This is a genomic window from Mesocryomonas lacus, assembly GCF_055730135.2.
In genome coordinates this window covers 113,462-170,392 of sequence record NZ_JBUZWE020000004.1, presented here as the reverse complement: position 1 = coordinate 170,392, position 56,931 = coordinate 113,462, and the positions used below count along the sequence as shown (strand labels likewise).

The 56,931-nt window shown below is 66.1% G+C and carries 48 protein-coding genes, 1 tRNA gene and 1 pseudogene (2 of these 50 only partly in view); 37 read left to right on the top strand and 13 right to left on the bottom strand.

The features are described 5' to 3' along the window. The 10 genes from ybgF to ACZLZY_RS08050 all read left to right on the top strand — a co-directional run. Positions 1–584, top strand: partial view of a tol-pal system protein YbgF gene (gene ybgF / locus ACZLZY_RS08095; RefSeq protein ID WP_472933720.1) — the 3' portion only. It extends 403 nt beyond the left edge of the window; only the last 584 of its 987 coding nucleotides appear in the window; its start codon lies beyond the left edge, outside the window; the stop codon is at positions 582–584. 77 nt (positions 585–661) lie between these two features. Continuing rightward, entirely contained in the window at positions 662–1,969 is a 1,308-nt protein-coding gene (tilS, locus tag ACZLZY_RS08090; protein ID WP_472933719.1) for a tRNA lysidine(34) synthetase TilS, read from the top strand. Between the two features lie 125 nt (positions 1,970–2,094). Beyond that, the gene (gene ftsH / locus ACZLZY_RS08085; RefSeq protein ID WP_472933718.1) at positions 2,095–4,020 is read left to right on the top strand and encodes an ATP-dependent zinc metalloprotease FtsH; all 1,926 of its coding nucleotides are present in this window, start codon (positions 2,095–2,097) and stop codon (positions 4,018–4,020) included. Positions 4,021–4,230: 210 nt separating this feature from the next. Next, positions 4,231–5,580 (top strand): phosphoglucosamine mutase, encoded by a 1,350-nt coding sequence (glmM, locus tag ACZLZY_RS08080; RefSeq protein WP_472933717.1) that lies wholly within the window; start codon positions 4,231–4,233, stop codon positions 5,578–5,580. A 270-nt stretch (positions 5,581–5,850) separates the two neighbouring features. After that, positions 5,851–6,681, top strand: a complete 831-nt coding sequence (locus ACZLZY_RS08075) for an outer membrane protein (RefSeq protein WP_472933716.1) — start codon at positions 5,851–5,853, stop codon at positions 6,679–6,681. Positions 6,682–6,882: 201 nt separating this feature from the next. Beyond that, the gene (locus ACZLZY_RS08070) at positions 6,883–8,058 is read left to right on the top strand and encodes a phosphoserine transaminase (protein ID WP_472933715.1); all 1,176 of its coding nucleotides are present in this window, start codon (positions 6,883–6,885) and stop codon (positions 8,056–8,058) included. A gap of 30 nt (positions 8,059–8,088) precedes the next feature. Further along, a complete protein-coding gene (gene alaE, locus ACZLZY_RS08065) occupies positions 8,089–8,541 on the top strand; it encodes an L-alanine exporter AlaE (protein WP_472933714.1) in 453 nt (150 codons plus the stop codon). Between the two features lie 117 nt (positions 8,542–8,658). Next, on the top strand, positions 8,659–10,251 hold the full coding sequence (gene serA / locus ACZLZY_RS08060; RefSeq protein ID WP_472933713.1) for a phosphoglycerate dehydrogenase: 1,593 nt from the start codon (positions 8,659–8,661) through the stop codon (positions 10,249–10,251). A 247-nt stretch (positions 10,252–10,498) separates the two neighbouring features. Then, on the top strand, positions 10,499–11,791 hold the full coding sequence (locus ACZLZY_RS08055) for an adenylosuccinate synthase (RefSeq protein ID WP_472933712.1): 1,293 nt from the start codon (positions 10,499–10,501) through the stop codon (positions 11,789–11,791). Between the two features lie 226 nt (positions 11,792–12,017). Further along, positions 12,018–13,838, top strand: a complete 1,821-nt coding sequence (locus ACZLZY_RS08050) for a hypothetical protein (protein WP_472933711.1) — start codon at positions 12,018–12,020, stop codon at positions 13,836–13,838. 107 nt (positions 13,839–13,945) lie between these two features. Here the strand turns inward: ACZLZY_RS08050 and rpoH are convergent, their stop codons facing one another. Beyond that, on the bottom strand, positions 13,946–14,851 hold the full coding sequence (gene rpoH, locus ACZLZY_RS08045; protein ID WP_472933710.1) for an RNA polymerase sigma factor RpoH: 906 nt from the start codon (positions 14,849–14,851) through the stop codon (positions 13,946–13,948). 236 nt (positions 14,852–15,087) lie between these two features. Then, positions 15,088–16,134, bottom strand: coding sequence for an RluA family pseudouridine synthase (locus tag ACZLZY_RS08040; RefSeq protein WP_472933709.1), 1,047 nt, complete (start codon positions 16,132–16,134; stop codon positions 15,088–15,090). 90 nt (positions 16,135–16,224) lie between these two features. Between ACZLZY_RS08040 and ACZLZY_RS08035 the strand changes: the two genes are divergently transcribed. Continuing rightward, a complete protein-coding gene (locus ACZLZY_RS08035; protein ID WP_472933708.1) occupies positions 16,225–16,557 on the top strand; it encodes a fimbrial protein in 333 nt (110 codons plus the stop codon). 99 nt (positions 16,558–16,656) lie between these two features. Beyond that, a tRNA-Glu gene (locus tag ACZLZY_RS08030) sits at positions 16,657–16,731 on the top strand. Between the two features lie 92 nt (positions 16,732–16,823). Here the strand turns inward: ACZLZY_RS08030 and ACZLZY_RS08025 are convergent. Next, entirely contained in the window at positions 16,824–19,145 is a 2,322-nt protein-coding gene (locus ACZLZY_RS08025; protein ID WP_472933707.1) for a methyl-accepting chemotaxis protein, read from the bottom strand. Positions 19,146–19,438: 293 nt separating this feature from the next. Next, entirely contained in the window at positions 19,439–19,717 is a 279-nt protein-coding gene (locus ACZLZY_RS08020) for a hypothetical protein (RefSeq protein ID WP_472933706.1), read from the bottom strand. A gap of 320 nt (positions 19,718–20,037) precedes the next feature. Here ACZLZY_RS08020 and ACZLZY_RS08015 point away from each other — a divergent pair. From ACZLZY_RS08015 to ACZLZY_RS07965, 11 genes and pseudogenes are all read left to right on the top strand, one after another. Then, positions 20,038–21,755, top strand: a pseudogene (locus ACZLZY_RS08015) (methyl-accepting chemotaxis protein). Positions 21,756–21,870: 115 nt separating this feature from the next. Next, positions 21,871–22,170, top strand: coding sequence for an STAS domain-containing protein (locus tag ACZLZY_RS08010; protein WP_472933705.1), 300 nt, complete (start codon positions 21,871–21,873; stop codon positions 22,168–22,170). Then, a complete protein-coding gene (locus tag ACZLZY_RS08005) occupies positions 22,167–22,535 on the top strand; it encodes a response regulator (RefSeq protein WP_472933704.1) in 369 nt (122 codons plus the stop codon). Before ACZLZY_RS08010 ends, ACZLZY_RS08005 begins: the two co-directional genes overlap by 4 nt. Positions 22,536–22,652: 117 nt before the next feature. Further along, the gene (locus ACZLZY_RS08000; RefSeq protein ID WP_472933703.1) at positions 22,653–24,914 is read left to right on the top strand and encodes a chemotaxis protein CheA; all 2,262 of its coding nucleotides are present in this window, start codon (positions 22,653–22,655) and stop codon (positions 24,912–24,914) included. Between the two features lie 2 nt (positions 24,915–24,916). Next, positions 24,917–25,375, top strand: coding sequence for a chemotaxis protein CheW (locus ACZLZY_RS07995; protein WP_472933702.1), 459 nt, complete (start codon positions 24,917–24,919; stop codon positions 25,373–25,375). Between the two features lie 70 nt (positions 25,376–25,445). Then, positions 25,446–26,327, top strand: coding sequence for a CheR family methyltransferase (locus ACZLZY_RS07990; protein WP_472933701.1), 882 nt, complete (start codon positions 25,446–25,448; stop codon positions 26,325–26,327). After that, positions 26,324–27,343 (top strand): protein-glutamate methylesterase/protein-glutamine glutaminase, encoded by a 1,020-nt coding sequence (locus ACZLZY_RS07985; RefSeq protein ID WP_472933700.1) that lies wholly within the window; start codon positions 26,324–26,326, stop codon positions 27,341–27,343. The genes ACZLZY_RS07990 and ACZLZY_RS07985 overlap by 4 nt, the downstream gene beginning before the upstream one ends. An 86-nt stretch (positions 27,344–27,429) precedes the next feature. Then, on the top strand, positions 27,430–27,819 hold the full coding sequence (locus ACZLZY_RS07980; protein WP_472933699.1) for a response regulator: 390 nt from the start codon (positions 27,430–27,432) through the stop codon (positions 27,817–27,819). Then, on the top strand, positions 27,816–28,349 hold the full coding sequence (locus ACZLZY_RS07975) for a chemotaxis protein CheD (protein WP_472933698.1): 534 nt from the start codon (positions 27,816–27,818) through the stop codon (positions 28,347–28,349). Before ACZLZY_RS07980 ends, ACZLZY_RS07975 begins: the two co-directional genes overlap by 4 nt. Positions 28,350–28,381: 32 nt before the next feature. Continuing rightward, positions 28,382–28,732 (top strand): DUF8776 family protein, encoded by a 351-nt coding sequence (locus tag ACZLZY_RS07970; protein ID WP_472933697.1) that lies wholly within the window; start codon positions 28,382–28,384, stop codon positions 28,730–28,732. A 234-nt stretch (positions 28,733–28,966) separates the two neighbouring features. Beyond that, complete coding sequence (locus tag ACZLZY_RS07965; protein WP_472933696.1) at positions 28,967–30,880, top strand: methyl-accepting chemotaxis protein; 1,914 nt, start codon at positions 28,967–28,969, stop codon at positions 30,878–30,880. Between the two features lie 184 nt (positions 30,881–31,064). Here ACZLZY_RS07965 and ACZLZY_RS07960 read toward each other — a convergent pair whose 3' ends face one another. Next, on the bottom strand, positions 31,065–31,526 hold the full coding sequence (locus ACZLZY_RS07960; protein ID WP_472933695.1) for a hypothetical protein: 462 nt from the start codon (positions 31,524–31,526) through the stop codon (positions 31,065–31,067). Positions 31,527–31,727: 201 nt separating this feature from the next. Between ACZLZY_RS07960 and ACZLZY_RS07955 the strand changes: the two genes are divergently transcribed. Next, positions 31,728–32,552, top strand: a complete 825-nt coding sequence (locus ACZLZY_RS07955) for a TrmH family RNA methyltransferase (RefSeq protein ID WP_472933694.1) — start codon at positions 31,728–31,730, stop codon at positions 32,550–32,552. Here the strand turns inward: ACZLZY_RS07955 and ACZLZY_RS07950 are convergent. Both ACZLZY_RS07950 and ACZLZY_RS07945 read right to left on the bottom strand, forming a co-directional pair. Beyond that, the gene (locus tag ACZLZY_RS07950; RefSeq protein WP_472933693.1) at positions 32,525–33,622 is read right to left on the bottom strand and encodes a coiled-coil domain-containing protein; all 1,098 of its coding nucleotides are present in this window, start codon (positions 33,620–33,622) and stop codon (positions 32,525–32,527) included. The two genes, ACZLZY_RS07955 and ACZLZY_RS07950, sit on opposite strands and share 28 nt — an antisense overlap. 223 nt (positions 33,623–33,845) lie before the next feature. After that, positions 33,846–34,442, bottom strand: coding sequence for a DUF1134 domain-containing protein (locus ACZLZY_RS07945; RefSeq protein WP_472933692.1), 597 nt, complete (start codon positions 34,440–34,442; stop codon positions 33,846–33,848). Between the two features lie 282 nt (positions 34,443–34,724). On the opposite strand from ACZLZY_RS07945, the gene chpT reads away from it, so the two are divergent. Both chpT and ACZLZY_RS07935 read left to right on the top strand, forming a co-directional pair. Next, positions 34,725–35,432 carry a histidine phosphotransferase ChpT gene (gene chpT, locus ACZLZY_RS07940; protein WP_472933691.1) on the top strand — a complete coding sequence of 236 codons (708 nt, stop codon included), beginning with the start codon at positions 34,725–34,727 and terminating at the stop codon, positions 35,430–35,432. Between the two features lie 147 nt (positions 35,433–35,579). Then, positions 35,580–35,954: a response regulator gene (locus ACZLZY_RS07935; RefSeq protein WP_472933690.1), complete on the top strand. Its 375-nt coding sequence runs from the start codon at positions 35,580–35,582 to the stop codon at positions 35,952–35,954. Positions 35,955–36,042: 88 nt separating this feature from the next. Here the strand turns inward: ACZLZY_RS07935 and ACZLZY_RS07930 are convergent, their stop codons facing one another. Both ACZLZY_RS07930 and ctrA read right to left on the bottom strand, forming a co-directional pair. Continuing rightward, the gene (locus ACZLZY_RS07930) at positions 36,043–36,477 is read right to left on the bottom strand and encodes a DUF2231 domain-containing protein (RefSeq protein WP_472933689.1); all 435 of its coding nucleotides are present in this window, start codon (positions 36,475–36,477) and stop codon (positions 36,043–36,045) included. Positions 36,478–36,694: 217 nt separating this feature from the next. Then, a complete protein-coding gene (gene ctrA / locus ACZLZY_RS07925; RefSeq protein ID WP_472933688.1) occupies positions 36,695–37,390 on the bottom strand; it encodes a response regulator transcription factor CtrA in 696 nt (231 codons plus the stop codon). A gap of 365 nt (positions 37,391–37,755) precedes the next feature. Here ctrA and ACZLZY_RS07920 point away from each other — a divergent pair, with 365 nt between their 5' ends. Then, positions 37,756–38,112 (top strand): flagellar export protein FliJ, encoded by a 357-nt coding sequence (locus ACZLZY_RS07920; RefSeq protein ID WP_472933687.1) that lies wholly within the window; start codon positions 37,756–37,758, stop codon positions 38,110–38,112. A gap of 367 nt (positions 38,113–38,479) precedes the next feature. Here the strand turns inward: ACZLZY_RS07920 and sciP are convergent, their stop codons facing one another. After that, positions 38,480–38,773, bottom strand: coding sequence for a CtrA inhibitor SciP (gene sciP / locus ACZLZY_RS07915; RefSeq protein WP_188849569.1), 294 nt, complete (start codon positions 38,771–38,773; stop codon positions 38,480–38,482). A 300-nt stretch (positions 38,774–39,073) separates the two neighbouring features. On the opposite strand from sciP, the gene mnmA reads away from it, so the two are divergent. Then, a complete protein-coding gene (mnmA, locus tag ACZLZY_RS07910) occupies positions 39,074–40,267 on the top strand; it encodes a tRNA 2-thiouridine(34) synthase MnmA (protein WP_472933906.1) in 1,194 nt (397 codons plus the stop codon). A 69-nt stretch (positions 40,268–40,336) separates the two neighbouring features. On the opposite strand, the gene ACZLZY_RS07905 is transcribed toward mnmA, so the two are convergent. Beyond that, the gene (locus ACZLZY_RS07905) at positions 40,337–41,371 is read right to left on the bottom strand and encodes an Ldh family oxidoreductase (RefSeq protein WP_472933686.1); all 1,035 of its coding nucleotides are present in this window, start codon (positions 41,369–41,371) and stop codon (positions 40,337–40,339) included. A 92-nt stretch (positions 41,372–41,463) separates the two neighbouring features. On the opposite strand from ACZLZY_RS07905, the gene ACZLZY_RS07900 reads away from it, so the two are divergent. The 8 genes from ACZLZY_RS07900 (at position 41,464) to ACZLZY_RS07865 (ending at position 52,278) form a co-directional block, all read left to right on the top strand. After that, a complete protein-coding gene (locus ACZLZY_RS07900; RefSeq protein WP_472933685.1) occupies positions 41,464–42,174 on the top strand; it encodes a GntR family transcriptional regulator in 711 nt (236 codons plus the stop codon). A 53-nt stretch (positions 42,175–42,227) separates the two neighbouring features. Continuing rightward, positions 42,228–43,157, top strand: coding sequence for an SMP-30/gluconolactonase/LRE family protein (locus ACZLZY_RS07895; protein WP_472933684.1), 930 nt, complete (start codon positions 42,228–42,230; stop codon positions 43,155–43,157). Between the two features lie 186 nt (positions 43,158–43,343). After that, on the top strand, positions 43,344–45,722 hold the full coding sequence (locus ACZLZY_RS07890) for an EAL domain-containing protein (RefSeq protein WP_472933683.1): 2,379 nt from the start codon (positions 43,344–43,346) through the stop codon (positions 45,720–45,722). A 124-nt stretch (positions 45,723–45,846) separates the two neighbouring features. After that, positions 45,847–46,299, top strand: coding sequence for a BA14K family protein (locus ACZLZY_RS07885; RefSeq protein WP_472933682.1), 453 nt, complete (start codon positions 45,847–45,849; stop codon positions 46,297–46,299). Positions 46,300–46,688: 389 nt separating this feature from the next. Next, on the top strand, positions 46,689–47,864 hold the full coding sequence (locus tag ACZLZY_RS07880; RefSeq protein ID WP_472933905.1) for an adenylate/guanylate cyclase domain-containing protein: 1,176 nt from the start codon (positions 46,689–46,691) through the stop codon (positions 47,862–47,864). 163 nt (positions 47,865–48,027) lie between these two features. Next, entirely contained in the window at positions 48,028–48,714 is a 687-nt protein-coding gene (locus tag ACZLZY_RS07875) for an ABC transporter ATP-binding protein (protein WP_472933681.1), read from the top strand. After that, positions 48,707–51,217 (top strand): FtsX-like permease family protein, encoded by a 2,511-nt coding sequence (locus ACZLZY_RS07870; protein WP_472933680.1) that lies wholly within the window; start codon positions 48,707–48,709, stop codon positions 51,215–51,217. Before ACZLZY_RS07875 ends, ACZLZY_RS07870 begins: the two co-directional genes overlap by 8 nt. Next, the gene (locus tag ACZLZY_RS07865) at positions 51,217–52,278 is read left to right on the top strand and encodes a lipocalin-like domain-containing protein (RefSeq protein ID WP_472933679.1); all 1,062 of its coding nucleotides are present in this window, start codon (positions 51,217–51,219) and stop codon (positions 52,276–52,278) included. The genes ACZLZY_RS07870 and ACZLZY_RS07865 overlap by 1 nt, the downstream gene beginning before the upstream one ends. A 17-nt stretch (positions 52,279–52,295) precedes the next feature. Here the strand turns inward: ACZLZY_RS07865 and ACZLZY_RS07860 are convergent, their stop codons facing one another. After that, on the bottom strand, positions 52,296–53,501 hold the full coding sequence (locus ACZLZY_RS07860) for a TIGR03862 family flavoprotein (RefSeq protein WP_472933678.1): 1,206 nt from the start codon (positions 53,499–53,501) through the stop codon (positions 52,296–52,298). Positions 53,502–53,618: 117 nt separating this feature from the next. After that, entirely contained in the window at positions 53,619–55,778 is a 2,160-nt protein-coding gene (locus ACZLZY_RS07855) for a putative bifunctional diguanylate cyclase/phosphodiesterase (RefSeq protein ID WP_472933904.1), read from the bottom strand. A 396-nt stretch (positions 55,779–56,174) separates the two neighbouring features. Between ACZLZY_RS07855 and ACZLZY_RS07850 the strand changes: the two genes are divergently transcribed. Then, positions 56,175–56,931: the 5' portion of a sterol desaturase family protein gene (locus ACZLZY_RS07850; protein WP_472933677.1), read on the top strand. 233 nt of this gene lie beyond the right edge of the window; the window shows 757 of its 990 coding nt (coding positions 1–757); the start codon lies at positions 56,175–56,177; its stop codon lies off the right edge, out of view.

The following is a 56,931-nucleotide window of genomic DNA, read 5'->3' as shown; positions in this document are numbered from 1 at the left end:
CCGCACGTGCACCGGCGGCGGCCACCGCCTCGGCGACGCCGCCGCCCGCCGGTGCCGCACCGAACGGGGACGCGATCGGCGATCTCCTCGGCGATGGCGGGCTTGATACGTCGGGCCTTGGCGCCGGTACCGCTGCCGGAGCCGCCCCGCCGCGCGCCACACCTAGCGCAGGCTCGTCGACGGTCGCCACCGTCAGGCCGAACGGGGCAGGGGAGATGTACGATCTCGCCTATAACTACATGCTGGCGGGCGACTATCAGCTCGCGGAATCCTCGTTCCGGCAGTATGCCGACACCTATCCAGACGCCAAGGACGTGCCGGACGCGAAGTATTGGCTCGGCGAGAGCCTCTTCCAGCAGCAGAAATTCACCGATGCCGCCGAGGTCTTCCTCGGCGCCCAGAAGAGCTACCCGAAGAACCCGAAGGCGCCGGAGATGATGCTGAAGCTCGGCATGTCGCTCGCCAAGCTCGACAACCGCGACACTGCCTGCATCACCTTCCGCGAAGTGAGCAAGCGCTACCCGCAGATGAGCGCCAACGTGAAAAAGAAGCTGCAGGCGGAGTCGGCCGCCAGCAACTGCTGAGCCTGTCTGCAACAGTCCGGGCGGCCTCCGCCGAACGGGCGCCATCGGCGCTTTGGCTGGAGCTTGCGCACGATCGCTTGTCGGCCTCCCTTAGCCTTCTCCCTCATCCCCGAAACGACGCAACCCGAACGATCGTCCTCGCCGTCTCCGGTGGCCCGGACTCGCTGGCGCTCATGGCGTCGGCCGCTGCCTATCCGCAGGCAGGAACGCGTTTTCATGTGGTGACGGTCGATCATGGCCTCCGCCTCCGGTCGGCCGAGGAGGCTCTCTTCGTCGGCGGCCTCGCGCGCGGTCTCGGTCTCGGGCATTCGATCCGGTGCTGGGAGGGCAACAAGCCGGCCGGCAATCTGCAGGGCCGCGCCCGCGATGCCCGCTATCGCCTTCTCACGGAAGCTGCGCGGGATCTCGGTGCGGACGCGGTAATGACCGCCCACCACCAGGACGATCAGATCGAGACCCACTTTCTGGCAGCCGCCCGGAAGGCGGGAGACCGGGGTCTTGCCGCCATGCGGCCGGCGCGGGCGCTGGCGCCCGGCCTTACGCTGCTGAGGCCCTTCCTGGACGTGCCCGGGGCGCTCCTCAAGGCCGCGGCCGCGCCCCTGCAACCGGTTGACGACCCCAGCAATCATGACCGCCGCTATGATCGCATCCGGCTGAGGGGCGCACTGGCAGCAGGCGAGTTCGACCGCGCTGCGATCCTCAACCGCATCGAGCACCATCGCGAAGGCCGCGACCGTCAGGACGCGCAACTCGGTCATGTGATCGATGGTCTCCTTGCCGACGGCCGTCTCGATGTCGACCCTTGCGGAACGGTGACCCTCGATGCCGCGGCGTTCGCTGAGGTCGCTGGAGTTATCGGCCTCGAACTTCTGGCGCGAATTCTGCCGGCCGTCGGTGGAGCGGCTTATTCCCCCCAGCGCGATGCGACGGCAAGGCTCCAGGCATGGCTGGTGACGGTGCGAAAGGGCATGCAGCAGCAGTTTTCGACGCTCGGCGGCGTCGTGGTGGAGGCGGGAAGGCGCGTCGTCTTCCGCCGCGAGTTCGGCCGGTCCGGTCCGGCATCTCTCGATGTGTCGCTGGCACGCCGCCAAGCCGTGTTCGACGGTCGTTTCGACGTCGAATGGTCGCCCCTCGGCGGCGCCGCTCACCTCGTCGCCTTGGGTAATCTCGGACGCGGCAATGCGACACAGCGTTGCTTGCCTGTCCTCGTCGACACCGCTGGTACGCTCTTGGCAGTTCCCGAGGTCTTGCGGGACAAGCTGGACGTCAGCCTCCCAATTCTTGGCCTTTTCCAGCGGGTTTCCTGGCGACTCTCTGCCGACCTCCCCAAAACTTGCGCGATGGACGATCCGCGGAATTGTCGCCTTCGGGATCCTTTGCGTTAACTCCGGAGCCGCAAATCGCGGCAAAAGCGCCAAAGCCTGTTGGCAAGGGGCAACCGGGCTCCTATCTTCGGCGGGAGCGTTGGCGCGGTCTCATGACGCCAGCGGCGCGAATCTCAGGACCTCAAATGAACCAGAATTTTCGCAATTTCGCGCTGTGGGCCATCATTGCGCTGTTGTTGATCGCGGTGTTCCAGTTGTTTTCGGGCAAATCGCAATCCGCAGGGACGACCGATGTCGCCTATTCCAAGTTTTTGAGTGACGTCGACGCGGGTCGCGTTCGGTCCGTCACCATTCAGGGACCGCGGATTTCCGGCAGCTATACGGACGGCGCAACGCCCTTCCAGACCTACGCGCCCGGCGATCCCAACCTGATCCAGCGGCTTGAGTCGAAGAACGTCGCGATCACCGCGACCCCGCCGAGCGACAACTCGAACCCAATCTGGTCGATGCTCCTCTCCTTCGGGCCGATCCTGCTGATCCTTGGCGTCTGGGTCTTCCTGATGCGGCAGATGCAGGGCGGTGCCGGCGGCAAGGCGATGGGCTTTGGCAAGTCGAAGGCGAAGCTCCTGACCGAAGCGCACGGCCGCGTCACCTTCCAGGACGTTGCCGGTGTTGACGAGGCGAAGCAGGATCTCGAGGAGATCGTCGAGTTCCTCCGAGAGCCGCAGAAGTTCCAGCGTCTCGGCGGTAAGATCCCGCGCGGCGTGCTGCTTGTCGGCCCTCCCGGCACCGGTAAGACGCTGCTCGCCCGGTCGGTTGCCGGCGAAGCCAATGTGCCTTTCTTCACGATCTCCGGTTCTGACTTCGTCGAGATGTTCGTCGGCGTCGGCGCCAGCCGCGTGCGCGACATGTTCGAGCAGGCCAAGAAGAACAGCCCCTGCATCATCTTCATCGACGAAATCGATGCCGTCGGTCGCCACCGCGGTGCCGGTCTCGGCGGCGGCAATGACGAGCGCGAGCAGACGCTGAACCAGCTGCTGGTCGAGATGGACGGCTTCGAGACCAACGAAGGCATCATCCTCATCGCCGCGACCAACCGTCCTGACGTCCTCGACCCCGCGCTGCTGCGCCCGGGCCGTTTTGACCGTCAGGTCATGGTGCCCAACCCGGACGTCGGCGGTCGCGAGAAGATCCTGAAGGTGCATGTGCGTAACGTGCCGTTGGCGCCGAACGTTGATCTCCGCACCATTGCGCGTGGCACGCCCGGCTTCTCGGGCGCTGATCTCGCCAACCTTGTCAACGAGGCGGCGCTGATGGCCGCCCGTCGTTCCAAGCGCCTCGTCACCATGCTCGAGTTCGAGGATGCCAAGGACAAGGTCATGATGGGCGCCGAGCGCCGCTCGATGGCGATGACCGAGGACGAGAAGGCGCTGACGGCCTACCACGAGGCCGGCCATGCTCTGGTCGGCATCCACGAGCCCTTCAACGACCCGCTGCACAAGGTGACGATCATCCCGCGCGGCCGCGCCCTCGGCGTGACGATGAACCTGCCGGAGCGCGACCGCTACGGCATGCGCAAGAACGAGATGGAAGCGCGTCTGGTGATGATCTTCGGCGGCCGCGCCGCCGAGGAGATCATCTATGGCCTCGACAACGTCACGACCGGCGCGTCGAACGACATCCAGCAGGCCACGAACATGGCCCGGGCGATGGTCATGGAATACGGCATGAGCGAGAAGCTCGGCCGCCTGCGCTACCGGCAGAACCAGGAGGAGATCTTCCTCGGCCATTCCGTCTCGCAGCAGCAGAACATGTCCGAGGACACCTCGCGCATGATCGACTCGGAAGTGCGCGGCATCATCGAGGCGGCCGAGAACAAAGCGCGCAAGATCCTGAACGAGCATCTCGACGAGTTGCACATCGTCGCCAAGGGGCTGCTCGAGTTCGAGACGCTGTCGGGCGATGAGGTTCGCGATCTGATCGCCGGCAAGACGCTGGCCCGCGACATGGGCGATGATACCCCGCCCTCGCGCGGCTCCGCGGTCCCGAAGACCGGGTCGTCGCCGCGGCCGAAGCCCGAGGCGGGCCTGGAGCCACAGCCGACCGCCTGACGGTGGACATAAACGGCAGATACAGAATGGGCCTGGAGCCCAACTTGAAGCGGCCTCCGGGCCGCTTTTTGTTGTGGTCCACAAGGCTGCGCTCGCGGCGATAAGGCCAGCGAGATATACTGACATTCTATTTTACTTTTTGCGGCATGCTCGGCGCCTTACAGCCTCTCCTTCGGCGGCAGACGTCTCGACCCTTTGCAAGGAAAAGCCATGACGAGGAAGTTTTTCGGTACCGACGGCATCCGGGGTACCGCAAATACCTATCCGATGACGGCCGAGATCGCGATGAAGGTCGGGATGGCCGCCGGTATCGCCTTCCGCCGCGGCGACTATCGCCACCGCGTGGTGATCGGCAAGGACACCCGGCTTTCCGGCTACATGATCGAACCGGCCCTCTGCGCGGGCTTCACGTCCGTCGGCATGGACGTTCTCATGCTCGGCCCGATGCCGACGCCGGCTGTCGCCATGCTCACCCGGTCCATGCGGGCCGATCTCGGCGTGATGATCTCCGCCTCGCACAACCCTTTCGAGGACAACGGCATCAAGCTGTTCGGTCCGGACGGCTACAAGCTGTCGGACGAGATCGAGGCGAAGATCGAGCACCTCGTCGGCGAGGACATGTCGCGGCAGCTGGCGACCGGCGAGCGGCTCGGCCGCGCCAAGCGCTACGACGATGGCGGCCGTGACCGCTACATCGAATTTGCCAAACGCACTCTGCCGAAGACGCTGACGCTCGACGGCCTCAGGATCGTCATCGATTGCGCCAATGGGGCTGCCTACAAGGTGGCGCCGGAAGTGCTGTGGGAGCTCGGTGCCGAGGTGGTGAAGCTCGGCGTCGACCCGAACGGCGTCAACATCAACAAGGGCTGCGGCTCGACCAGCCCGGCTGCGCTTTGCGCCAAGGTGCGCGAAGTGCGCGCCGACATCGGCATCGCGCTCGATGGCGACGCCGACCGCGTGCTCATCGCCGACGAGAACGGCGAGGTCGTCGACGGCGACCAGATCATGGCGGTCATCGCCGAGTCCTGGCAGGAGGATGGCCGGCTCGCCGCGGGTGGCATCGTCGCCACCATCATGTCCAATCTCGGGCTTGAGCGTTTCCTCGGCGACCATGGCATGGCCCTGGCCCGCACCAAGGTCGGCGATCGCCATGTGGTCGAGCACATGCGCCAGCACGGCTACAATGTCGGCGGCGAACAGTCCGGCCACATCATCCTGTCGGACTACGGCACCACCGGCGACGGCCTGATCTCGGCCCTGCAGGTGTTGGCCGTGGTGCGCAAGAGCGGACGTCCGGTGTCGGAGGCTTGCCGCAAGTTCGAGCCGGTGCCGCAGATCCTGAAGAACGTCCGCTTCTCCACCGGCGAGCCGCTCGAAAAGCCACAGGTGCAGTCGGCAATCACCGCCGGGCGCGAGCGGCTTGGCAATTCGGGCCGGCTGGTCATCCGCCCCTCGGGCACCGAGCCCCTTATCCGGGTCATGGCCGAGGGTGACGATCCCTTGCTGGTGCGCAGTGTCGTTGACGATATCGTCGGCGCGCTCGGTCAGGTTGCCGCCTAGGTCGCGCGCAGCGACGTTACCTCATCGATGAATGACGAGACCCGAACCGGGCGCCTGGCGCGTTTGCCGGCGTCGCCCGGTGCGCGCTTCGCGCCAAGTAGCGGCGCGGCAACAGCGGGGGCCATCTTTGGCTCCCTATGCTTTAACCTTCGCTAACGAACGCGGTAAACAAACACAGTTAATCTCCAGTTAAGACTTCTCCTCCACATTGCAGCCAGTCAGTTCGGGGATGTCCCGGTGCAAGGTTGTCAGAGGAAGAGAGCAACGGCGATGAAGACGCTTATCAAGGTACTGATGCTGGGCGTTGTCGGGTTCATTCCCCTCGCAAACGCCGCTCTGGCGGCCGATATGATCGAGCCGGTCTATGACGAAGTGCCGGAGATCGTGCCGGTCGAGATCGGCTCGGGCTGGTACCTCCGCGGCGACGTCTCCTACGACTTCAAGTCGAAGACCGACGGCAACTACCGCACCTACGCTCCTCCGGGCTCGGTGGCTTGCGGCGTCGATTGCGGCGCCGGCTACGACACCCAGGATTACGACAGCTGGAAGTTCGACGCCGGCCCGGATGTCGGTCTCGGTTTCGGTTACCAATTTACCGACTACTTCCGCGGCGATCTGACGGCGCACTACTGGCAGGCGGACGTCGACGGCCGCAACGAGGGCGAAAACTGCCAGCTCGGCTTCTGCGGCTCGGTCGAGACCAGCAAAGCCAAAGCCTGGGAGCTGATGGCGAACGCCTATGTCGACATGGGCACCTTTGCCGGTTTCACCCCCTATGTCGGCGGCGGCGTCGGTGCGGTCAACGTCAGCTACGACGACTTCAAGTCGACCAACTATGCGGCCGGCCAGGACTTCGACACCATCACGCTGGACGGCGAGAACTCCTGGCGCTTCGCCTACGCTCTGATGGCGGGCGCTTCCTACGACCTGACCCAGTCGTTGAAGCTCGACGTCGGCTACCGCTACGTGAATGTCGATGACGGCGACATGTTCGCCTTCGACGACTTCACCGCTGGCCTCGGCGCCACGGGCGTCCAGGGCCGCGACAACGGCTTCGACCGTCACACCATCACCGCCGGCCTTCGCTACTCGCTCTTCTAGGCCAAGCGTCGGACCAGAACCGGACAGGGAACGGCAGGGGGAAACTCCTGCCGTTTTGCTTTGGGGAAGGTGAGGCGAGACGCCCCCTGAAATCTCTGGCTTCACAAAACTGACGCTTGACGGCGGCCCTGGAGAAGCATAGCCCGATCAGTGGGACACATCCCCCCAACGGGATGCAATCTATCTGTGAGGGTAGCAGAGATGACCAATACCGCGAAGCCGGACCTGCGTCCGGCCAATCCCCGATTTTCGTCCGGCCCTTGCGCCAAGCGCCCCGGATGGTCGCTCCAGGCGTTGGAAGATGCAGCGCTCGGCCGCTCGCACCGCGCCAAGATCGGCAAGACCAAGCTCCAACAAGCCATCGACGAAACCCGCGAAATCCTCGGCGTGCCCGCCGACTATCGCATTGCCATCGTTCCCGCCTCCGATACTGGCGCGGTCGAAATGGCCATGTGGTCGCTGCTCGGCGCCCGCGGCACCGATCTCGTCGCCTGGGAATCTTTTGGCGCTGGCTGGGTGACTGATGCGGTCAAGCAGCTGAAGCTGTCGGACGTGCGCACCCTCGAAGCCGGTTATGGCGACATCGTCGATTTCGCGACCGTCGACTTCGACCGCGACGTCGTCTTCACCTGGAACGGCACAACGTCCGGCGTTCGCCTGCCGAACGGCGACGCGATTCCGGCAGACCGCCAGGGCCTGACGATCTGCGACGCGACCTCGGCAGCCTTCGCGCAGGACCTGCCCTACGACAAGCTCGATGTGGTCACCTTCTCCTGGCAGAAGGTGCTGGGCGGAGAGGCCGCGCACGGCATGCTGATCCTCAGCCCGCGCGTCGTCGAGCGGCTGCTCACCTACAAGCCCGCCTGGCCGCTGCCGAAGATTTTCCGCATGACCTCAGGCGGTAAGCTGATCGAGGGCCTGTTCAAAGGCGAGACGATCAACACTCCCTCGATGCTCTGCGTCGAGGACTATCTCGATGCACTCGGCTGGGCGAAGACGGTCGGCGGCCTCGATGGTCTCAAGGCCCGCGCCGACGCCAACCTTGCGGTCATCGAGCGCTTCGTCGAGGCGAACCCGTGGCTCGGCTTCCTCGCGACCTCGAAGGCGATCCGCTCCAACACGTCCGTCTGCCTGCAGTTCGTCGATCCGGCGATCACCGCGCTGCCCGCCGACGCGCAGGAAGCCTTCGCCAAGGGCGTCGTCGCGATGCTGGAGAAGGAGGGCGTCGCTCTCGACATCGGCGCCTACCGCGACGCCCCTCCGGGCCTGCGCATCTGGTGCGGCGCGACGGTCGAGGCGTCGGACGTCGAGGCGCTGATGCCTTGGCTGGCCTATGCCTACGAAGCGCAGAAGGCGACACTGGCTCAGGCGGCGTAGAGCTGCGGTCGCTAGAGGCGCGGTATCGCCATGAGGCTTTCCAATCGCGTCCGTTCCTTCATCGCCGACACACTGGCCCTGGTGCTGTTCTTCACGGTCACCAGCGGACTGAACGAGCGCTTCGTGGCCGGCATGGCCTGGGATGAAGTACTGGTATCGCGCTCGATCGGTGCCTTGCTAATGGTGGTGACGGCGCGGCCATATGGCCTCTGGCGAAGCTGGATCATGGCGAAGGCAGCACCGTCATCGCGAACAGGCCATTTCGCGGCCGATACCGCGGCGCTGCTGATCTTCCAGGTGCCGATCTACGTCGCGATCATCGTGGCCGGCGGCGCGGAAGGGCAGGCGATCGTCAAGGGTACGCTCGGCTTCGCGGTCCTCATGCTGGTTCTCGGCCGCCCCTACGGTCTCTGGCTTGATCTGGTGCGCCGCCTGTTCGGCGTCGACGGTCCCGGACAGAAGCCTATGTCGCTCGGCGGCTGACTCTCAACGAACTCGGCAAGGCTGTCCGCGGCCTGCTGTCCCACGATTCATAACAGCACCCCCCGGGTGCTTACTCTTCAGCGCTGGCACCGCCCAGCAAACCGGTAGGATAGATCAATGGCCCCCCGCGTTCTCGTTTCCGACCAGCTCTCCCCCACCGCCGTCCAGATCTTCAAGGACCGCGGCGTCGAGGTCGACTACATCCCGGACCTTGGCAAGGACAAGGACAAGCTCCTTTCCGTCATCGACCAGTATGACGGCCTCGCCATCCGCTCCGCCACCAAGGTGACGGAGAAGCTCATCGCCGCCGCGACCAAGCTGAAAGTGATCGGCCGCGCCGGCATCGGCGTCGACAATGTCGACATCCCCGCTGCCTCGCGGAAGGGCATCATCGTGATGAACACGCCTTTCGGCAATTCGATCACCACCGCCGAGCATGCGATCGCGCTGATGTTCGCCGTCGCCCGCCAGCTGCCCGCCGCCGACATCTCCACCCAGGCCGGCAAGTGGGAGAAGAACCGCTTCATGGGCGTCGAGATCACCGGCAAGGTGCTCGGCATCATCGGCTGCGGCAACATCGGCGCCATCGTTGCGGCACGCGGCGTCGGCCTGAAGATGAAGGTCATCGCCTTCGACCCCTTCCTCTCCTCCGAGCGCGCCGCACAGCTCGGTATCGAGAAGGTCGAGCTGGAGACGCTGTTCCAGCGCGCCGACTTCATCACCTTGCACACGCCGATGACCGACAAGACGCGCGGCATCATCGATGCCGCGGCGATCGCCAAGATGAAGGACGGCGTTCGCATCATCAATTGCGCCCGCGGCGGCCTCGTCGTGGAGCAGGACCTCGCCGACGCCATCAAGTCGGGCAAGGTGGCGGGCGCCGGCGTTGACGTATTCGAGACCGAGCCGGCGACCGACTCGCCGCTGTTCAACCTGCCGAACGTCGTCTGCACGCCGCATCTCGGCGCCTCGACCGAGGAGGCCCAGGAGAACGTTGCGCTGCAGGTCGCCGAGCAGATGTCGGACTACCTCATTTCCGGCGCCGTGCAGAACGCCCTCAACATGCCCTCGATCTCCGCCGAGGAGGCTCCGCTCCTGACGCCCTTCGTCAAGCTCGCGGAAATCCTCGGCTCCTTCGTCGGCCAGGTCACCGAGGACCCGATCAAGTCGGTCGAGATCGTCTATGACGGCGCGCCCGGCACGATGAACACCCGCGCTCTGACCAGCGCGGCGCTGGCTGGCCTGCTGAAGCCGCTGATGCAGTCGGTCAACATGGTCTCGGCGCCGCTGATGGCCAAGGAGCGCGGCATCCTCGTCTCCGAGGTCCGGCGCGACAAGTCGGGCGTCTTCGACGGCTACATCAAGCTGACGGTGACGACCGAGAAGTTCTCGCGCTCGGTCGCCGGCACCTCGTTCTCGGACGGCAAGCCGCGCTTCATCCAGATCAAGGACATCAACATGGAGGCCGAGGTCGGCCGCCACATGCTCTACACCACCAACAAGGACGAGCCCGGCATCATCGGCGAGCTCGGCTCGCTCTGTGGCCGCAACGACATCAACATCGCCAACTTCCATCTCGGCCGCAACGAGAAGGGCGGTGACGCCATCGCCATCCTCTATCTCGACGAGCCCTTGTCGGAAGGTGTGATGGATGAAATCCGCGGGCTGAAGAAGATCGGCCAGGCGAAGCTCTTGTCCTTCGACATCTGATCAAGCTGAATAACGTTGGGGGAGGGGCGTCCTGTCCCTCCCGCTTCAGCTGGCGAGATCGCGGGGGATGCGGGCGGAAAACGCTCGCTGTGCCCTCGCTTCCCCGGCGCTCCCTGACTATAGTCCGGCCGTTTTGCGAAGCCCCGTTCTGAGCCCTCATCCGGCCGAACATCGGGCGGCGTCGTTTTCCATGGCCTGAGGCCGGGGTGCGATGCAGGAGAGGGCGACCTGCCCGGAGGAGAGTTGCATGGCCAATGTCGTCGTCGTCGGATCGCAGTGGGGCGACGAGGGGAAGGGCAAGATCGTCGACTGGCTCTCCGAGCGTGCCGATGTCGTCGTCCGCTTCCAGGGCGGCCACAATGCCGGCCACACGCTGGTGGTCGACGGGGTCTCCTACAAGCTCTCGCTGCTGCCTTCCGGCGTCGTGCGCTCGGGCAAGCTGTCGGTGATCGGCAATGGCGTGGTTTTCGATCCGCATGCCTTCGTCGCTGAGAAGACCCGGCTCGGCGCTCAGGGCGTGAAGATCACCCCCGAATCGCTGCGCATTTCCGACAATGCCTCGCTGATCCTGTCGATTCACCGCGAGCTCGATGCGATCCGCGAGAACGCCAACACCGGCACCAAGATCGGCACCACCCGTCGCGGCATCGGTCCGGCCTACGAGGACAAGGTCGGCCGCCGCGCCATCCGCGTCATGGACCTCGCCGATTCCGAGATCCTGCCCGAGCGCGTCGAGCGCCTGCTCGCCCATCACAACCCGCTGCGCCGCGGCCTCGGCGTCGAGGAAGTGTCGGCGCAGACGATTCTCGACGAGTTGACCAGCGTTGCCCACGAGATCGTGCCCTATATCGACCACGTCTGGAAGCTTCTCGATACCCGCCGCCGCGCTGGCGACCGCATCCTCTTCGAGGGCGCGCAAGGCACCATGCTCGACATCGACCACGGCACCTATCCCTTCGTGACGTCGTCCAACACCGTCGCGGGTCAGGCTTCGGCCGGTTCCGGCATGGGCCCCGGCAGCCTCGGCTTCGTGCTCGGCATCACCAAGGCCTACACGACCCGTGTCGGCGAAGGCCCGTTCCCGACGGAGCAGCTGAACGAGATCGGCGATTTCCTCGGCGAGAAGGGACACGAGTACGGCACCGTCACCGGTCGCAAGCGTCGTTGCGGCTGGTTCGATGCGGTGCTGGTCCGCCAAGCCGTCGCGATCAACGGCATGACCGGCATGGCGCTGACCAAGCTCGACGTGCTCGACGGTCTCGACGAGCTGAAGATCTGCGTTGGCTACCGCCTCGACGGCAAGGAGATCGACTACCTGCCTGCGACGCTCGGCGCGACCGAGCGGCTGGAGCCGATCTACGAGACGCTGGAAGGCTGGAAGGAAACCACCGCCGGCGCGCGCCGCTGGAGCGACCTGCCGGCGCAGGCGGTGAAGTACGTCCGCCAGATCGAGGAACTGGTCGGCTGTCCGGTGACGTTGCTGTCGACCTCGCCGGAGCGGGACGACACCATTCTCGTCCGTGATCCCTTCCAGGATTAAGGCTGCTTCGGGTCGGCCTGACGCAAGCTGCCTGTGATCGAACACATTGATGCTGCAGAGAACTTGTCGAAAATCGATTCCGGTTTTTGCAGCGATGATGTACTGACCGGCAAGCCGCACCGGCAGCGGCAGCCGCGCTTTCGGTCGCTGGTGATATGCAGTAGGGTCGACGTCGAAATATGCATCTGCAACAAATACCTAGACGATCAGTAAGGGGCTGCGATCCATGGCGGATTTGAGCGCGGTTCTGCGCAAGACGATCGATGGCCTGCCGAATGCATCGCCCGAACTGCGGGCCAAGGTCTATGACAAGGCCCGCGCTGCGATCGAGCGGCAGATCGCTGCCGCCAATCCTCCGCTCGCGGAGGAGCTGATCGAGGCCCGCCGCTCGGCCTTGGCCGACGCGATCGACCGCACCGAAGATCATTATCTCGGCCAGGAAGAAGCGCCGGTTCCTGCGCCGGCGCCGGTGGCTCCGAAGCCGCCAGCCCCTGTGATCGAGCCGCGGGCGGCGACGCCTCCGCCGCCGCCGAGGGCGCCCGTCACTACACCGTCTGCGCCGTCCGCCCCGCTGCCGCATGTCGATCGTGGCCCTCGCCCGTCTGCAGGCGTCCAGAAGCCGGCCTGGCCGACGGCGACCAGCAGCGGCAGCGAGCTTGCCATGCGCGCCGACCCGCGGCGCGACCCGGTGCGCGGCGAGCCTGACGCGCCGCGCGTCCCCGATGCCGGCCGTGGTGGCCTTGACGCCCCGCGGACCGAGGTCCGCACAAACCGCCCGACCGAGCGGCGGGAGCCGAGCGCCGAGGGCATGATGCCGTCGCCGGGCGCCCGGCCGACCGGCGCTTCGGGGCTAGACACCTCCGCCATTCCCGTCGCCGACGTCGCCGCCCCGCGCTATGCCAATGGCCGGCGTCCCAATCAGAAGACCCGCAGCCGCTCCCCGGCGCTGGCCGGCATCGCCGTGGTCATCGGACTCGGCGGCGCGGCAGCGCTTGCCTACGTCTACAAGGACCAGCTCGAGGCGATGCTGGTGGGGCCGAACACGGCCGCCACGACGGCGACCGCCACGGCGACGCCGTCTGCCGGCACCTCCGCCTCGACGCCGGCGACCGTCGATGGCGGCGAAGTCGCAGCCCTCGTGCCGCCGTCCGCTACCGGCACTAGCACCGGCACCGCCGCACCCAAGCGCCGTTTCACGCAGCGGCTGCTGCCGGACGGGACCGAGGTCGACGAAGGCCCCGGTGCCGGCACAGGCGCGGACTTCGGGGAGGGCACCAACATCGCCGCGGCTTCGCCGGACGTGACGCCGGTGCCGCTGGTGCCGCCAGTCTCGACAGCGCCCGAAGCGACAGCGCCGGAGGACGCCGCACCGGAAGGGGCCGATTCGGAAGGAACTGATCCCGAAGCCGAAGCGGACGTGCCGCCGGCCGCTGCCGAGGTGACGCCTGCGCCCGCCACCAGTTCGGCTGCGCTGACGCCCGGCGACGCCGCGGTGCCCGCGGTCGCGCAGAAGGCTGTCTTCTACGAGGAGCGGACCGAGACCGAGCAAGGCTCGCAGCGCGGCGGCAACGTCGTCTGGAGCGTCGTCGAGGAGGCACCGAGCGACGGGGCCCCGCCGGAGCCGGCGATCCGGGCCGTTGCCGACGTGCCGGAGGAGAACCTCCGGCTGACCATGACCATCCGCCGCAACACCGACGACACGCTGCCGGCGAGCCACGTCATCGAGATGATGTTCGACGTGCCCGCGAACTTTGCCGGGGGCCAGATCGCCAATGTGCAGCGCCTCGCCCTGAAGCCGACGGAGGAAGCCCGCGGCGAGCCGCTGATCGGCGTCGCCGGCAAGATCTCGGACGGCTTCTTCATCGTCGCGCTGAACAATCTGGCACAGGCGACGCAGACCAATCTCGGTCTGCTCGGCAAGGAACAGTGGATCGACATTCCGCTGGCCTATTCCAGCGGACGCCGGGCGCTGATTTCGATCGAGAAGGGCATTCCGGGCGACCGCGTGTTCAAGCAGGCGATGGACGCCTGGGCCGCCAAGACCTAAGCCTCGCGCCGGCGTTTTGCGCTGTGATCCGGGTCGAAAAGTCCCGCCAAAAGAAAAGGCCCCGAAGATCGGGGCCTTTTTTGTATCTGTCGTCGGATGGCCGTTGATCAGGCCGGCTCGAGGACCCGCAGTTGCCGCTGAGCGGCTTCGGCGGTGTCCTTCACCGCCTTCTGCACCTTCTCGAAGGCGCGCACTTCGATCTGGCGCACGCGCTCGCGGCTGATGTCGAACTCGTCCGACAGGGCCTCGAGCGTCAGCGGATCCTCCGACAGCCGCCGCGCTTCGAAAATGCGGCGCTCGCGGTCGTTGAGGACGTCCATTGCGCGGTGCAGCATGCTGCGCCGCTGGTCGAGTTCGTCCTGCTCGACGAGCATCGCTTCCTGGCTCTCGGACTGGTCGACCAGCCAATCCTGCCACTCGCCGGACTCGCCCTCGGTCGCGCGGATCGGCGCGTTCAGCGAGGCGTCGCCGGAGAGGCGGCGGTTCATCGAGATGACCTCCTCCTCGCTGACGCCGAGCTGCGTCGCGATGTGCGCCACCTGATCGGGCTTCAGGTCGCCTTCCTCCAACGCCTGGATCTTCGACTTCATCTTGCGCAGGTTGAAGAACAGCCGCTTCTGGTTGGCGGTCGTTCCCATCTTCACAAGGCTCCACGAGCGCAGGATGTATTCCTGGATCGAGGCCTTGATCCACCACATCGCATAGGTCGCGAGGCGGAAGCCGCGCTCGGCGTCAAAGCGCTTGACCGCCTGCATCAGGCCGACATTGCCTTCCGAGACGACTTCGCCGATCGGCAGGCCGTAGCCGCGATAGCCCATGGCGATTTTCGCCACCAATCGCAGATGGCTGGTCACGAGGCGGTGGGCGGCCTTGCGGTCGTCATGCTCGGCATAGCGCTTGGCGAGCATGTACTCTTCCTGCGGTTCCAGCATGGGGAACTTGCGGATTTCTTCGAGGTAGCGGCTGAGACCGCCTTCGCCCGAGGCTATGCTCGGCAGATTGGACTGGGCCATGAAACTGCACCCTCCTTGACGTGACCGGCCGCCTCTTCTGAGGCCGACCGTGCCCTGGACCGCGTCACCGCCGATCCCGGCCAACTCGATGTCCTCATGACATCGCAAAAGTTCGCGCCTGAAATACGGCGTGTCTTCTTAAATAGACCGGTCGGTATAAAACCGCCAGTCCCTTTCACATGATCGTGCGCATTTGCTTGTTCAAAGGCCGAAGACGCCTTGGCAGGGCATCGGGATTAAACCGTCATTCCAAGGGCCGAGGCGAGATTGCGCATGTCCAGAGGGATATCGCTTTCGAACAGCATCGGTTCCCCGGTGACCGGATGTTCGAAGCCCAGCTGGAAGGCATGCAGGGCTTGGCGCCCGAAAGCCTCGACGACGGTACGCTCCGATGGCTCCAGCTTGTTCACCTTGGTCATGAACCCTCCCCCATAGGTCTCGTCGCCGATCAGCGGGTGGCCGATATGGGCCATGTGCACGCGGATCTGGTGCGTTCGGCCGGTCTCCAGCCGACATTCGACCAGCGAGGCCAGCGTATCCTCGCCGGGCGACGAGCGGGCGATGACGTCGAAATGGGTGATCGCCTCGCGGGCGTCCGGCCGATCGGCGGCGACGACGGTGCGCTTGGTGCGATCGGTGTTCGACCGGCCGAGCGCGGCCTCGATCGAACCACTGCGGCGAAGCGGCGCGCCCCAGACCAGCGCCCGGTAGGCCCGCCGCATTCGCCCGTCGCGGCCGTGCGCGGCGAACTGCTCTGCGAGCGAGCGGTGCGCGATGTCGGTCTTGGCGACCACCATGACGCCGGTCGTGTCCTTGTCCAGCCGGTGGACGATGCCGGGCCGTTTCACCCCGCCAATGCCCGAGAGGCTGTCGCCGCAATGGTGGAGGAGGGCGTTGACCAGCGTGCCCGTCCAGTTGCCGGGGCCGGGATGCACGACCAGCCCCGACGGCTTGTCGACGACGACGAAGCTTTTGTCCTCGTAGAGGATCGACAGCGGGATGTTCTCCGGCAGCGGGTCGGCATCGACCGCTTCCGGCACCAGCATCTCGACGACGTCTCCCTCCGCCACCTTGCGCTTGGTGACGCGCGCCGGGGCTCCGCCCACCGTCACATCGCCGGCCTCGATCAGCGCCTGGATACGGCTGCGCGAAAGCACGCCCGGAAACTGTGCGCTGAGAAACTGGTCGAGCCTCAGCCCGCTCGAGGCGGCATCGACGGTGAAGCTGCTTGCTTCTGCATCTTCGGGGATTGTAGGACCGGTAACGATGAAATCCTCCGACATGGCGGGACAGTTCGGCGGCCCCGATGGCCCGCGCCCGCTTCGGCCGCGCGCGGAAGGGTCATTAGGGGCGACGGAAAGAAAGCGACTGATATGACCGACCTGCCCGACGACGAGGCCCCGCTCGATCCCGCCACCGAGCGCCTGCGCCGAAAAATGGTGCGGCTGCTGGCGGTCGCCGTGGCGACCATGCTGATCGGCGTTATGGCGGTGCTCGGCGCCGTTGTCTACAAGATCAACCAGACGCGCGCCGTTCCCAGTACGGCCGAGATCGCCCTGCAGCTGCCCGCCGGCAGCCGAATCGAGAGCATGGCGCTGGATGGCGGCGAGGCGCTGCTGCGGCTTTCGGGTGGTGCGGACGACCTCGTCCGGGTCGATCTCGCCACGGGCATCATCACCGCCCGCTACCGCATCTCTGCGCCCTGACCGCCGCTGTTTCAGGGTTTTTCCACATCCCATCCGCCGGTCGGCAAAAAGGGGGTTGCCATCCCGAAAGCCTCTGGCTATATCCGCGTCACTGGTCACGCGCCCATCGTCTAGCGGTTAGGACGACGCCCTCTCACGGCGTAAACAGGGGTTCGATTCCCCTTGGGCGTACCAGGCTCCCCCATCTAAATAGCTTCTGCATTTTGTATCCGTTTTCGCTGTGATCGTGAAAGCCGTGCCAAATGGTGATATTCGACCGCTGCGGACTAGGCGACGAGTCGCGGTGTCCGGGAGGCGGCCGAGCGGCGACCGGCTGACGTGGCGGTGCCTAGCGCACGCGCGGCGGATGACGAGGGCGCCTCGATTCTAAACCGGGCGATCAGCGCCGTCAGTTCCGCCACCTGTTTTGCCAGTCCCTGTCCCGCCGCGGTCGATTCTTCCGCCATGGCCGCGTTCTGCTGGGTGAACTGATCCAACTGGCCGACGGCGATGTTGACCTCGCCGAGGCCCGTCGCCTGTTCGTTGGTGGCCACCGCGATGGTTGCGATCGTCCCGCTGATCTCGCTGATCCGGCCGACGATCTGCTCCAGGAGCGTGCCGGTCTCGCCGACGAGCCGTACCCCTTCGTCGACATGCAGGCTCGATGCCGCGATCAGCGTCTCGATCTCCTTGGCGGCTTGCGCCGACCGCTGGGCAAGGCCGCGGACCTCTTGCGCAACGATGGCAAAGCCGCGCCCGGCTTCGCCCGCCCGCGCCGCCTCGACGCCGGCATTGAGGGCCAGGAGATTGGTCTGGAAGGCGATCTCGTCGATCGCGCCGATGATGTTGCCGATCTTCTTCGACGATTCGAGAATGCCGCTCATCGCGCCAACCGCCTGCCGCGCGACTTCGCCCGAGCGCTCGGCGTCGACCTTCGTGGCGGCGACGATCTCGCTGGCCTTGGTCGCGCCGCCCGCCGTGCGCCGGACATTGGCGGTGATCTGGTCGAGGGCGGCGGCGGTCTCCTCGAGGCTGGCCGCCTGCTGCTCCGTGCGCCGGGAGAGGTCGTCGTTCGCCTCGGCAATCTGCCCCGTGACCGCCGAGATGGTCGAGGTCTTGTCGCTGATCGTGCGCAAGGTGTCGCGCAGGATCGTCGATGCGGCGGAAAAGTTCAGCTGCAGGTCGCGGTACTCGGCCGGGAACTCGGTGTCGATGCTATGGGTGAGATCGGTCTCGGCGAGGCGCTTCAGCGCGGTCGAGAGGGCCAGCACGACAAGGCGCTGGTCGGCGGCATGGCTCTGGGCGGTTGCCGTCGCTTGCCGGGCCCTGTCGGTCGCGCCGTAGCGCTGGTCCATCGCCTGGTTCTCCGAGATGTCCTTCGCCGCCATGGCCTTCTCCAGCACGGCGAGGGCGGTCTGCATCTGCAGGATCTCGTTGCGCACTGCCGCACCGCCCAATTCGGACAGCCTGTCGGCCGGCGTCTCCTTGGGAACGCCGACGAAGAGAATGCCGATCACCTCGGTTCCGCTGATGATGGGCTCGTAAAGCGCGATATAGGTCGTGCCGAGAATATCGCTGTCGCCGCGGTACATTTTCGACTGTTCAAAGATCGCGGTTAGCGCTGGTCCTGCCGCGAGGGTCGTGCCGAGGGCCCGCGTGCCGTCGTCCTGCTGGACATTCGTCGCCACGCGCGTCGTCCGGTGGAAGACCGTCGCCTTGCCGCCATGCAGCCGCTGGACGTCGTCGACGATGTCGTTGGCCCCGTTGACGAGGTATTCGCCGAAGTAGAGCTGGTCGCCGATCTGGTGCGGCTTGCCGTGCGCGTACAGCTTTTCCCGGAGCGCGGTCAGGTTGGCTTCCAGGCTGGACTGCGTCCGGGTCGCGATCTCGCCCTGCAGCGAGGAGACCGCCCGGCGCGACAGCGAGGCCGCCACGTCGCTGACGGGCTGCACGATGGTGCGACGGATCAGCAGGAAGACCCCGGCGACGATGACGAGGAGGATGGCCGCCGTCGTGGCGACGAGCCAGGTCAACACCGGCGTCTGGGCCGTCGCCGCCGCTTCGACACCGGACGCCCAGACGTTGGCGTCGGTGACGATGGCATCGATGACGGCACGGTGCCGGTCGTAGATTTCGCCGAGGGTCTGGTAGGAGGTCGCCACCGACGCCGTGTCGCCGCGGCTCAAAGCCGGCAGATATACCGTCTCGGTCTCATGCCAGAATTTGTCGCCTTCACTCCCGGACACCTGGGTCAGGGAGGTCTTGAGGGCTTCTGGAATGTCGGAAGCCTGCCAGTAGGCCCGCCGGTCGTCGAAATCCCTGCGCAGCCTTCCAAGGCGCGCGATCTCGGCCGCGCGGTCCCCGTTGCCGTTCCGCAGGAGAGTGATCTGCAGATAGGCCTCGACCAGGTATTCGGGCGGCGGCAGAATGTCAGCCACGAGGTCCTTGCCGGCAATCACCATCCGGTAGTGCTGACCGCCGATGCCCACCGTCTTGATGCCATAGAGCGCGACACCGACGACGATGGCGAGGCCGACGACCATGACGGCGCCAACTCCGCCGATGAGCGAGGCAACGGAAACGCGCCGCGCCAGGGAGGTGAACATCATGCCATTCGCTCCTCGAAAGAGGGTGAAGTCATCGGGCGTGATGCTGCGCGTCGGGACGCGCCAAGCAAGTTCGACCTTCCGCAAAGATAGCCGGCTAAAATTAAAAATGCCTCTAGGGCGGGTCGGGCGAGACGGCGGGGACAATGCGGACGCCACGACCCTCCGACCCGGGGTCGGTCTCACAGGTTCAACTTGCTCGTCCCGTCGCCGCCGTCGGGTGACGCGTTCGGCACACCCGACCTACGACCTTCGACAACCCGGCTGCAGCCGAGGGTCGCCAAGGACGCGCTGGATCAGACGGTAATCGAGCCGCTCGCGATCAGCTTGGTCACATCGAGTTCGCGCAGCTTCTGCGTTCGGCCAAGTTTGCCGCCGAGCGCGAGAACCTGTTCTCCGGAGAGCGGCAGGACGAAGCGCTTGCTGACGATCCGCGGCTCGCCGCCCGGCTGGGCGAATTCAGTCCATTGCAGCCGTCCGGGATACTGCCCTGCGGTCAGCGTGATGCCGCCATCCAGTTCGACGGTTTCGACGACGGTATAGACGCGGTCTTCGTATGCTGCCCTGCCGGCCATGTGTTTTCCCTGATTTGCTTGGTAAACCGTGCTTATGCGCTCTTCCGGCTAAAACACCAATTCAAGCCTTCAGTCAGCGCCGCCGCGTCGGGTTATCGAGTACCGAAGACGTCTGAGAGCCGCATGGCATCACCGAAACTGCGGTGTTTAGCGGGCGATGTCGCGACATCGCCAAGGCCCGCGTCGAGGCAACGGCAGACGACTACCGAAGACCTTACCCCACGAAACATTTTAGTCACCTAAGAAATTAGAAGCGTCTTAGTGATTAGCGCATATCGTTAGCAGGCTAAAGGACGGCGCAGTTGGCGTAGGAGTCCCAGATGGTTTCATTCTTCCAGTCCAGTGCTGCCGACGTGTTGAACGCCATGGGTAAATCCTTCGCGATCATCGAGTTCGATCCCACCGGCAAGATCCTCACGGCCAACAAGAACTTCTGCCACGTCCTTGGTTACGAACTCGCTGACATTACCGGTAAGCATCATTCGATGTTTGTTGATCGGGCCTATGGCAGCTCGGCGAAATACCAGGAATTCTGGAAGCGGCTGGCGGCGGGCGAGTTCGTCTCGGGACAATTCAAGCGGTTGTCGAAGAGCGGCGAGGCGGTCTGGATCGAGGCTTCCTACAATGCCGTCACCAATGCCCGCGGCAAGGTCTACAAGGTGGTGAAGTTCGCCGCCGACGTCACCGCCGCCAAGCGCATCGCCGTCGACGAAGCCGGCAAGCTAGCGGCCCTCGGCCGGTCCCAGGCCGTCATCGAGTTCACCCCGAGCGGCGACATTTTGGGAGCAAACGGCAACTTTCTCGCCGCCCTCGGCTATCGTGCCGAAGAAATCGTCGGGCGGCATCACAGCATGTTCGTCGACCCGTCCTATGCGCGTAGCCCGGAATACGCGGCCTTCTGGACCGCCTTGCGCAATGGCGAGTATCAGGCCTCGGACTTCAAGCGCTTCGGCAAGGGCGGTCGCGAGGTCTGGATCCAGGCGTCCTACAACCCGATCCTCGACGACAACGGCGCCGTGACGAAGGTGGTCAAGTTCGCCACCGATCTGACGGACCGGATGAAGGCGGTCGACACGGTCGGTGTGGCCCTCGGACGACTGGCTGAGGGCGACCTCAACCAGCGCCTCGATACGGCATTCATCCCCTCGCTGGAATCGCTGCGGATCAATTTCAACCAGTCCGTCGAGAAGCTGAACGCTGCGCTGCGGTCGGTCAGCGAGAACGCCACGGCGATCCATTCGAGTGCCGACCAGCTCCGTTCGGCCGCAGACGACCTCGCCCGCCGTACCGAACAGCAGGCTGCGGCGGTCGAGGAAACCTCGGCGGCTTTGACCCAGATGGCCGGCACGTTGAAGCTCTCGAGCAACCGGGCTGACGAGGCCGGCGGTCTCGTGGCCAAGACCCGGGCCGATGCGGAGCGCTCGGGCCTGATCGTCGGCGAGGCGATCGCGGCGATGAGCCTCATCGAGTCATCGTCTGACGAGATCGGCAAGATCATCGGCGTCATCGACGAGATCTCGTTCCAGACCAATCTCCTGGCGCTCAACGCCGGCGTCGAGGCAAACGGGCGGGTGAAGCAGGCAGGGGGTTTGCCGTGGTGGCGCAGGAGGTGCGGGGCCTTGCCCAGCGTTCGGCGACGGCAGCCAAGGAGATCAAGGAATTGATCTCGACCTCCGGCCACCAGGTCGAGGCCGGCGTCCGGCTCGTCAGCCAGACTGGCGAGGCGCTGGAGTCGATCGGCCGGCGGGTGGCCGAGGTCGACAGCCATGTGTCCTCGATCGTGGAATCTGCCCGCAGCCAGTCAGCTGGCCTGCAGGAGATCAGCCTTGCCGTCGGCACGATCGACAAGGGCACGCAGCAGAATGCCGCAATGGTCGAGGAGTCGACCGCGGCCAGCAACGAACTGGCCGGGGAGGCCCGCTCCCTGACGGTTCTGCTTGAAGGCTTCAGCCTCGGAGACGCTGCCCATACCCGCCAGGGGTCGCCGGTGCACCAGCTGAACAGACGGGTCTCCCAGGCTTTCGGGGCCCGGAAATGACGGCCCGGGATCCTACCGCCGCCCAAGACACTCGAAGCGCAGTCCTCAAGAAAGGTCTTTTCATGCGCCTGAACACCACCCCCATTCGGCCAGCCAGCGCCCTTGGAGGCTTCTGATGGCGAGCGACACGTCAAAGGGCGCGGCCGTCGAACTGCCCGCGCGCCTCGATCTGACCGCCGCTGCACCGCTGCATGAGCAATTGCTCGGGCTGCGCGGGGAAGCGCTCGAGATCGATGCCTCCAAAGTCGAAAGCCTCGGCGGGCAGTGCCTGCAGGTGCTTCTTTCGGCCGTCGTCACCTGGAAGGCGGACACGGTTCCGCTTCACATCACCAACGCCTCACCCGGTTTCGAGGGCGGCCTCCGGCTGCTCGGCCTGAGCCTCGACAGCTTGCTCGACAAGGAGATTTCACAATGAAAATGACCATTCTGACGGTCGATGATTCCCGTACCATGCGCGAGATGCTGCGCCGGGCGCTCGAGGACAGCGGCTTCAACGTGGTGCAGGCCGAGGACGGCGTGCACGGCCTCGAGGTGCTCGACGGCATGGACCGCCCGGACGTGATCATCACCGACGTCAACATGCCCCGCATGGACGGACTGACGTTCATCGAGGAAGTGCGCAGCGAGCAGGCCCGCCGGGTGATCCCGATCCTTGTCCTGTCGACCGAAAGCGACGTCGAGAAGAAGGCCCGTGCCCGCAAGGCCGGCGCCACCGGCTGGATCGTCAAGCCCTTCGACCCCGTCAAGCTTGTCGACGCCATTCGGCGCGTCGCGGCCTGACGCTCGCTACGGCGAGACAGGTTTGAAACCGCATCCGTAACCATCCCGTCCGTGCGGCGGGAATGGCCGACCCGCCGACCGGCGCGGCCAAGAGAGCTGGCTAAAGAGGACTGAGCGATGGACGCGATGGCGGAAATCCGGGCGACATTCTTTGAGGAATGCGTCGAGCAGCTGGGTGAACTGGAAATCGGCCTGTTGGCCATGGAGAACGGTGAGGCCGATTCCGACACCGTCAACGCGGTTTTCCGCGCCGTTCACTCGGTCAAGGGCGGGGCGGGTGCGTTCAACCTGAACGATCTCGTCCACTTCGCCCACATCTTCGAAACGACGCTGGACGAGGTTCGCTCGGACCGGCTGGAGGCGACGAACGACGTCGTCAAGATCATGCTGCGCGCCGCCGACGTGCTCGCCGACCTCATCACCGTCGCCCGCGATGGCGGTTCGGTCGATGCGGCGCGCACTAAGGTTCTTGTCGCTGAACTGAAAGACCTGGTGCCCGGCGCCGCCAGCGCCCGTATGGCCGCCGTGCCCGAGCCGGTGGAAGAAGACGAGAGCGCGCTCTTCCCCGATGGCGACGGGGACGGCATGGACGGGTTCGATTTCGTCCCCGTGGCGATCGACTTCGACGATCTGATGGGCGGCACGCTGGCCGGCTTCCGCATCACGTTCAAGCCGACACCCGACATGTACGCGAAGGCGAACGAGAGCGCCCGGCTGATCCGCGAGCTCGCCGCGCTCGGCGCGATCGACATCGAGTGCGACACGTCGGAAACCCCGCTCCTCAGCGACCTCGATCCGGAAAGCGCCTTTCTGTCCTGGACGGTCACGCTGAACACGGATGTCGGCGAGGACGCGGTCCGCGAAATCTTCGAGTTCGCCGAGTTCGATTGCGCCCTCAACATCGAGGCGCTGATCACCGAGAACCCGGAAGGCCCGGATGACGATGGCGGCAACGAGGCGGTCGACGCCGAGACCGCGGCGCTTCTCGCCCGCCTCATGGCCGGCGGCGGTGCCGAGGATCCGGAAGCCCCGCCGGCCCCGGCGGCGGCCAAGCCCGCTGCCGCAAAGCCTGCCGTAGTGAAGGCCGAGGAACCGGCCGCCCAGAAGGCAGCCAAGCCCGCCGCGGCGGCGGCGCCCGCGGCTGCATCCGGCGAGGGCGGCGGTGCCCAGCCGGGCGCCACCATCCGCGTCGATCTCGAGCGCGTCGACCGGCTGATCGACCTCGTCGGCGAGCTGGTGATCCACCAGGTCATGCTCTCGCAGCGGGTGACGCTGGCCGGGCTTGCCCGCGCCACCGATGTCGCCGTCGGCCTCGACGAACTGGAGCAGCTGACCCGCGAGATCCAGGACAGCGTCATGGCGATCCGCGCCCAGCCGGTGAAATCGGTGTTCCAGCGCCTGCCGCGCCTCGTGCGCGAGGTCGCCGACGCGACCAAGAAGATGGTCAAGCTGGTGACCGAAGGCGAAGGCACCGAGGTCGACAAGACGGTCATCGAGCGTCTGTCGGATCCCTTGACGCACATGATCCGCAACGCCATCGACCACGGCCTCGAACTGCCGGCCAAGCGCCTGGCCGCCGGCAAGCCGGAGGAAGGCACGGTCCGCGTCGCCGCCATGCACCGCTCGGGCCGCATCGTCATCGAGATCTCCGATGACGGCGCCGGCATCAACCGTCCGGTTGTCCGCGACATCGCCATCAAGAAGGGCCTGATCCCGCCGGACGCGGCGCTGACCGACGAGGAGACGGACAACCTGATCTTCCTGCCGGGCTTCTCCACCAAGGAGGAAGTGTCCGAGCTGTCGGGCCGCGGCGTCGGCATGGACGTGGTCAAGCGCTCGATCCAGGCCCTCGGCGGCCGTGTTTCCATCGCCTCCAAGCCCGGCGAGGGCTCGATCTTCTCGATGAGCCTGCCGCTGACGCTGGCCGTGCTCGACGGCATGATCGTCTCCGCGGGCACCCAGACCCTGGTGGTGCCGCTCACCGCCATCATCGAGACGCTGAAGCCGAAGGCGAGCGACGTGCGCGGCTTTGGCAGCGACCAGCGGCTGATCTCGGTGCGTGACAGCTTCCTGCCGCTGATCGACGTCGCCCAGCAGCTCGGCTACCGCGACGGCGCAACCGACGCGATGACCGGTGTCGCGATCCTCGTCGAAGCCGAGAACGGCAGCCGATCGGCGCTCCTGCTCGATGGCATCCAAGGCCAGCGCCAAGTCGTGATCAAGAGCCTCGAGGCCAATTACGGCCATGTGCCGGGCGTCGCAGCCGCCACGATCATGGGCGACGGGCGGGTGGCCCTCATCCTCGACGTCGACGCCGTCACTGCCACCTCGCGCTTCGAGGCGAGCTTCTTTTCAAACAACCTTCAGGCAGCGGAGTGACCATGAACAGTCATAGCGAAAATGCCGGCATGCGCGAGCTCATCGCCTTCCGGATCGGCGAGCAGGAATTCTGCGTCGACATCATCACGGTGCGCGAAATCCGCGGCTTCGCGGCGGCGACCCCGCTGCCGCACGCCCCGAATTTCGTGGTCGGCGTTATCAACCTGCGCGGCACGGTGCTGCCGATCGTCGACCTCGCCGCCCGCCTCGGCTTCGGCCCGACGGTGCCGACCGCCCGTTCGGTGGTTATCGTGGTGCGGATCGACCGTCAGCTGGTTGGCCTCCTCGTCGACGCGGTGTCGGACATCCTGACCGTCACCGACGATCTTTTGCAGGCGACGCCGGACGTCGCCTCCGAGATCGCCCGCAGCTTCGTGCGCGGGGTTATGGCCTTCGAGGGGCGGATGATCTCGATGATCGCGGTCGACTCGGTTCTGCCACAGACCGAACTCGCCGCCTGACACTGACTTCTTCAAGGTGCGTCGTCCGGTTCGACCCGGCGACGCCTGAACTTCGCGCAAGGGCGCCCCGATGGCCAGACCAGAAGCAGAGCGAGCCGAAGCCAGCCACCGCGGCGGCTCGAACGAGTACATCCTGTCGGAAAGCGATTTTGCGACCATCGCCAAGATCCTGCACGACGATTCCGGCATCCTGCTCGTGCCGGCAAAGCGTGATCTCGTCTATTCGCGCCTGGCCAAGCGGCTGCGGGCGCTCGGCCTCGGCAGCTTCAAGGAATATTGCGGCTACATCGCCGGCACGGAGGGTGCCAGCGAGCGGATGACCATGCTGGCGGCCCTGACCACCAACGTCACGCATTTCTTCCGCGAGAAGCACCATTTCGAGTTCCTGAAGGCCCAGGTCCTGCCGCCGCTGCTCGACGCCGCCAAGCGGGGCGGGCGGGTTCGGATCTGGTCTGCCGGCTGCTCGAACGGCCACGAGCCCTATTCCATCGCCCTCACCATCCTCTCGATGATGCCGGATGCCGCCGAGCGGGACATCAGGATCCTTGCCTCCGACATCGATCCCAACGTCGTCGCCTTCGGCCGCGCCGGCATCTACGACGAGAACGCGCTGGAGCCGGTGCCGCGGCCAATGCAGCAGCGCTGGTTCCGACCGGCGCAAGGCGGCCTGGAGGTCACCGATCCGATGCGCGAGCTCGTCTCTTTCCGCGAGCTCAACCTGATCGGCGCCTGGCCGATGCGGGGCGGCTTCGACGCCATTTTCTGCCGCAATGTCACGATCTACTTCGACCAGCCGACGCGCGAGAAAATCTGGCACCGCTTCTGCCAGCAGCTGTATCCGCAGGGGTTCCTGTTCATGGGCCATTCCGAGCGGCTGACGGGAGCCGCGACCAAACACCTCGTCTACGAGGGCACGACTTCCTACCGCCGGCTCGAGGGAGAGGTGGCATGATCCCGGTCAAGGTGCTTATCGTCGACGATTCGCGCACCATGCGCGCCCTGCTGAAGCATGCGCTCATTCAGGACGCCGCGATCGAAGTGGTCGGCGAGGCGGCGAGCCCGGTCGAGGCCCGCGACATGATCAAGGCGCTGGATCCCGATGTCGTGACGCTCGACATCGAGATGCCGAAGATGAATGGCCTCGAATTCCTCGAGAAGATCATGCGGTTGCGGCCGACACCGGTGATCATGGTCTCGAACCTGACCCAGCCGGGGGCGGGCGCTACCTTGCGCGCGCTCGAGATCGGCGCCTTCGACTGCATCTCGAAGCCCAGCGGCGCCGGCGGCAACACGCTGGACCACCTGCCGGGGCTGATCAAGGAAGCGGCGAAGTCGAAGCGCCGCATGGCCCAGCAGCACGCGCAGATGAAGGCGCCGCATTTGCAGCGGCCCGACGCTGTCCACAACGCCCGCTGGCCGGATCTCGTGGCCATCGGGTCGTCGACCGGCGGCGTCGAGGCGCTGATCCAGGTGCTTTCGGATTTCCCGGCGGCCTGTCCGCCGACGCTGATCGTCCAGCATCTGCCGGCCGCGTTCACCACCTCGTTCTCGGCCCGGCTCGACAAGATCTGCCGGGCTAGCGTCGGCGAGGCGAAGGATGGCGAGGAACTGAAGGCCGGCCATGTCTACATCGCGCCCGGCGGCCTGCACATGACCGTTCAGGGGCGCCGCGGTCAGCGGCTGCAGCTCGATCAAGAGAATCCGATGACCGGGCACCGGCCGTCGGTCGACCGTCTCTTCCACTCGATCGCGGACAATTTCGACGGACGCGCCACCGGCATCATTCTGACGGGAATGGGCCGGGACGGTGCCGAAGGACTTCTGCGCATGCGCGAGCGCGGCGCGCGGACCATGGCCCAGGACGAGGCGACCTCGCTCGTCTATGGCATGCCGCGGGTTGCCTTCGACATTGGCGCCGCCGCCCAGCAGGTAGCCTTGCGCGACGTCGCGCGGGAAACATTCGGATAAGCGAGCAACCTTTTTCTGCAGTTCGGGCACGTCATGCCGAGAGCTTGTCTGACACCCTTCAATTCTAGAATGCAAAGGAGCCAGCCATGGCTTTCAAGGCACAGCTCAAAGTTCTGGTGGTCGACGACCAAAGGACCAGCCGCATGCTGATCAACGACGCGCTGGACCAGATCGGAATTCGTCAGATCGCCTTCGCTGCCGATGGCGAGGAGGCACTGAAGATGATGATGACCGCGCCCAGCCATGTCGTGATCTCGGACTTCAACATGCCCAAGCTCGATGGCCTGCAGCTCTTGAAGGCGATCCGCGCCTTTCCCGCGACCAAGAAGACCCCGTTCTTCATCCTGACCGGTCGCGGCGACCGCGAGCTGGTTCAGAAGGCGGCCGCCCTTGGGGCAAACAACTTTCTGATCAAGCCGCTGACGGCTCCCGTGCTTTTGAAGACCCTCGAAACCGTGCTGGGGAGACTCCAGTGACTGACGCCTTACCAAGAAGACGCCTGCACATCATTCAAGGCGAGGCCAAATGGGGCCGCGGCGAGGACCTCGTCCTCACCACGCTCCTCGGCTCCTGCGTCTCGGCTTGCATCCGCGATCCGATCGCCGGCGTCGGCGGCATGAACCACTTCCTGCTGCCGGGTGGCGGTGAGGGGCATGGCCAGTCGCGCTCGGAGAGCTATGGGCTCTACCTGATGGAGCTCTTGATCAACGGCCTGCTGAAGCTCGGCGCCCGGCGCGAGCGGCTGGAAGCGAAGCTCTTCGGCGGCGCCCGCACGGTCGGCGGCCTGTCCGACATCGGCGCGAAGAACGCGGCCTTCGCCAAGCAGTTCCTGGATATGGAGGGCATCACCTACACCGGGGGCAATGTCGGCGGCGAGAACGGCCGGCGGCTGGAATACTGGCCGCACACCGGCCGAGCTCGGCAGATTCTGCTCGTTAAATCCGCAGCGCTGCCGGCACCGCCGGTTCGTGTCCAGCAATCCGGCGGCGACCTCGAACTCTTCTAGTGTCTGCTCCCCTTCCGACCAGGACCGCTCCCATGTCGCAAACGCAAGTTTCCTCGATCCTCGCCCGCCTTTCGTACGAGCTGCACGCGCTGGCCGATGCGACGGATGATTTCCACCATCTCGCCTTCTCCGACGATGTGGCGGCCCGCCTGAACGATGCCGACTATATCCGTGCCACGCAGAGCATCGACCACACCCAGCAGATCCTCGCCAACCTCTCGGAGTTCACCGCTTGCCTCGCCATGGCGTCGCCAGTGGACCTGACACTCAACCCGACGCAAGCGCTGCAGCTGATCACCCTCGGCGAGCTCCGTCGCCGCCTCGAAGATGCGCCTGAAGCCACGGTCGAGGTTGAGGACGAAGGCGATACCGAGTTCTTCTGAACCGGCTATAAGTCGCCAGGACGCCATCCACCTTCGGGTTTCTCCGCGCTGTCCCGCTCGTCTCGGCGACTGCTCTTGTCCGCCTTGCGACTGCTTGGTGGGCACTGTGGGCCTCCCCGGCGCGCTTGGTTGATCGATGGAAGGCCGGTGTCAAAGAAGCATCAACCTTAACGGGATTTTATTAGCCGCGACTTATGTTTCAGGCATGCCCCCGCATATCTGAAAGCAGAGTCCATGTCCTTCCAGAACCTTCGCATCTCTCGGAAGCTGCTGATCGCTTTCGCGACCATTTTTGTGATGTCGAGCGTCGCCACCGGCCTCGTCTACCAGAAGATCCAGGCCGTCGCCGCGCTGGACGACGCGAACCGCAACAGCATGCTCCTCTCGGCCGAGGTCGAGCACCTGTCGAAGTCCATGCTCGAGCAGCAGAGCGCGGTCCGGGGCTTCCTTCTGACCGGTGACGAGACTTTCGTCGCCGCCTACCAGGCGGCACAGACGGATTTCGCGGCCAAGGCGGATCGCTTCACGCAGGAGACGGTCTTGCCGGAGCAGCGCGAGCGCATTTCGCAGCTTCAGGAATTCGTGGCGAAATGGCAGAAGGAGCAAGCCGAGCCGCAGATGGCGCTCTGGCGGGAGCCGACCAAGCGCAAGCAAGCCCTGGCCATGACCGGCAAGATCGGGCTCGGCGACGGCGAAGCGATCCTTGTGTCCATCGCTGAGGCCCAGAAATCCATCGTCGCCGGACGGGTCGCCGCCTCCGATGAAGCCGAAGCGACGGCGGTGAAGGTTCTCGCCGGCAGCGCGGTTTTCGAGGGACTTCTGGCGATCGGTCTCGGGCTGCTCCTCGCCCGATCCGTCGGCCGGCCGATCACGCAGATGACACAGGCGATGCGCGGCCTTGCCGGCGGCAACACGCAACTCGACGTTCCCTCGACTCATCGCCGCGACGAAGTGGGCGAGATGGCGAGGGCGGTCGAGAGCTTCAAGCTGGCGGCGCTCGAAAAGATCCGACTCGAGGAGGCGGCGGTTATCGCGCAGCGCTCCCAGGCGGCGCGGCAGGACGAGCAGAAGGCCGTCGACCACGCCAAGGCCGATGACCTCAGGCTCTTCGTCCAGGCGGTCGAGCGCGGCTTTGCGGCCCTCTCGGACGGCGATCTCACCGTGCGCATGGATCAGGCGGTGGCGCCCGAGTTCGAGCCGATCCGCGCGACCTTCAACGAAAGCGTCGGCAAGCTGGAGACGACGATCGGGTCTGTCGTTGGTGCCGTCGGCGTCATCCGGATCGGCCTCAACGAGATTTCCGTGGCGTCCGGGGACCTTGCCCAGCGCACCGAGCAGCAGGCGGCGAGCCTCGAACAGACGGTCGCGGCGCTCAGCGAGGTGACGCGCTCGGTCAACGAGGCAGCGACGAGCGCGGAAAAGGCGCAGGCGACCGCCGCCACCGCGCAGCAGAATGCCGAACGTGGCGGCGAGGTCGCCGGGCGCGCGGTCGAGGCGATGAACCAGATCGAGACCTCCTCCGACAGAATTGGCAAGATCATCGGGGTGATCGACGAGATCGCCTTCCAGACCAATCTTCTGGCGCTGAATGCCGGCGTCGAGGCGGCGCGGGCCGGCGAGGCGGGCAGGGGCTTTGCCGTCGTCGCCCAAGAGGTGCGGGGCCTCGCCCAGCGCTCGGCCGATGCCGCCAGGGAGATCAAGACGCTGATCTCCACCTCGCGCAGCCAGGTCGAGCAGGGCGTCGCGCTGGTGACGGCGTCCGGAAAATCACTCGACGAGATCGTGACGCAAGTGGCGGAAATGGCCGGCGCCGTCGCCGGCATCGCCACCAAGGCACGCGAGCAGGCGGTGAGCCTGCGCGAAGTCTCGGTCGCCGCCGACCAAATGGACAAGGTGACCCAGCAGAACGCTGCCATGGTCGAGGAGACCACCGCGGCGGCACAGAACCTGTCGACGGAGACGACGGAACTCGCCGGCCTCGTCCAGCAGTTCCGGACCAGCCATTCCGCACCCGCCAGGCGGCAGGCCGCGCCGCCACGCGCCCCGCTCGCGCGGGACACCGGAAGGGTCGTCCAGATGCGTCAGACCGGGAGCGGCGGCGCCGCCGTCAAGGCGGTGCCGGCCCAGGACGGCTGGGAGGAATTCTGACCGCCCGCGCTTGCCGCTGATACGGCAGCCTCACGCATTTGACAAAGAAAGGCCACCGGTTGCGACACGCGCTCGGTGGCCTTGGTCATCGTGCTGCAAGGGCGGTGGCGAGCATCCGGCTTATCCGGCCTCAGAGCGTTGTACGTCCTGGAGGACGTACAAAGGACGCTCCGTCTTATTGGTTTTAGAGCACGCCGGCGTCGCGGCAGGCGCTGTAGATGTCGATCGCCTTCGCATTGGCACCGGCTACGCGGCGAGCCTTAAAGGCGAGGGTGCCATCTGCGGTGTTCGGCTTGCCGCTGCCGTCGAACAGCGTCATCCCCGACGCCGAGCCGCTGGCCTCGTTGATGTTGACGAGACCGCAGATTACCAGGTCGCCCGAAGACTGGCGCCGCGCCGAGACCGGGCCGAACTCCAGCGTCCGCCCATCCTCGAATTCGGCGGAGAACTGCGCCTTCACGTCGGCCAGCTGCACCGGCGTCAGCGTGTAGGGCGTCGTCGCCACGCTGGTTTCCGGCACGCCATAGCGAAACAGCTCAAAACGCGGCAACGCCATGCCCGAGAGATCGATCTTCGGGGCGTTCATGCCGGAGCAGCCGCTGAGGCTCGTGATGATCAGGCCGGCAAGGATGAGACGATGGCGCATGCGACTTGGTTCTTCTGATTCACCTGATAAGTAAAGACTTTCGTCCGCGCCGTGCGGACACTTTGTCACGTGGCAGAACGCATTTCGTGAAGCCGCCGGTCGCATGGCCGTCATGCTGCGGCCGGGCGGTTACCCGAAACTGTCGTCCGGCCACGCCGGGCCCTGACGCGGCGACGGGCCGCCACCTTTCGAAAGCAAGCGATGGACGAGCGATATCTGCGCGTAACCGACCCGGACGACCCGCGCGTCTCGGTCTTTCGCGACGTGCGCGAGCGCGATCTTGTCGGGCGCAACGGCTTCATCGCCGAGGGAACGGTGGTCATCGGCCAGCTGATCGAATCGCCACGCTTTGCCGCTACTCGCCTTCTCATTCTGGAAAACCGGCTGGAGGGCCTGAAGCCGCTGTTGGCGCGCCTGCCGGCCTCGACCCCGGTTCACGTCACCGATCGCGCGACCTTCGACGGCATTGCCGGTTTTCCCGTCCACCGCGGCGTGCTCGCCCATGGCGAGCAGCGCTTTCCGGATGCCGGCGAGGACGACGGGACGCTTCGCCGCCTGGCCGCGGCCGGCGGCTGCGTCGTCGTGGCGGTCGGGATATCCAACCACGACAATATGGGGGCGATTTTCCGCAATGCCGCGGCTTTCGGGGCCGGCATGTTGCTCGTCGACGACGCCTCTTGCGACCCGCTCTACCGCAAGGCGATCCGCGTCTCCGTCGGCAGCGTCTTCACCGTCCCCTATCGGCGGGTGGCGACGGGGGCGGCCGCAGCTGAGCAATTGGTCGCGGCCGGCTTCCGCTGTGTCGCGCTATCGCCCGGCGGGCAGCTCGGCGCCGAAGCGCTGGAGCGTCCCGGGGCGACCGCGTTGTATTTGGGGACGGAAGGGGAGGGCCTGCCGGTTTCGCTGATGCAGGCGATGGAGACGGTGCGGATCGACATGGCGCCGGGCTTCGACAGCCTCAATGTCGCGACCTCGGCCGCCATCGCCCTTCACCGGATCTATGCCGGCCGCGCGGGCTCCGGCTGAGCGGCAGCGGCTGCGCCCCGCGCCTCGGGATCCGTCAGCAAGGCCACCCGCTCGGCCAGCGTCCGCGGGCCAGGGCGGGCGGGCGCGGGATCGGTTTTGATCAAAGGGGCCAGCGGCGATGTCGGTCCCTCCGACACCGCCACCATGCGGATGACGCGGGCGGCAAGGTCTGAAATCGCGTCGCCAATCTCGGCGGGACTGGCCGAGGTGACGTCCGCTCGGCCGTTCTGACGCTCGAGCGCTGCCCGCAAGCGCTGCCCGGCAGAGCCGGTGCCCGCCGCCTGCGGCAAGGCTGCTGACGCAGCGTCGGCGTCCTTCTTGGCCGCGTCGGCGATCTGCTGCTTCAAGCCGGTGATCTCGTCGTCGCGGTCGGCAAGTTCGCCGATCTTGGCGTCGAGCTTGACGCGGAGCGCTGCGGCCGCCGCCTTCTCCTCGGCAAAACTGCGCTGGGCAGAGCTGACCTCGTCGTGCAGCCGGTCGATCGCGGACTGCGCCTCGCGCTCGCCCCGTTGGAGAGCGCGGTCATCATCGGCAAACCGGTCGAGCTTTGCCTCGGCAGCGATCAGCTGGATCTTGCGCTCCTCGGCGATCTCGCCGAGTTCGTCGAAGCGGTCGGCGAGCGTTGCAAGTTCTTCGGCGGTGGTGGCGGCCTCCGCCTGAACCGCTGCGAGCTGGGTGGAGAGCGTCTCGTGCTCGGCCGACAGCCGCGCTGCCTCGGCGGACAGGCTGGTGATCTCGGAGTCCCGCTGTTCGATCGTGGCGGTCAGGCCGCGGACACGCTTCAACAGCTCGACGTTTTCCACCGTGCCGCGTCCGAGCTCGGCCTGGGTGCGGGCGGACTTCTCGTTGGCGCGGGCCGCCAGGATTTCCTGACGCCGGACCGACATCGCGGCTTCGGCGCGGACGCGGTCGTAGCCGGCGCGAATTTCATTGGCCGAGGTCGGGATCGTCGCCTCGAAGTCGCGCCGCGCCAGGCTCTGCGCCTTTCGCCACACCAGCGGCATGACGAGGATCGCCACCAGAAGGGTCACGAGCACGCCGAAGAGGAACGTCAGGACGGTGGCAATCATCGAAATCCTGGAGAGGCTGAGGCAAATGTCGTCGGGCAAAGGCGCCGGCGGGCGACCGTAAGGCCATAAACCTACAACACCTCAGGACAAACCGGAACGGTGCGGAGGCCGGTTCGCCCGGTCCGATCATTGGCTGGAAAAACGATGCGTCCGCCCGACGGAAGACGACGAGCCGTCTCCGGTCGCGCCGGCTTGTCCCATGCCGGTCTCCTGTTCTGATGGATCAGAAAGGGTTCCAGGTCGGCATCGGCGTGATCTTGAGGTAGCCGAGGTTGACGCCGAGTCGTGCACCAAGGCCGGTCTTGACCGGCACGATCATCACGTCGTCGCGGGTGAGCAGCGTCATGCCGACGCCGCCGACGAGGTAGGCACTGCCGGTGACGCCGCCGAAGCGGCCGTAGACGCCTTCGACCGACGGCAGATTGTAGACCAGCATCATCGTCCGCGCCCCGTCGCCGCCGGCATCGAGGCCAAGCGAGGGACCTTGCCAGAACAGCCGGTGCTCGCCGGCATTCTTGGTGAACAGCGTGCCCTCGCCGAAGCGCAGGCCGGCGATGAAGGCACCAGAGGCCTCTTCGCCCAGGATGTAGCCATTCGGCAGTCCGTAGGTCTTGAACGCCTTCTCGACGACGCTCGCGAGGCCACCCGAGGTGGAGCCGAAGAAGCGGTGCCCCTCGGCGACGATCTCTTCCATCTGGTAGCCGCCACTTTGCGGCTGCTGCTGCTGGGCCATGGCCGGGGACGCGGCGCCGACGCTGAGCGTGGCAGCGGCGACCGCCAGAACAACCAGCCCGCTCATCTTGTGAAAAAAGCGATGCATGTCGGTTTCCTCTCGATCTTTCGGTCGTGCGGGACCCGCAAGGCATCCGCAAAGCGTGATGCCAAAGACACGTCGGAGCCGCAGGGGCCCGTTTCCCCGCATCTCATCAGAATATGCTTTTCAAACCGCTAACGCCTTTGTCCGGCGCCGTTCGTATGGCGCGCACTGGCCTCGCGCATTGACTGCGGGGGACCACGGACTCATTCTGGCCGCGAACGCCGGGGACGGTGATTCGCGTTCCACGCACGACCCCACTCTTTCAGCATTTCGAACGGATCAACGATGACGGATCTCCCTCACGTATCGGCGCCCGACCTTGCCGCGCTTCTCGCCAGCAAGCTCTGCCACGATATTATTTCGCCGGTCGGCGCCGTGCAGAGCGGCCTCGAGCTGCTCGACGAAATGCCGGGCGACGAGGAGTCCATGGCCCTGGTGCGCAACTCCACCAAGAGTGCGGTGGCCAAGCTGCAGTTCGCCCGCATCGCATATGGCGCGTCCGGATCCTCGGCCGCCCAGATCGATCTCGGCGATGCCAAGCAGGTGGCGGAAGGCCTGATGGGGTTCGAGCGGGCGGCCCTCAGCTGGAGCGGGGAGCGGGCCTATGTCGCCAAGAACATCGCCAAGCTGATCCTCAATCTCGTCGTGATCGCCAATGCCTCGGTCCCGCGCGGCCGCGAGGTGCGTGTCGACATCACCCAGCTGACGCCTGAACCGAAATTTACGCTGCAGGCGATCGGGACGCCGTTGCGGGTGCCAGCGAAGTTCCGCGCACTCCTCTCGGACGAACCGGTAACCGAGCCGATCGACGCGCATGGCGTCCAGCCTTACTACACGCTTCTCTTGGCCCAGGAGCTCGGCTTGACGGTCGAGCTGACGCAGACCGACGATACCGCGACCTTTACCGTCGGCCCGAAGGCGATCGCCGAGGTCGAGGACACGGATGCCGTCAGCGTCACGGCGACCCCGCAACCGGTCACTGCCGAAGCCTGAGCCTTGAGGCTGCCCCCTTGGCACCGGAAAAGGCGGGCATTCACTCAATCTTACCCGTGCTCTCTAACGATAACGCAAACATGATAGGTTAGCTCTCGGGGAAAGCCGGCGGACGCCTCGCATCCGTCGCCCCTCCGGGAGTGAGCGATGCAGACCTGCCTGATCATCGACGAGTCCAGTGTCATCCGGAAGGTCGCGACCCGGATCATCTTCCAGCTGGACTTCACGGTGGCGAACGCCGCTTCGGGCGCCGAGGCGATGGAAATCCTTGGCCAAGGCGAATTGCCCGACATCATCATCGTTTCGGGCAACCTATCCGACGTGCCGGCAGAAACCTTCGTCAAGTCTGTCCGGGCCATGCCGCAAGGCGCCAAGCCCGTGGTCCTCGCCTGTCTCGTCGACGCCAATCTTGGCCTGATGACGCGGCTCAAGCGGGCCGGGTGCACCGGCTTCATCTACAAGCCCTTCACCCGCCAAAGCCTCGGCGACTGGCTGACCCCCTACGTCAACAAGGCGGCCTGACGAAAAAAGACCTGCTCGGTCGTTAAACCGGGCAGGCCTTCTTTAAGTCGGTAGTTCTTTCGGCGCCGCTCTGTTCAGATGTGATGCGTCAAGCGTCGGAATAGGCGCCGCGAACCGCTTGCCACTCAGCCCTGCCCATCGCCATCACGAACGCTGCGATCAGCGCCGAGAGCGCCAGTCCCGAAGGGTAGCTCGCCACCCCGTTGCTGTGGACGAAAGCACTCGCCACCGACAATCCCCATACGGTGCAAAATCCAAGAAGCCCTGTCCAGCTTTGCCGCTGCCGTTCGCCGCGCTGCCGGGCGGCGCCGATGAAAGCTGCCATCACCGCAAAACCGCTGGCGACCGAACCTGCGAGAACAAGCCAAGCGGCATGGATCGCCCAGGCCAGGTCGGAACTCCCGAGAAAAGCGAGATCGGCGACAAATCCCGCGAGGAAACAGGCGCCGGCCATGGCGGCGATGATCGTCTTCGCGGGATAGCTGGGTATGCCGCGGCGCTGCGTGGTTGCGAGTATGCTCATCGGTATCGGGATCACGTCTATCTGCAGCAGGACAATCTGTGCCGAAAATGCGTTCGCCCGCCGCCCCGTTCCGGAGAACCCTCCGCCATGGTTGAGCGTCCGTTAACGCCGTCGAGGACGGCGTGTCTCCGCGGACTTCCGACGGGTCCCCGAACGAAAACACCCGCGATGCCGGGGCACCGCGGGTGTTTTGTCGAAAACCCAGACCTGACGGGTATCAGGCGGCCCTGGTGTCCATTTCCGGCTCGCGCAGCACGTAGCCACGGCCCCAGACGGTCTCGATGTAGTTCTTGCCCTCGGTGGCGGTGGCCAGCTTCTTGCGCAGCTTGCAGATGAAGACGTCGATGATCTTCAGTTCCGGCTCGTCCATGCCGCCGTAGAGGTGGTTGAGGAACATTTCCTTGGTGAGCGTCGTGCCCTTGCGCAGCGAGAGCAGCTCCAGCATCGCGTATTCCTTGCCGGTCAGGTGCACGCGGGTTCCGTTCACTTCGACCGTCTTGGCGTCGAGGTTGACCGTGAGGTCGCCGGTGTTGATGACCGACTGGGCATGGCCCTTGGAGCGGCGGACGATGGCGTGGATGCGGGCGACGAGCTCGTCCTTGTGGAACGGCTTGGTCATGTAGTCGTCGGCGCCGAAGCCGAGGCCGCGCACCTTGTCCTCGATGCCGGCCATGCCGGAGAGGATCAGGATCGGCGTCTTGACCTTGGAGAGGCGCAGCGTCCGCAGGACTTCGTAGCCGGACATGTCCGGCAGGTTGAGGTCGAGCAGGATGATGTCGTAGTCGTAGAGTTTTCCGAGATCTACGCCCTCTTCACCGAGATCCGTCGTGTAGACGTTGAAGCTCTCGGATTTCAGCATCAGCTCGATGCTCTGCGCGACCGCACTATCATCCTCGATCAATAGAACGCGCATCAGCATTTCCTTTTTCGCAGAGCCTGCCGGATTATCCCGTCCGGCAATCGTCTTCGTTCGTCGTGTTCCGTTCCTGAAATTTGGCACGGAATGGTTAACAATTCTTGTAGCCGAACGTCGGCGGGGTCGAGGCAGTCACGTGCGTCCTAGCGTCTCGATGCGGCTTTTGCCACGCATTCCCGGCCCGACATTCGGAAGGAATCCGCGGCTTTCGATTTACCGAGCCTTAAATCCTGACGCCTATGATTAACGTTGCGCGTAAACAGATCGTTAAAGCCATAGGCCGCGAGGCTTGCCTGAAACCTCCGTCGCACGCGCAGAGATAGGTTGCCGCCAAGGCCGCCTCCAGGATCAGGGATGACAGGATGAAGCGGGATAATCTCGTACGCTTGACGCGTTTCAAGGTGAACGAGAAACGCCGGCAGGTCGAGCAACTCGAGCTCATGATGGGCGAGTTCGCGCGGATGGCGGGGGATCTCGAAGCCCAGATCGTCAACGAAGAGAAGAAGGCGGGGATCACCGATATCACCCACTTCGCCTATCCGACCTTCGCCAAGGCGGCACGCGCACGTCGCGACAATTTGATGAATTCCGTCAAGGATCTTCGCGTCCAGCTCAACGCCGCCAAGATCGCCCAGGAGGAATCCGAGGCGGAACTGGTGAATGCCGAGAAGCTGGAACAGCGCGACGAGGCCGAGGACCGCCGCGCCGCGAACGCCTGAAACGGATCGGCGCCCTCAAGGGCGCTGTCCGGCCCCACCGGGAGAGACGGTCTGAACGAAAGCGCGGGTGTGGCGCCCGTCGGCTGCTATCAGGCTGCGCCGCCGGCCGTCACGGCTGTCCGGCCCGCGCTGGCGCGCTTCTCGCAGCGCCGGAGGCTGCGTGCCTCTTGTTGCGCGGAGGTTGGCTGAGCCCGCTGGAAGCGAGCGCGCGACGATGAGGGCAGGGCGCCTCAGCCGCCGAGGCGGCCGAGGTCTTGCTTCGTCAGACAGAAGTGCAACTCCCCGATCGCCAGAAACATCCTCATCCATCAGAACACAAAAAAGCCGGCTAGAGCCGGCTGATTTGTCGTTGCGGTCGCAGACCGCCTTAGTGATGCATGTCGATTTTCTTGCGATATTCCTGCAGCTGGGTCGTTCGAAGCCCGGCAAGACCGTGGCTGTCGATCGAGACCTGCCAGGAGAGGAACTCCTCCACCGTCAGGGTATAGCGCGAGCACGCTTCATCGAGGCTTAGTAGCCCACCGCGCACCGCCGCCACAACTTCCGCCTTGCGGCGGATGACCCAGCGACGGGTGTTCGACGGGGGAAGGTCTGCTATCGTCAACGGGCTCCCATCGGGCCCGATAACGTACTTGACACGTGGTCTAACCTGATCGGTCATTGTACTCTCTACATCAAACTCAAAGACCTAATCGCCATCAAAACCTACCGCGTCGCTTTTAAAATTCCGCTAAACCCACTGTAATCATTTGATAACACGTTGAACGGCCCTCGATGCCGATCAATCGCCACCTAACGATCCAGGCATGCCGCAATAGTCTCGGGATTACAGCACATTGGCGTGAATCGGCCGCGAGCTGCGGTACAAAAGCCGCACTGCGTTGGCATCTGCCGTCCCGGGGGCTAAAAGCCCGTCAGTGATTTATTTTCGCCGTTTTTCGCGGCGGAGGAGCCCAACATGCTGAACAGCCTCGATCTGCCCAAGGCACCGAAAGACACGCGGGTCGTCGTCGCGATGTCCGGCGGCGTGGACTCCTCGGTGGTCGCGGCGATCCTCAAGGGGGAAGGCTACGACGTCGTCGGAATCACGCTGCAGCTCTACAGCAGCGGCGATGGGCCGCGGCGGGCGGGATCCTGCTGCGCCGGCCAGGACATTCACGATGCCCGCCGTGTGGCCGAGACGCTTGGCATTCCGCACTACGTCCTCGATTACGAAGAGATCTTTCGCAAGTCAGTGATCGATCCCTTCGCGGCGAGCTACATCGCCGGCGAGACGCCGATCCCGTGCGTCTCCTGCAACCAGACCGTCAAGTTCCGCGATCTCCTGGCGACGGCGCAGGACCTCGGCGCGGAGGCGCTGGCGACCGGACACTATATCGACAGCCGGCCGGGGCAGGCGGGGTCGCCGCACCGCGGGCTCTACCGGCCGGCCGATCTCGACCGCGACCAAAGCTACTTCCTCTATGCGACCACGCAGGCGCAGATCGACTTCCTGCGCTTTCCGCTGGGCGGCCTGACCAAGCCGGAAACGCGCGAGATCGCCGCAGAGCTTGGGCTGATCGTCGCCGACAAGCCCGACAGTCAGGACATCTGCTTCGTTTCCAAGGGGCGCTATGCCGACGTGATCGAGCGGCTGATGCCGGGCGCGGGCACGCCCGGCGACATCGTCCACGTCGATGGCCGGCATCTTGGCCGGCACGAGGGCATCGTGCACTTCACCATCGGCCAGCGCCGCGGCATCAAGCTGTCGACGCCCGAGCCGCTCTTTGTCGTCGCCTTGGACTCGGCGACCGGCCAGGTTGTCGTCGGCCCGCGCGAGGCGCTGGCGACGCGGCGCCTGGTTCTGCGCACGGTAAACTGGCTCGGCGATGTCGCCCTGGCCGAAGCGGCGGCCGCGGGCGAAGACCTTTTCGTCAAGGTCCGCTCGACCCGGCCGCCGGCGCCGGCCCGGCTCGGCGAGGACGGCGGGGAGATCACCGTGGACCTTGCCGCCGGCGAGGACGGCATCGCGCCAGGCCAGGCCTGTGTCTTCTATGCCGGCGAGGGAGCGGGTGCCCGCGTCCTCGGCGGCGGCATCATCGCCCGCACCGTGTCGGTGGCCGAACAAGCGATGCACCTGTCCCCGCCTGCCCAGCGGGTCGCCGCCAGCGCCTGACCTACTCACGCTTTTCCGAGGGGCCGGCGCGGGGCCGACACCGGGCATCGACCATCACAGCTGGGTCGATCAACTCCCAGCGCCGAACCCGAAGAAAGCCGCGGTGTCCGGGTCGAGCGGAATGCCGTGCTGCTGGCGCTGGCGCACCGTGGCCCACTCCCGGTCGCCGGGCGCCATCACCATGCCGCCCTCGACCGCCGGGCTCGAGCGCAGCGCGTCGAGGTAGCGGCGCATGCCGGCCGCGAAAACATCCGCGCCGGCAAAGCGCTGGGGATCGATGGCGATGAAGAAGTGTCCCATGTTGCGCGGCGTCGAGACGTCCTCGCCCCCCATCGGCAGCATTTCATGGTCGAGCGACGTGCCCATCAGGATCGCGGACAGCAGCGTCGCGACCCCCGCCAGCGCGGCGCCCTTGAAGCCGAAACCTTCGCCGCCGACCGGCAAGAGCATTTCCGCAGCTTCGGCGTCTTCGGTCGGCACGCCGTCGACGTCGGCCGCGACGTTCGGTGGCAGCGCCTTGCCGAGCGAGCGGTAGAGGAGGATGCGGTTGTAGGGGATCGAGGATGTCGCCATGTCGAACAGCCATGGCTTTTCCCCCGGCACCGGGGCGGCGAAGGCCAGCGGGTTGGTGCCGTGGAACGGCTTCTGGCCGGTGAACAGGCCGACGATAGAATCGCTGTTGGTGGTGGCAAAGCCCACCATGCCAGCCTCGGCGATCGCCAAAGCGTAGGCGCCGGCCGCACCGAAATGCGACGAGCGGATGGCCCCGACCGCGCCAATGCCGCTCTCGCGGGCAATCTCGACGGCCGTCTCGGCGGCGCGGTAGGCGGTGAGGTGGCCGAGCCCGTCATCGCCATCGACGATCGCCGTCGCCGGCCCGCTGCGCCGGACCGTGACGCGGGGATCGCCGTTGACCCGCCCCCCTGTGACGACGCTGCAGTAGTGAGGCAGCAAGCGCACGCCGTGGCTGTCGACCCCCGCCAGCGAGGCATGCATCAGCGCCCGCACGGTGGCGGCGGCCGAGACCTCAGAGACACCGGCCTCGCGCAGGCTGCCAGCGGCCTTCGCGGCAAGAGCAGGCGCGTCTATCAGGATTTCCGGCATGACAATTTCCTGCTGATATCTGGCGTTTGGCGCCACACATCTGATATCTCAGTGATAAGACCGTTGCAATATTCGACCCTGCGAGGCTGACCGTGACCCTGGCGCTGACCCGTCATCCTTCCCTGACCGAACAGGCGGCGCAGTCGATCCGCGACCGCATCGTCCGTGGTCTCCTGCTGCCCGGCGCGCCGCTGTCGGAGATCGCCCTTGCCCAGGAACTCGGCGTCTCCAAGACACCGGTAAGGGAGGCGCTGATCGAGTTGAAGCGCCAAGGCCTTGTCGAGATCCACCCGCAGCGCGGCACCTTCGTCTTCGCGATGACGGCGGAGGAGGTTCGCGACCTCGCTGAAATGCGCGCCGTCCTCGAAGGCGCCGCTCTCCGCCTGGCGATGGAGCGGGACGGCGACGGGCTCTGCCGCCGGTGGGAGAAGATCGTCGCCGGCATGCAGGAGGCGGCAACCGGCGACGATGCCGAAACCTACCGCGTTCTCGACGGCGCCTTTCACCAGGCCATCGTCGATGCCGCCGGCAATCGCTTTCTCGGCGAGGCCTTCACCGCCATCGCCTTTCGCATCCAGGCGCTGCGCAGCCGGCTGTCGCTCGCCCCGGCCCTCAACGCCGCCTCGCTCGACGAGCATGTGCAATTGCTGGAAATGGTCGGGAATAGGCGTAGCAAGAAGGCCGCCGACCTGCTCTTGTCGCACATCGAACGGACGCGTGATCTCTATACCGGCTTTCTCGCCGGTGCGGCGGAGGGGGCGGGCGCCGCCCCTCGTTCCGTTCAGGGGGACGCTACCGGCTGACCGCAGGGCGGCCGGTGACGACAGACAGCATGACGGCTTGGGAGGGCCGACCAATGATCGACGAAGAATTCTTTGCCGCCGACGATGCGGGCTTTGCCGCTTTCTTTCCGGAGGGCGCCGCCCTCGAGAAGATCGCCACCGGCTTCATCTGGGCCGAGGGTCCGGTCTGGATCGACGAACTCGCCGAGCTGCGTTTTTCCGACATTCCCAACAACCGGATGATGTCCTGGTCGGAGATCGGCGGCCTGAAGACCTTTCGCCAGCCCTCGCAGCGCACCAATGGCAGCACGCGCGATCGCTCCGGGGCGATCCTTTCGGGCGAGCATGGCGGTCGCTGCGTCAGCCGCACGACCCTCGACGGCACCTACACGGTGCTGGCCAGCCACTGGCAGGGCCAGCGGCTGAACTCGCCGAACGACGTGGTGGTGAAGTCGGACGGATCGGTGTGGTTCACCGATCCCCCCTACGGCATCATCTCCGACCATGAGGGCATCCGCGCCGACAGCGTGATCGGCAAGAACCAGGTCTACCGTCTCGACCCGGAGACGGGGGAGGTGACCATGGTCGCCGACGACTTCGACCGGCCGAACGGCCTGGCCTTCTCGCCGGACGAGAGCGTTCTTTACATCGCCGATTCCGGTAGGGCCCGTGGCTCGGGCTTCGGCTACGAGGACCATCGCCCGCATCATGTGCGCGCCCTCACGGTGGTCGATGGCGTCCGGCTCGGGGAAGGCTGGGTGGTGGCCGATATCGACATGGTGCCCGACGGTCTGCGCGTCGACACCGAGGGCCTGCTCTGGATCTCAGCGCAGGACGGCGTCCACTGCTACACGCCGGAAGGCCGGCGGTTGGGGCGCATTCTAGTGCCCGAGACGGTCGCCAACCTCACCTTCGGCGGCCCCGACCGTTCCCGCATGTTCATCACAGCCACAACCTCGGTCTACGCTGTGCATACTACCCGGCAAGGCGCTCAGATACCGTGAGAGGGCGAGCCGCGGCGGTCTGCTGCCGCGGCCGAGCGAGCGTTTGCGCTGGCGTGATCGCAAGTCCGGTCGCCGCCAACAAAAATTCTGCGCGGTCTTTACGAACGCTTCACCCTTCCCGGGTTTTGTTTGTAAAGGTTCAATGATCTTCAGGTCTCATTCGCGAATTCAGCCTAGAGAAAGCGCATGTTTAGCGCTTTCTCCCAGCTGGTGGCCGATCACTCGCTCGGCTTCATCGCCGTCGCGGCCGGTCTTTGCCTTTCCGCCGCATGGCTCCTGACGGTCCTTGTCGACTGGTTGGAGCAGGACAGTCTCGAATCCAGCTATTTCTGGCTCGCGACCGTTGCGGTCGTAGCCGGGCTCGGCGTCTGGACCACGCATTTCATCGCCATGCTCGGCTACCGCGCCGACATGCTGCTGAGCTACGACGCCCGCAACACCGCCGTGTCCGCTTTGATGGGCATCGCCTTCGTCGGCGGTCCGATCGCTCTGTCTACGCTTCTTTCTCGCCAATGGGGAAAGTGCCTCCTCGGATTGGCGGCCGGATTGGGCGTCGGCGTGATGCACTTCCTGGGCATGGCGGCCGTGGAAGGCTGCACCGTCGAGCAGACGACTTTCGGCCAGGTGCTGGCGTTCGCCCTTGGCGGCGGCTTCATGGCGCTGGCGAGAGGGCTGCCGCGCCGCTTCCTGTCGAGGGGAGCCTCCTGTCTGCTGTTCACACTGGCCGTCTGCGGTGCCCATTTCACCGCCATGGCCGATATTTCGGTGACCAACGTCGTCGTCGGCACGGGAACGAACAGTGGCAAAGCGGTGCTGACCGCGTTCGTCGCGCTTGGCGCCGTCCTGCTGTTTGCCGGTGCCTTCATCTCTCTTCTCGTCGCCCAGCGCTTCGAGATGCAGGAAAAGGCGCATTCGACGGTGCTTTCGACGGCCCTTCACAACATGTCGAACGGGCTCATTTTCGTCGACGGCAAAGGCACGCTGAAGTTGTTCAATGCCCGCTTCCTCGAGCAGTTCTCCCTCGACAGCGCCGCACTGCGGGTCGAGATGCCGCTTGCCGCGCTGCTGGACGAGATGGCAGTGGCGATCGGCTGGGATCGCGAGCGCAAGACGATGGTGACGCGGACGCTGACCGAATGGATGGGCAAGCCGCGCATCAGCAGGACGGAATGGGAACTTGCCGACGAGCGGATCCTCGCCATGGAATGCCGGCCGCTGCCCGACGGCGGCGCCGTCGTGACGTTCGACGACGTGACCATCGAGCGCCGGACCCAAAGCCAGGTCGCTTTCATGGCTTTCCATGATCCGCTGACGGGACTTGCCAATCGGCGCGCCCTGAAGACCCGCATGGAAGAAGGGTTCGACGCAGCCAACCGCTTCAAGCTGCTGCTCATCGATCTCGATCGCTTCAAGGCGGTCAACGATACTTTCGGTCACGGCGTCGGCGACCGGCTGCTGGTCGAGGTCTCCAAGCGGGTGCGCGGCGTCGCCGACGAGACCGGCTTCGTCGCGCGCATCGGCGGCGATGAGCTGGCGGTGCTGGTCTATGGCGACAACGTCATGGCCATGGCGGCGGCCACCGAGATCGTCGCCGCCATCGGGCGTCCGTTCGAGCTGCAGGGCCATCATTTGTCGATCGGCTGCAGCATCGGCCTCTGCTGCACCGACGATGCCGAGGATGTCGACAGCCTGATGCAGCGGGCCGACCTCGCGCTCTACGAGGCGAAGCGTCAGGGTCGGGGCCGGGTGTTCTGCTATGTCCCCGGCATGCTGGAGAAGGTCGCCGAGCGAACCCTTCTCGAATACGATCTGAGGACCGCGGTCGAGAAGGAACAGCTCGTTCTCCACTACCAGCCGGTGTTCGAGCTCCAGACGCAGCGCCTGGTCGCTTTCGAGGCTCTCATTCGCTGGAATCACCCGACCCGTGGCATGGTCTCGCCCGCCGATTTTATTCCGCTCGCGGAGGAGGCGGGGTCGATCCTCGGCATCGGCCAGTGGGTGCTGGAGACCGCCTGCCGGCAGGCCGCCCATTGGGGCCCGGACATCAAGATCGCCGTCAATGTCTCGCCCGTCCAGTTCCGCTCGCCGACCTTGCTGGTCGGCATCACCAAGGCTCTTGCCGACGCTGGCCTGCCCGCCCACCGGCTGGAGATCGAGCTGACCGAGACCGCCATCGTCGAGGACGGGCCGCAGATTGCGAGGGTGCTGGAATCGCTGCGCAGCTGCGGCGTGACGGTGGCGATGGACGACTTCGGTACCGGCTACTCGTCGCTCGCGCACTTCCGGGACCTGCCGGTCGACCGCATCAAGATCGACCGCAGCTTCGTCGACTCGGCCGCGACCGACATGCATTCTATGGCCGTGCTGAAGGCGATCACCCGTCTTGGCCAGGACGTCGGAATCTCGACGCTGGCGGAAGGGGTCGAGACCGAGGTGCAGCTCGGCATGCTCCGGGCCATCGGCTGCGACGCCGCACAGGGCTACCACCTCGGCCGGCCGATGCTGGGGGCAGACGCCGACAGCCTCGTCCACCAGGCCTCGATCCAGCTGGCAAAAGCCGGCTGAACGAGCGGTGCCGGACCCCTCGTTTTGTTAAGCTGCGGTTCAGATTGAAAAGCTCATTGTCCTCCCATCGCCGGAGATGAGACGACCCGAGGGGCCGCCGCCTCCAGAACCACAGGGTGTGACCATGAAGAACGTTATTGCTGCTCTCGGTGCTTTCGCCATGCTGACGACCGGCGTCGTCGCCTCTGCAACGCCGGCTGCCGCCGACGGCTACTACCGCGACTACGGCCGGCACGGCGGCTACCGCGACTACGACCGGCGCGGCTACCGCGGCGACTACCGCCGGCACGGCGGCGGCCATGGCGATGCCGTGGCAGCGGGCGTGATCGGCCTTGGCGTCGGGGCACTGCTGGGTGGCGCGCTCGCCAGCGACGGTGGCCGCCGCTACGATACCTACGAAGGTCCGGTCGGCTACGTCGATCGCCCGGTCCGCTATGCGCCGCGCTATCGCCCGGCCCCGGTCTATCGCGGCGGCTACAGCCATGTCGACGCCTGCCTTGCCCGCTACCGCTCCTACGATCCGCGCAGCGACACCTTCGTCGGCTATGACGGCAACGCTTACCGCTGCAATCTCTAGAGCACGGTGCATCCGGCCGGGCACACAGGCGACGCTTCTATCGTCTGAGTGCCCGGCCACCGTCCGAACTACGGCGTTCGCTCCTGATCGGGGCGGACGCCGTTTTCCGTTCGGCCGCTGGGTTGACCCGAAGGCTGGCCGGCACGATCTGTTCAACGTCTGCCCGACAGGGCCGCATATTCCGGAGTCGGCTGTTGCGGTATGCTGACGGTTGGTCGAACTTCGACGGAGAATTGCCGATGCCCTTGCCAAAAACCCAGCCCGAGGCGACCGGAACCCTCCTGGCCGCCGAGGCGACCGCGATCTCGACCGCTACCCCGGCGCTGACGGCGTCCGCCACGCACCACGGCATCTGGCCGGCGCATCGGACGGATATCATCGACTGGTTGATGAACGAGACGCGGAGCGAGCGTTTCATCGACAACATTTTCGTCGAGATGTGCGATCGCCTCGTGGCAGGGGGAATGCCGCTGGCTCGGGCGACGCTGCATTTCCGCACCCACAACCCGCAATGGCTGGGTGCCCGCCTGCTCTGGCGGCCCGGCCTGAAGCAAGCGGAGATGATGACGTTCGACTACGATGTCATCGACACCCCGCAATATCTGAACAGTCCGATGTACGAGCTTCAGAGCGGCGCCGACGAAGTCCGCCGCCGGCTCGACGCCGAGGGAGAGCAGCCTGGGCGCGACTATCCGATCTTCCATGAACTGCGCGCCGAGGGCCTGACGGACTACATCAGCTGGCCGATCCAGCACACGCTCGGCAAGCGGCACAGCGTCAGCTTCGCGGCCGACCGCGCGGGCGGCTTCAGCGATGCGGACATCGATGCGCTCGCCGATCTGCTGCCGGCCTTTGCCATGGTCAGCGAGATTCGGCTAAAGAACCGGCTCGCCCGGACCTATCTCGAGACCTATGTGGGCCCGCATGCCAGCGAGCAGATCCTCGCCGGGGCGACCACCCGCGGCAGCGGCACCACGGTGGGCGCGGCAATCCTCATCTGCGACCTCCGCGACTTCACCGCGATCTCCGAGATGTGGCCGCGCGACGACGTCATCCGGCTGCTCAACGACTATTTCGACGCAATGTCGGATCCCATCGAGAAGCACGGCGGCGAAATCCTTAAGTTCATGGGCGATGGCCTCCTGGCGATCTTCCCGCTGATCAATCCGAACGCTGCCCAGAACCTCCTGGCAGCGGTGGTCGAGGCACGCGCGGCAGTGGCGCTCTTGAACGAGGACCATGTCCGGCACGGCCGCAAGCCTCTCGGCTACGGCGTCGGGGTGCATGTCGGCGACGTGATGTACGGCAATATCGGCTCGCGCAAGCGGCTCGACTTCACCGTCATCGGTCCCGCGGTCAACGTCGCCTCGCGGCTGGAGAGCCTGACCAAGGAGGTGCACCGCCCGGTGCTCCTCTCCAGTGCCTTCGTCGCCATGGCCGGCTGCCGGAACGTTCTGGAGAGCCTCGGCCGTTTCCCGTTGAAGGGCCTCGGAGAGCCCGTCGAGGTGTTCGCCTTCACCGGTGATGCCAGCACCCTCAAGCCTGTCCTGGTCGACGCCGCCTGATTGCCCCAACTCCTTCAGCCTCTGAGGTAACGGTTACGGCGCCGCTGTCTGCGGCGTCACGCCGCCATTACGCCGGTTGCCTCTCCTCACGGCTGACGCATATGCGCTTGCATGCCGACACGGCCGGCCGCTCCTCGGCCGCTTTACCGAGAGACCCGCCTTCTTGACCTCTTCCGACGCCAGTACCCTCCGCGTCCGATCGCTGTCCAAATCGGTGCCGGGCGGGCGGACACTGTTCGCCGGCCTCGACCTCGATGTGTCTCCCGGCGAAGTCGTGGCGATCATCGGCGAGTCCGGCGTCGGCAAGTCGACGCTGCTCAACATTCTGGCCGGGCTCGACGACAGCGATGCGGGAAGCGTCGCGATCGAGGGGACGGTTCTCGGCGATCTCGACGAGGCGGCCCGCACGCGGCTGCGCCGCCAACGGATCGGCTTCGTGTTCCAGGCCTTCCACGTCCTGCCTTACCTCACGCTGCGCCAGAACGTCGCTTTGCCGCTGGCGCTTGTCTCGGCAGAGGCGCCGGGGAGCGAGCAGCGGGCCGAGGCGATGCTGGATGCCGTCGGGCTCGGCACCCGCGGTGACGGCTATGCCCGCGACCTTTCCGGTGGCGAACTGCAACGTGTCGCCATCGCGCGTGCGCTGGTGCACCGGCCGGCGCTGATCCTCGCCGACGAGCCGACGGGCAATCTTGACCCGGAGACCGCTGAGAAGGTGCTGCATCTCTTCGCAGAGGCGGTGCGGCGCGACAAAGCGGCGGCGATCATCGTCACCCATTCCAGCGCCACCGCGGCGATTGCCGACCATGTGCTGACGCTGACCGCCGGGGGCCTGGTGGCGCTGCATGGGTGAGATCCTCTCCGCCCGTCTCGCCTTGCGCTGGCTCGTCCTCGGCGAGGCGAGGGCGCATCCCGCCCGCTTCCTCGGCACCGCCATCGCCATCGCTGTCGGTGTCGCGCTGGGCTTTGCCGTGCACCTCGTCAACGGCTCGGCGCTCGCCTCCTTCGACGGTGCGGTGCGTGGCGTCAACGGCGCCGCCGATGTGTCGGTGCGCGCGGCGAGCCCGCTCGGCTTCGACGAGGCGCTCTACGCCGATGTGATCGCCGCGCCGGGCGTCACTGATGCGAGCCCCGTCATCAGTCTCGACGCGACAGCCGGCACGGCCTCCTTCAGCCTGCTCGGCCTCGACGTCATCCGTGCCGCAGGCGTGACGCCGAGCCTCATCGGCCAGCGCACCAACGGCATCAGCGGCCCCGGCCTGTTCGACGAGAGCGCTCTCTTCCTGTCGCGGGCGGCGCTGGCGGCGACCGGCACCAAGGTCGGCGCCCCCCTGACGGTCAGCGCCAATGGCCGGACCGCCGATCTCACCGTCGCCGGCATTCTCGCCGCCGCGCCGGACGGGCAGGCGATCGGCGTCATCGATATCGCCGCCGCGCAATGGCGCTTCGACCGGCTCGGCCGGCTCGACCGGATCGACCTGAAGCTCGCCGACCGGGCCGTCGCCGAGGCCGCGCTCGGCCGCATCCTGCCCGGCGACATCGTCCTCGGCAGTTCCGACAGCGAGGCGGCGCAAGGCAGCGCTTTGTCGCGCGCCTACCGCGTCAACCTCGACATGCTGGCGCTGGTGGCGCTGCTGACCGGCGGGTTCCTCGTCTTCTCGGCGCAGTCGCTGTCGGTGGCGCGGCGGCTGCGGGCTTTTGCGCTGGTGCGCACGCTCGGCCTGCCGAAGCGGGGCATCGTCGCCATGGTGGCGCTCGAGGGGCTGGTGATCGGCGTCATCGGCTCGCTCGCGGGTCTTGCCGCCGGCTATGGCCTCGCGGTCGCGGCGTTGACGCTTCTCGGTGGCGATCTCGGCGCCGGTTATTTCAGGGGCGGCGGCGTCAGCATCGTGTTCCAGCCAATGGCAGCCACCGCCTTCTTCGCGCTGGGCGTGGCGGCAGCGCTTCTCGGCAGCATTCTCCCCGCACGGGTGGCCTCGAAGGCGGCGCCGGCGGCGGCTTTAAAGAACAGCGGCGACATCATCGACCCCCGCAGCCCCGTGCCGTGGAAGCCGGCCCTCGTTCTGCTCGCCGCCGGCGGCTTCGCCAGTCTGCTGCCCCCGGTTGGCGGCTTGCCGCTGTTCGGCTTCGGCGGCATGGCGCTGATGCTGGCCGGCGGCGTCGCCGGCGTGCCTTGGCTTGCCCGCCGCCTGCTGGCTCCGCTGGCCCGCCGGACGGGCGGCGGCGTGGCGGGATCGCTGGCGGTCCGGCACGTCCACGGCGCGCCGGGCGAGGCAGCGACGGCGCTCTGCGGCATCGTCGCGAGCACCGCGCTGATGATCGCCATGGCCACGATGGTCACGAGCTTTCGTGGCGCCGTCGACGAGTGGCTTGGCGAGGTGCTCTCGTCCGACCTTTATCTGCGAAGCGAGGCCGGCGCGGGCTTCGACCCCGCGCTGCAGGCACGCCTCGCCGCCATGCCCGGCGTCGCCTCGATCTCCTTCAGCCGGCAGATCCCATTGACGCTCGCCGCCGACCGGCCGCCGGTGACGCTCATTGCGCGGCCGGTCGATACGCCGGCGACCCCTCTGGTGCTGATCGAGGGCGGGCTGACGACACCGCCCGGCGCGACGCCGGTCTGGGTGTCCGAGCCGGCCGCCCGGCTCTACGGCTGGCGCATCGGCGATCCCGTGACGCTGCCGCTCGGCGGCGGCACAAGCTTTACCGTGGCGGGCGTCTGGCGCGACTATGCCCGCCAGCAAGGTGCGTTGGTCGTCCGCAGCGACGATTATACCCGCTTGACCCAGGACGCCGCCCGCAGCGAGGCCGGCATCATGCTGGCGCCGGGCGCCGATCCCGATGCCGTCGGCCGGGCGCTGCTCGAGACCTTGCCTCCCGAGACCCGCGCCGGCGTCTCGCTGGCCCGGCCGGCGACGCTTCGCGCCTTCGCGCTCGACCTTTTCGACCGCAGCTTCCTTGTGACCTACGTGCTGGAGGCGGTGGCGATCCTCGTCGGGCTCGCCGGCGTCGCCGCCACCATGTCGTCGCAGACCATTGCCCGCGTTCGCGAGTTCGGCATGCTGCGCCATCTCGGCCTCGGCAAGCGCCAGATCACCGCGATGCTCGGGCTGGAGGGAGCACTGCTCGGCGCGATCGGGGGCCTTGCGGGCGTGCTCCTCGGCGGTGTGCTGTCGCAGGTGCTGATTCACGTGATCAACCCGCAATCCTTCAACTGGACGATGACGACGCGCCTGCCGCTCGGCACCATCGCCGGCGTTGTCGTCGCCCTGGTGCTGGCCGCGGCGGTGACGGCGATGCTGGCGGGCCGCCGGGCGACGGCGATGAACGCCGTGCTGGCGGTACGGGAGGACTGGTGATGCGTTTTCTGCAGGTTCTCTTCGCGCTGCTCGTCGGCGTCACAGCGGCGGTTCCGGCTGACTATCCGGCCGTGACGCCGGGGGTGGCGCTGCAGTTTCCCGCCGACCACGGCGCCCATCCCGCCTTCCGCACCGAATGGTGGTACGTCACCGGCTGGCTGAAAACGCCAGAAGGGGAGGACCTCGGCTTCCAGGTGACCTTCTTCCGCTCGCGGCCGGAGATCGATGCCGAGAACCCCAGCCGGTTTGCGCCTCAGCAGATCCTCTTCGCCCATGCGGCGCTGTCCGATCCCGCGGTCGGCCATCTCCTCCACGCCGAGCGCTCGGCCCGGGCCGGCTTCGGCATCGCGGAAGCGGCGACGAAGGACGCGGCCATCGTGCTCAGGGACTGGACGTTCCAGCGCAGTGCCGACGACCGGTTCACCACCAAGGTCGCGACCCCCGACTTCACCTTCGACCTCGCCTTCGCGCCGACGCAGGAGATCTTCCTGCAAGGCGAGAACGGCGTCAGCCGCAAGGGCGCCAAGCCCGAGGAGGCGAGCTACTACTATTCGATGCCGCATCTCGCGGTCTCCGGCACGCTTACCCGCGCAGGCAAGCCGGTCGCGGTGACCGGCGAAGCCTGGCTCGACCGGGAATGGTCCTCGGATTTCCTGTCCGCGGACGCCGAAGGCTGGGACTGGACGGGCCTCAACCTCGACGACGGCAGCGCGCTCGTCGCCTTCCGCATCCGTGGCAAGGACGATGCGACGCTCTGGGCCGGCGGATCGTTCCGACGCCCGGATGGGTCGATCGTGCGCCTTGCCCCCGGCGACATCCGTCTCGAGCCGGTCCGCCGCTGGACCTCGCCGCGCACCAAGGCGAGCTATCCGGTGGAGCAGGTGCTGACTATAAGACTGCCGGAAGGCGAGCGCCGGATGCCGCTGACGCCGCTGTTCGACGACCAGGAGCTCGACGGCCGTTCGGGCGGCTTGCCGGTCTACTGGGAAGGCGCCGTGCGGACCCCGGGCGGCCGCGGCTATCTCGAACTCACCGGCTACGCTGCGCCGCTGACGCTCTGACGTTCTGGCGCTTTCGCCTATCGGCCTGCCGCCCAGGCGTCGACACCAAGGGCCGCCACCCGTCCGGACGCGAAGCAGGCGGTCAGCAGATAGCCGCCGGTCGGCGCTTCCCAGTCCAGCATCTCGCCGGCGACGAACACGCCGGGCAGCGCCATCAGCATCGACCGTTCGTCAACCGCATCAAGCGCAATGCCGCCGGCCGAGGAGATCGCTTCGGCGATCGGCCGAGGCCGTACCACCGGTACCGCTAGCGCCTTGATGCGCGCTGCCAGCCGGTCGGGCACCATCAGCTCGGCGGCTGACGCAAATTCGTGCAGCAACCCGGCCTTCACGCCGGAAAGCCCGGTGCCCTTGCGCAGCCGGTTCGAGAAGCTCGCCTTGCCCGGCTGCCGGGCGAAATCGCGCGACAGCTGCTCGGCCGTCCGCCCCGGCGCCAGATCGAGCAGCAGCTGCGCGGCGCCGTCCGCTGCGAGCTGGTCGCGCAGCGCTGCCGCATGCGCGTAAACGAGGCTGCCCTCGATGCCGTCCTGGCTGATCACGAACTCGCCCTGGATCGCGCCCGCCGCCGACGTCGCGACGACAGACTTCACCGGCTCGCCGGCGAAGCGGTCGCGGAAATGCGGGCTCCAGTCGACGTCGAAGCCGCAATTGGCGGGTTGGAACGGCAAGATGTTGACGCCGCGTTCCGCCAGCCACGGCACCCAGGCGCCATTCGAGCCGAGCCGCGGCCAGCTCGCGCCGCCGAGTGCCAGCACCGTCGCATCCGGCTGGACCGTTAGCGGTCCGTCGGGCCTGTCGAAGACGAGCCCGCCTGCGGCATCAAAACCGGTCCAGCAGTGCCGGGGCCGGAGGCGGACGCCAAGGGCGGCGAGCCGGCCGAGCCAGGCGCGGAGCAGGGGCGAGGCCTTCATCGCCGTCGGGAAGACCCGGCCCGAGGAGCCGACGAAGGTTTTTGTGCCCAGCCCCTCCGCCCAATCGGTCACTTCCGCCGGGCCGAAGGCCGCGACGACCGAGCCCATCCGCCCTTCTGCCGCGCCATAGCGTGCGATGAAGCTGGCGAGGTCTTCGGAATGGGTGAGGTTCAGCCCGGACTTGCCGGCGAGCAGGAATTTCCGGCCGAGGGTCGGCATGGCGTCGTAGACGGTCACGGCGTGACCCTTGCCGGCCAGCGTCTCGGTTGCCATCAGCCCCGCCGGCCCGCCGCCGATGATCGCGACCTCCATGATCTCCGCCCTTTCCCGATCGCCTACGCCGCCGACCTCCGACGATGGCGGGCGGCTTGGCTTAGCTTGCCTTGGCTATATCGGGTATCCCGGCGGTCGCAAGCGTTTCGGCGCCGGTCAGGCGTGAAGGCGCCGCAGCGGCTCGGCGGGGATATCGCGCAGCAGGAGGCGCAACTGCGTGGTGGCGCAGAGAACGGCAAGGTCGGTCTGGGAGATCGGCCGGGACAGGAGATAGCCCTGCAGTTCGCCGCAGCCGAGCGCGATCAGCCCGTCACGCTGCCGTGCCGTCTCGACGCCCTCGGCGGCCACCGCGATCCCGAGGGCGCCCGCAAGATCGACCATCGCTCGGACGATGGCCGGGGAAACCTCGGGATTGCCGACGTCCTGGACGAAGGACCGGTCGATCTTGATCTTGTCGACGCTGTAGCGGGCGAGATACTGCACGGAGGCATACCCCGTCCCGAAATCGTCGAGGGCGACGCGCACCCCAGCCGAGCGGAAGGCGGCAAGCGCTGCCACGATCGTCGGCGTCGGGTCGATCAGGACGCCTTCGGTGATCTCGATCTGGATGCGACGCGGATCGATGCGCGCCTCCTTGAGGATCGCCATCGCCTTCGCCGCAAAGCCCGCTGTTTTCAGCTGGATCGGCGAGACGTTGACCGCGATCCAGGGGATATCGATCTCGTCGAGCGTCCGGCATGCCTCCCGGATCACCCATTCGCCGAGCGCCGCGACCAGACCGCGCTCCTCGGCGATCGGAATGAAGTAGGCGGGGGAGACGTTGCCGCGCTCCGCGTGCCGCCACCGGATCAGCGCCTCGGCACCGACGATGGTCGCGAGGTCGGCGCCGAACAAAGGTTGATAGGCGAGGCTCAAGCCTTGGCCGGTCTCCAGCGCTGCCCGGAGATCGGCCTCGAGCAGACGTTTCTCGCGTGCCAGCGCAGCGAGAGTCGCGTCGAAGATGAAGCTGCGCGCGCGTCCCATCGCCTTCGCCTGGTAGAGCGCGAGGTCGGCGCGGCGCAGGATCTCGGTGCCGGTCAGCGAGGGATCGGCGATCGGGACGCCGCCGATGCTGACGCTGATCCAGGCGGGCGAGCCGCCGAGGTCGAAGCGCTCATTGGTGACGGCGATGAGCCGGGCCGCCAGGGCGTCGATCGTCGAGATCTCCGGCGTCAGAATGGCGAATTCGTCGCCACTCAGCCGCGCCAGCAGGTCGCGCGGGCCGATGACCGACTGGAAGCGCCGGGCGACCTGGCGGATCAGATCGTCGCCGGCGGGATGCCCTAGCGTATCGTTGATCTCCTTGAAGCGGTCGAGGTCGAGGCAGAGCAGTCCGAAACCGCGATCATTGGCCTTCCGGGCGTCCAGCATGGCGTTGAGGCTGGTATGGAACTGCGACCTATTGGCAAGGCCCGTCAGGCTGTCGTGGAAGGCGATGTGATTGGCGTGGGACTCACTGGCCTCCAGCCGCGATCCAGAGCGCCGCAGCCGCTCAGAGAGAATGGCGATGAGGAGGACGATGAGCACGAACACTGCGCCCATCACCGGCGCCGTCTCGTTCATCAGACGGCGGCCAGGCCGGCGCTGCTCCCAGGTGATGAAACCGATCTGCTTGCCGCGGCTGGTCCGGAGTTCGAGGCTGGCACGGACCGGCGAATAATTGTCGCTTGGTGAGAAGGCGATGTTCGGAATCATGTACTCCATTCCGATGCCGTCGAGCAGCTTGGTGTCGATGGACCGGGTGGAGACGATAAGGGGCGCGCGGTCAGACTCGCGTTCCGTCGGATCCCCTGACCGAAGGATCGCACTGACGCCGATGATCGCCGGCAAGGTTCCGACAGTGCCGATGTCGGCGACCGCATTGCTCGTCCGATACCGCCCAATGTCCATCTGGGAGCGCAGCTTGCGCACCAGCGGCCCCACCGTGCCGGCGATTTCGTCGAAACGTGCGGCTGCGACAGTTTCGCCATTCTCCATGGCATAAATCGGCCGATCGTCGGGCCCAAGGACGTAAGTCCGGTCATGGCCGAACAACTGGCGCATGCGGCTGCTGATGTGAGCCTCGATCCATATGAGGTCGCCATCCCGTATCCGCGTCACGGCCTCGTCGTTGACGGCGACCGTCTGCTGGTCCCGGCTCATCTCGCGCTTCGCCTCGCTGACCGCCTGCGCCAGCAGCGAGCGGTCCCGCTGCAGCGAACTGGCGTCAACGGTCGATGCGCCCGACAGCACGTAGAAGACCAGCATGGCGAGCGACGCCAGGAAGACGGCCCCCATCAGCACCGCTAGTTGTCTTGAAAAACGGGCGCGGACCTGGGGCAAAGGGCTCTACTCACTGGCTACATAGTGTTGGTAGCCAGCAATGTTTGAGGAAGCCTTTCGTTTCCCCTTGGGTTTCGATCCATTGCATTATCGGGCAGCGAATGGTTAGCGGGCGTAGAACGCCTTAATTATCTAATGAAACTGGAAAATCCGTCTGCAGTATTTACCATGTGCTCAGGAATGCTTTAGCGCCAGGGCTGTGAAATTCGACAAGCTCGCGGTAGATCGGTTAGCGTAACATGGCATCCGCCGGTTGAGAAAATGGTGGCGCTGGGAGCCGCAGGGTGTCAGCGTTTTGTGGACGGATTTCGCGGCTGGCGACGCGGATGTAGAGGGTCCAGGGGATAGGCCGTGAACGCAGCGCTTCTGGAAACCATCTACGAGAAGCTGTCGGTCACCGGGCTCGTGGCCACCGGCCTGCTCTTCCTGACGGCGCTGTTTTCGGCGATCGTCGCCTATTTCCGCACCAGTGAGCATCGCTCTTTCGGCGAATTCTTCGAGTTCGCGCTGCCGAAGGGAGTCGCGCTCCACCCTTCGGCGAAGGCGGATCTCCTGTTCTGGATCACCAAAAAGGCGCTGATGCCCTTCCTGCTGATCCCGGCGGGTATCACGTTCGTCGTCGCCGTCGGCTATGTCACCAAGCTCGCGATCACCAGCGCCTTCGGCATCGAGGCGCCGTTGATCGCCGGCCCGGCGGGCCCGGTGACGGTGGTGCTGTTCACCATCACCATGCTGCTCGCCTACGACATCTCCTACTATCTCTACCACACGGCCCAGCACCGCTTCCCGATTCTCTGGGAGCTGCACAAGGTGCACCACTCCGCCGAGGTCATGGTCGGCATCACCAAGGACCGGGTGCATCCGCTGGACGAGCTGATGAACCGCATCTGGGACGGCGTCATCCCCGGCATCTGCTTCGGCATATGGGCGGTGCTGCAGCTGAACCTCGTCGAGCTGACGGTGTTCGGCATCAACGTCTACGTCATGCGCAACATCCTGATGATGGACTTCGTGCGGCACACGCATTTCAAGATCTCTTTCGGGCCGCTCAACAACGTCGTCCTCTGTCCGCACTGGCATCAGCTCCACCACAGCGTCGACCCCCGGC

Excerpts from the sequence above, each read along its gene's own strand:
- ftsH (WP_472933718.1), top strand. The coding sequence starts at position 2,095 with ATGAACCAGAATTTTCGCAATTTCGCGCTGTGGGCCATCATTGCGCTG.
- glmM (WP_472933717.1), top strand. The coding sequence starts at position 4,231 with ATGACGAGGAAGTTTTTCGGTACCGACGGCATCCGGGGTACCGCAAAT.
- ACZLZY_RS08075 (WP_472933716.1), top strand. The coding sequence starts at position 5,851 with ATGAAGACGCTTATCAAGGTACTGATGCTGGGCGTTGTCGGGTTCATT.
- ACZLZY_RS08070 (WP_472933715.1), top strand. The coding sequence starts at position 6,883 with ATGACCAATACCGCGAAGCCGGACCTGCGTCCGGCCAATCCCCGATTT.
- alaE (WP_472933714.1), top strand. The coding sequence starts at position 8,089 with ATGAGGCTTTCCAATCGCGTCCGTTCCTTCATCGCCGACACACTGGCC.
- serA (WP_472933713.1), top strand. The coding sequence starts at position 8,659 with ATGGCCCCCCGCGTTCTCGTTTCCGACCAGCTCTCCCCCACCGCCGTC.
- ACZLZY_RS08055 (WP_472933712.1), top strand. The coding sequence starts at position 10,499 with ATGGCCAATGTCGTCGTCGTCGGATCGCAGTGGGGCGACGAGGGGAAG.
- ACZLZY_RS08050 (WP_472933711.1), top strand. The coding sequence starts at position 12,018 with ATGGCGGATTTGAGCGCGGTTCTGCGCAAGACGATCGATGGCCTGCCG.
- rpoH (WP_472933710.1), bottom strand. The coding sequence starts at position 14,851 with ATGGCCCAGTCCAATCTGCCGAGCATAGCCTCGGGCGAAGGCGGTCTC.
- ACZLZY_RS08040 (WP_472933709.1), bottom strand. The coding sequence starts at position 16,134 with ATGTCGGAGGATTTCATCGTTACCGGTCCTACAATCCCCGAAGATGCA.
- ACZLZY_RS08035 (WP_472933708.1), top strand. The coding sequence starts at position 16,225 with ATGACCGACCTGCCCGACGACGAGGCCCCGCTCGATCCCGCCACCGAG.
- ACZLZY_RS08025 (WP_472933707.1), bottom strand. The coding sequence starts at position 19,145 with ATGATGTTCACCTCCCTGGCGCGGCGCGTTTCCGTTGCCTCGCTCATC.
- ACZLZY_RS08020 (WP_472933706.1), bottom strand. The coding sequence starts at position 19,717 with ATGGCCGGCAGGGCAGCATACGAAGACCGCGTCTATACCGTCGTCGAA.
- ACZLZY_RS08010 (WP_472933705.1), top strand. The coding sequence starts at position 21,871 with ATGGCGAGCGACACGTCAAAGGGCGCGGCCGTCGAACTGCCCGCGCGC.
- ACZLZY_RS08005 (WP_472933704.1), top strand. The coding sequence starts at position 22,167 with ATGAAAATGACCATTCTGACGGTCGATGATTCCCGTACCATGCGCGAG.
- ACZLZY_RS08000 (WP_472933703.1), top strand. The coding sequence starts at position 22,653 with ATGGACGCGATGGCGGAAATCCGGGCGACATTCTTTGAGGAATGCGTC.
- ACZLZY_RS07995 (WP_472933702.1), top strand. The coding sequence starts at position 24,917 with ATGAACAGTCATAGCGAAAATGCCGGCATGCGCGAGCTCATCGCCTTC.
- ACZLZY_RS07990 (WP_472933701.1), top strand. The coding sequence starts at position 25,446 with ATGGCCAGACCAGAAGCAGAGCGAGCCGAAGCCAGCCACCGCGGCGGC.
- ACZLZY_RS07985 (WP_472933700.1), top strand. The coding sequence starts at position 26,324 with ATGATCCCGGTCAAGGTGCTTATCGTCGACGATTCGCGCACCATGCGC.
- ACZLZY_RS07980 (WP_472933699.1), top strand. The coding sequence starts at position 27,430 with ATGGCTTTCAAGGCACAGCTCAAAGTTCTGGTGGTCGACGACCAAAGG.
- ACZLZY_RS07970 (WP_472933697.1), top strand. The coding sequence starts at position 28,382 with ATGTCGCAAACGCAAGTTTCCTCGATCCTCGCCCGCCTTTCGTACGAG.
- ACZLZY_RS07965 (WP_472933696.1), top strand. The coding sequence starts at position 28,967 with ATGTCCTTCCAGAACCTTCGCATCTCTCGGAAGCTGCTGATCGCTTTC.
- ACZLZY_RS07960 (WP_472933695.1), bottom strand. The coding sequence starts at position 31,526 with ATGCGCCATCGTCTCATCCTTGCCGGCCTGATCATCACGAGCCTCAGC.
- ACZLZY_RS07955 (WP_472933694.1), top strand. The coding sequence starts at position 31,728 with ATGGACGAGCGATATCTGCGCGTAACCGACCCGGACGACCCGCGCGTC.
- ACZLZY_RS07950 (WP_472933693.1), bottom strand. The coding sequence starts at position 33,622 with ATGATTGCCACCGTCCTGACGTTCCTCTTCGGCGTGCTCGTGACCCTT.
- ACZLZY_RS07945 (WP_472933692.1), bottom strand. The coding sequence starts at position 34,442 with ATGCATCGCTTTTTTCACAAGATGAGCGGGCTGGTTGTTCTGGCGGTC.
- chpT (WP_472933691.1), top strand. The coding sequence starts at position 34,725 with ATGACGGATCTCCCTCACGTATCGGCGCCCGACCTTGCCGCGCTTCTC.
- ACZLZY_RS07935 (WP_472933690.1), top strand. The coding sequence starts at position 35,580 with ATGCAGACCTGCCTGATCATCGACGAGTCCAGTGTCATCCGGAAGGTC.
- ACZLZY_RS07930 (WP_472933689.1), bottom strand. The coding sequence starts at position 36,477 with ATGAGCATACTCGCAACCACGCAGCGCCGCGGCATACCCAGCTATCCC.
- ctrA (WP_472933688.1), bottom strand. The coding sequence starts at position 37,390 with ATGCGCGTTCTATTGATCGAGGATGATAGTGCGGTCGCGCAGAGCATC.
- ACZLZY_RS07920 (WP_472933687.1), top strand. The coding sequence starts at position 37,756 with ATGAAGCGGGATAATCTCGTACGCTTGACGCGTTTCAAGGTGAACGAG.
- sciP (WP_188849569.1), bottom strand. The coding sequence starts at position 38,773 with ATGACCGATCAGGTTAGACCACGTGTCAAGTACGTTATCGGGCCCGAT.
- ACZLZY_RS07905 (WP_472933686.1), bottom strand. The coding sequence starts at position 41,371 with ATGCCGGAAATCCTGATAGACGCGCCTGCTCTTGCCGCGAAGGCCGCT.
- ACZLZY_RS07895 (WP_472933684.1), top strand. The coding sequence starts at position 42,228 with ATGATCGACGAAGAATTCTTTGCCGCCGACGATGCGGGCTTTGCCGCT.
- ACZLZY_RS07890 (WP_472933683.1), top strand. The coding sequence starts at position 43,344 with ATGTTTAGCGCTTTCTCCCAGCTGGTGGCCGATCACTCGCTCGGCTTC.
- ACZLZY_RS07885 (WP_472933682.1), top strand. The coding sequence starts at position 45,847 with ATGAAGAACGTTATTGCTGCTCTCGGTGCTTTCGCCATGCTGACGACC.
- ACZLZY_RS07880 (WP_472933905.1), top strand. The coding sequence starts at position 46,689 with ATGAACGAGACGCGGAGCGAGCGTTTCATCGACAACATTTTCGTCGAG.
- ACZLZY_RS07870 (WP_472933680.1), top strand. The coding sequence starts at position 48,707 with ATGGGTGAGATCCTCTCCGCCCGTCTCGCCTTGCGCTGGCTCGTCCTC.
- ACZLZY_RS07865 (WP_472933679.1), top strand. The coding sequence starts at position 51,217 with ATGCGTTTTCTGCAGGTTCTCTTCGCGCTGCTCGTCGGCGTCACAGCG.
- ACZLZY_RS07860 (WP_472933678.1), bottom strand. The coding sequence starts at position 53,501 with ATGGAGGTCGCGATCATCGGCGGCGGGCCGGCGGGGCTGATGGCAACC.
- ACZLZY_RS07855 (WP_472933904.1), bottom strand. The coding sequence starts at position 55,778 with ATGGGGGCCGTCTTCCTGGCGTCGCTCGCCATGCTGGTCTTCTACGTG.